This is a genomic window from Allobosea sp. P1_B10, from assembly GCF_056406735.1.
The window spans coordinates 583,639-638,529 of sequence record NZ_JBFTZP010000003.1; the positions used below are offsets into that span (position 1 = coordinate 583,639).

Annotated in this window: 55 protein-coding genes (1 of these 55 only partly in view); 37 read left to right on the top strand and 18 right to left on the bottom strand. The window is 66.4% G+C overall.

Features of this window, described 5'->3' with window-relative positions:
* The first annotated feature begins 293 nt into the window (after nt 1-293).
* The 4 genes from AC1D2L_RS10180 (at nt 294) to AC1D2L_RS10195 (ending at nt 3,581) form a co-directional block, all read left to right on the top strand.
* Nucleotides 294-1,268 (top strand): aliphatic sulfonate ABC transporter substrate-binding protein, encoded by a 975-nt coding sequence (locus AC1D2L_RS10180; protein WP_476845738.1) that lies wholly within the window; start codon nt 294-296, stop codon nt 1,266-1,268.
* A gap of 76 nt (nt 1,269-1,344) precedes the next feature.
* Nucleotides 1,345-2,187, top strand: coding sequence for an ABC transporter permease (locus AC1D2L_RS10185; protein WP_476845852.1), 843 nt, complete (start codon nt 1,345-1,347; stop codon nt 2,185-2,187).
* Between the two features lie 13 nt (nt 2,188-2,200).
* Entirely contained in the window at nt 2,201-2,983 is a 783-nt protein-coding gene (locus AC1D2L_RS10190) for an ABC transporter ATP-binding protein (RefSeq protein ID WP_476845739.1), read from the top strand.
* Nucleotides 2,984-3,071: 88 nt separating this feature from the next.
* Nucleotides 3,072-3,581 (top strand): OsmC family protein, encoded by a 510-nt coding sequence (locus AC1D2L_RS10195; protein WP_476845740.1) that lies wholly within the window; start codon nt 3,072-3,074, stop codon nt 3,579-3,581.
* Here AC1D2L_RS10195 and AC1D2L_RS10200 read toward each other — a convergent pair whose 3' ends face one another.
* On the bottom strand, nt 3,582-4,769 hold the full coding sequence (locus AC1D2L_RS10200; RefSeq protein WP_476845741.1) for a DNA recombination protein RmuC: 1,188 nt from the start codon (nt 4,767-4,769) through the stop codon (nt 3,582-3,584).
* 116 nt (nt 4,770-4,885) lie between these two features.
* Between AC1D2L_RS10200 and def the strand changes: the two genes are divergently transcribed.
* Genes def through truA form a run of 3 tightly spaced genes read left to right on the top strand, consistent with a single transcriptional unit; the run spans nt 4,886 to nt 7,192 of the window.
* Entirely contained in the window at nt 4,886-5,458 is a 573-nt protein-coding gene (gene def / locus AC1D2L_RS10205; protein WP_476845742.1) for a peptide deformylase, read from the top strand.
* 49 nt (nt 5,459-5,507) lie between these two features.
* The gene (fmt, locus tag AC1D2L_RS10210) at nt 5,508-6,437 is read left to right on the top strand and encodes a methionyl-tRNA formyltransferase (protein WP_476845743.1); all 930 of its coding nucleotides are present in this window, start codon (nt 5,508-5,510) and stop codon (nt 6,435-6,437) included.
* Nucleotides 6,437-7,192, top strand: coding sequence for a tRNA pseudouridine(38-40) synthase TruA (gene truA / locus AC1D2L_RS10215; protein ID WP_476845744.1), 756 nt, complete (start codon nt 6,437-6,439; stop codon nt 7,190-7,192). Before fmt ends, truA begins: the two co-directional genes overlap by 1 nt.
* Here truA and dapE read toward each other — a convergent pair.
* Both dapE and AC1D2L_RS10225 read right to left on the bottom strand, forming a co-directional pair.
* On the bottom strand, nt 7,168-8,367 hold the full coding sequence (gene dapE / locus AC1D2L_RS10220) for a succinyl-diaminopimelate desuccinylase (RefSeq protein WP_476845745.1): 1,200 nt from the start codon (nt 8,365-8,367) through the stop codon (nt 7,168-7,170). The two genes, truA and dapE, sit on opposite strands and share 25 nt — an antisense overlap.
* Nucleotides 8,364-8,792, bottom strand: coding sequence for a DUF805 domain-containing protein (locus tag AC1D2L_RS10225; protein WP_476845746.1), 429 nt, complete (start codon nt 8,790-8,792; stop codon nt 8,364-8,366). Before AC1D2L_RS10225 ends, dapE begins: the two co-directional genes overlap by 4 nt.
* A 214-nt stretch (nt 8,793-9,006) precedes the next feature.
* Between AC1D2L_RS10225 and AC1D2L_RS10230 the strand changes: the two genes are divergently transcribed.
* From AC1D2L_RS10230 to AC1D2L_RS10275, 10 genes are all read left to right on the top strand, one after another.
* Nucleotides 9,007-9,621, top strand: coding sequence for a ribonuclease D (locus AC1D2L_RS10230; protein ID WP_476845747.1), 615 nt, complete (start codon nt 9,007-9,009; stop codon nt 9,619-9,621).
* A gap of 124 nt (nt 9,622-9,745) precedes the next feature.
* Entirely contained in the window at nt 9,746-10,528 is a 783-nt protein-coding gene (lptC, locus tag AC1D2L_RS10235; RefSeq protein ID WP_476845748.1) for an LPS export ABC transporter periplasmic protein LptC, read from the top strand.
* Nucleotides 10,529-10,542: 14 nt separating this feature from the next.
* A complete protein-coding gene (locus AC1D2L_RS10240; RefSeq protein ID WP_476845749.1) occupies nt 10,543-11,337 on the top strand; it encodes an LptA/OstA family protein in 795 nt (264 codons plus the stop codon).
* Nucleotides 11,276-12,280: an LPS export ABC transporter ATP-binding protein gene (gene lptB / locus AC1D2L_RS10245; protein WP_476845750.1), complete on the top strand. Its 1,005-nt coding sequence runs from the start codon at nt 11,276-11,278 to the stop codon at nt 12,278-12,280. The genes AC1D2L_RS10240 and lptB overlap by 62 nt, the downstream gene beginning before the upstream one ends.
* 274 nt (nt 12,281-12,554) lie before the next feature.
* Entirely contained in the window at nt 12,555-14,084 is a 1,530-nt protein-coding gene (rpoN, locus tag AC1D2L_RS10250) for an RNA polymerase factor sigma-54 (protein WP_476845751.1), read from the top strand.
* Nucleotides 14,085-14,223: 139 nt separating this feature from the next.
* On the top strand, nt 14,224-14,811 hold the full coding sequence (hpf, locus tag AC1D2L_RS10255) for a ribosome hibernation-promoting factor, HPF/YfiA family (RefSeq protein WP_476845752.1): 588 nt from the start codon (nt 14,224-14,226) through the stop codon (nt 14,809-14,811).
* Nucleotides 14,812-14,892: 81 nt separating this feature from the next.
* Nucleotides 14,893-15,354, top strand: coding sequence for a PTS IIA-like nitrogen regulatory protein PtsN (gene ptsN, locus AC1D2L_RS10260; protein WP_476845753.1), 462 nt, complete (start codon nt 14,893-14,895; stop codon nt 15,352-15,354).
* A 173-nt stretch (nt 15,355-15,527) separates the two neighbouring features.
* Entirely contained in the window at nt 15,528-17,156 is a 1,629-nt protein-coding gene (locus AC1D2L_RS10265) for a fumarate hydratase (RefSeq protein WP_476845754.1), read from the top strand.
* Nucleotides 17,153-17,488, top strand: a complete 336-nt coding sequence (locus tag AC1D2L_RS10270) for a hypothetical protein (RefSeq protein ID WP_476845755.1) — start codon at nt 17,153-17,155, stop codon at nt 17,486-17,488. The genes AC1D2L_RS10265 and AC1D2L_RS10270 overlap by 4 nt, the downstream gene beginning before the upstream one ends.
* Nucleotides 17,489-17,542: 54 nt before the next feature.
* Complete coding sequence (locus AC1D2L_RS10275) at nt 17,543-18,199, top strand: MBL fold metallo-hydrolase (RefSeq protein WP_476845756.1); 657 nt, start codon at nt 17,543-17,545, stop codon at nt 18,197-18,199.
* Nucleotides 18,200-18,446: 247 nt separating this feature from the next.
* Here AC1D2L_RS10275 and AC1D2L_RS10280 read toward each other — a convergent pair whose 3' ends face one another.
* From AC1D2L_RS10280 to efp, 3 genes are all read right to left on the bottom strand, one after another.
* Nucleotides 18,447-18,929, bottom strand: a complete 483-nt coding sequence (locus AC1D2L_RS10280; protein ID WP_476845757.1) for an N-acetyltransferase family protein — start codon at nt 18,927-18,929, stop codon at nt 18,447-18,449.
* 16 nt (nt 18,930-18,945) lie between these two features.
* Nucleotides 18,946-19,464 (bottom strand): DUF1993 domain-containing protein, encoded by a 519-nt coding sequence (locus tag AC1D2L_RS10285; RefSeq protein ID WP_476845758.1) that lies wholly within the window; start codon nt 19,462-19,464, stop codon nt 18,946-18,948.
* 240 nt (nt 19,465-19,704) lie between these two features.
* Nucleotides 19,705-20,274 carry an elongation factor P gene (efp, locus tag AC1D2L_RS10290; protein WP_476845759.1) on the bottom strand — a complete coding sequence of 190 codons (570 nt, stop codon included), beginning with the start codon at nt 20,272-20,274 and terminating at the stop codon, nt 19,705-19,707.
* Between the two features lie 147 nt (nt 20,275-20,421).
* Here efp and AC1D2L_RS10295 point away from each other — a divergent pair, with 147 nt between their 5' ends.
* Genes AC1D2L_RS10295 through AC1D2L_RS10340 form a run of 10 tightly spaced genes read left to right on the top strand, consistent with a single transcriptional unit; the run spans nt 20,422 to nt 26,857 of the window.
* Complete coding sequence (locus tag AC1D2L_RS10295; RefSeq protein ID WP_476845853.1) at nt 20,422-20,697, top strand: BrnT family toxin; 276 nt, start codon at nt 20,422-20,424, stop codon at nt 20,695-20,697.
* Nucleotides 20,678-20,986: a BrnA antitoxin family protein gene (locus tag AC1D2L_RS10300; RefSeq protein ID WP_476845760.1), complete on the top strand. Its 309-nt coding sequence runs from the start codon at nt 20,678-20,680 to the stop codon at nt 20,984-20,986. The genes AC1D2L_RS10295 and AC1D2L_RS10300 overlap by 20 nt, the downstream gene beginning before the upstream one ends.
* 21 nt (nt 20,987-21,007) lie before the next feature.
* A complete protein-coding gene (epmA, locus tag AC1D2L_RS10305) occupies nt 21,008-22,060 on the top strand; it encodes an EF-P lysine aminoacylase EpmA (RefSeq protein WP_476845854.1) in 1,053 nt (350 codons plus the stop codon).
* Nucleotides 22,057-23,109, top strand: a complete 1,053-nt coding sequence (locus tag AC1D2L_RS10310; RefSeq protein ID WP_476845761.1) for a lysine-2,3-aminomutase-like protein — start codon at nt 22,057-22,059, stop codon at nt 23,107-23,109. Before epmA ends, AC1D2L_RS10310 begins: the two co-directional genes overlap by 4 nt.
* 39 nt (nt 23,110-23,148) lie before the next feature.
* The gene (locus tag AC1D2L_RS10315) at nt 23,149-23,793 is read left to right on the top strand and encodes a DsbA family oxidoreductase (RefSeq protein WP_476845762.1); all 645 of its coding nucleotides are present in this window, start codon (nt 23,149-23,151) and stop codon (nt 23,791-23,793) included.
* Nucleotides 23,794-23,799: 6 nt separating this feature from the next.
* Entirely contained in the window at nt 23,800-24,387 is a 588-nt protein-coding gene (locus AC1D2L_RS10320) for a histidine phosphatase family protein (protein ID WP_476845763.1), read from the top strand.
* On the top strand, nt 24,384-25,094 hold the full coding sequence (gene pyrF, locus AC1D2L_RS10325; RefSeq protein ID WP_476845764.1) for an orotidine-5'-phosphate decarboxylase: 711 nt from the start codon (nt 24,384-24,386) through the stop codon (nt 25,092-25,094). The genes AC1D2L_RS10320 and pyrF overlap by 4 nt, the downstream gene beginning before the upstream one ends.
* Nucleotides 25,095-25,137: 43 nt before the next feature.
* On the top strand, nt 25,138-25,425 hold the full coding sequence (locus AC1D2L_RS10330) for a DUF1330 domain-containing protein (protein ID WP_476845765.1): 288 nt from the start codon (nt 25,138-25,140) through the stop codon (nt 25,423-25,425).
* Between the two features lie 2 nt (nt 25,426-25,427).
* A complete protein-coding gene (locus AC1D2L_RS10335; RefSeq protein WP_476845766.1) occupies nt 25,428-25,736 on the top strand; it encodes a DUF1330 domain-containing protein in 309 nt (102 codons plus the stop codon).
* Nucleotides 25,737-25,741: 5 nt separating this feature from the next.
* Entirely contained in the window at nt 25,742-26,857 is a 1,116-nt protein-coding gene (locus tag AC1D2L_RS10340) for an anhydro-N-acetylmuramic acid kinase (protein WP_476845767.1), read from the top strand.
* 154 nt (nt 26,858-27,011) lie between these two features.
* On the opposite strand, the gene AC1D2L_RS10345 is transcribed toward AC1D2L_RS10340, so the two are convergent.
* On the bottom strand, nt 27,012-27,794 hold the full coding sequence (locus tag AC1D2L_RS10345) for an enoyl-CoA hydratase (RefSeq protein ID WP_476845768.1): 783 nt from the start codon (nt 27,792-27,794) through the stop codon (nt 27,012-27,014).
* A gap of 211 nt (nt 27,795-28,005) precedes the next feature.
* Here AC1D2L_RS10345 and AC1D2L_RS10350 point away from each other — a divergent pair, with 211 nt between their 5' ends.
* Nucleotides 28,006-29,037 (top strand): LLM class flavin-dependent oxidoreductase, encoded by a 1,032-nt coding sequence (locus AC1D2L_RS10350; protein ID WP_476845769.1) that lies wholly within the window; start codon nt 28,006-28,008, stop codon nt 29,035-29,037.
* A 13-nt stretch (nt 29,038-29,050) separates the two neighbouring features.
* Here the strand turns inward: AC1D2L_RS10350 and AC1D2L_RS10355 are convergent, their stop codons facing one another.
* Complete coding sequence (locus AC1D2L_RS10355; RefSeq protein WP_476845770.1) at nt 29,051-29,545, bottom strand: Lrp/AsnC family transcriptional regulator; 495 nt, start codon at nt 29,543-29,545, stop codon at nt 29,051-29,053.
* 238 nt (nt 29,546-29,783) lie between these two features.
* Between AC1D2L_RS10355 and AC1D2L_RS10360 the strand changes: the two genes are divergently transcribed.
* The 4 genes from AC1D2L_RS10360 (at nt 29,784) to lpdA (ending at nt 35,046) form a co-directional block, all read left to right on the top strand.
* The gene (locus tag AC1D2L_RS10360; protein WP_476845771.1) at nt 29,784-31,016 is read left to right on the top strand and encodes a thiamine pyrophosphate-dependent enzyme; all 1,233 of its coding nucleotides are present in this window, start codon (nt 29,784-29,786) and stop codon (nt 31,014-31,016) included.
* A gap of 151 nt (nt 31,017-31,167) precedes the next feature.
* The gene (locus tag AC1D2L_RS10365) at nt 31,168-32,184 is read left to right on the top strand and encodes an alpha-ketoacid dehydrogenase subunit beta (protein ID WP_476845772.1); all 1,017 of its coding nucleotides are present in this window, start codon (nt 31,168-31,170) and stop codon (nt 32,182-32,184) included.
* Complete coding sequence (locus AC1D2L_RS10370) at nt 32,184-33,494, top strand: dihydrolipoamide acetyltransferase family protein (protein ID WP_476845773.1); 1,311 nt, start codon at nt 32,184-32,186, stop codon at nt 33,492-33,494. The genes AC1D2L_RS10365 and AC1D2L_RS10370 overlap by 1 nt, the downstream gene beginning before the upstream one ends.
* 154 nt (nt 33,495-33,648) lie before the next feature.
* Complete coding sequence (gene lpdA, locus AC1D2L_RS10375) at nt 33,649-35,046, top strand: dihydrolipoyl dehydrogenase (RefSeq protein ID WP_476845774.1); 1,398 nt, start codon at nt 33,649-33,651, stop codon at nt 35,044-35,046.
* 60 nt (nt 35,047-35,106) lie between these two features.
* On the opposite strand, the gene AC1D2L_RS10380 is transcribed toward lpdA, so the two are convergent.
* Nucleotides 35,107-35,574, bottom strand: coding sequence for a Ros/MucR family transcriptional regulator (locus AC1D2L_RS10380; RefSeq protein WP_476845775.1), 468 nt, complete (start codon nt 35,572-35,574; stop codon nt 35,107-35,109).
* A 365-nt stretch (nt 35,575-35,939) separates the two neighbouring features.
* Here AC1D2L_RS10380 and AC1D2L_RS10385 point away from each other — a divergent pair, with 365 nt between their 5' ends.
* Nucleotides 35,940-36,926 (top strand): TRAP transporter substrate-binding protein, encoded by a 987-nt coding sequence (locus AC1D2L_RS10385; RefSeq protein WP_476845776.1) that lies wholly within the window; start codon nt 35,940-35,942, stop codon nt 36,924-36,926.
* A gap of 94 nt (nt 36,927-37,020) precedes the next feature.
* Here AC1D2L_RS10385 and AC1D2L_RS10390 read toward each other — a convergent pair whose 3' ends face one another.
* From AC1D2L_RS10390 to AC1D2L_RS10410, 5 genes are all read right to left on the bottom strand, one after another.
* On the bottom strand, nt 37,021-37,473 hold the full coding sequence (locus AC1D2L_RS10390; protein WP_476845777.1) for a Ros/MucR family transcriptional regulator: 453 nt from the start codon (nt 37,471-37,473) through the stop codon (nt 37,021-37,023).
* Between the two features lie 839 nt (nt 37,474-38,312).
* Nucleotides 38,313-40,364, bottom strand: coding sequence for a caspase family protein (locus tag AC1D2L_RS10395; protein WP_476845778.1), 2,052 nt, complete (start codon nt 40,362-40,364; stop codon nt 38,313-38,315).
* A 180-nt stretch (nt 40,365-40,544) separates the two neighbouring features.
* On the bottom strand, nt 40,545-42,293 hold the full coding sequence (locus AC1D2L_RS10400; protein ID WP_476845779.1) for an SUMF1/EgtB/PvdO family nonheme iron enzyme: 1,749 nt from the start codon (nt 42,291-42,293) through the stop codon (nt 40,545-40,547).
* Nucleotides 42,294-42,356: 63 nt separating this feature from the next.
* Nucleotides 42,357-42,725 carry a DUF4399 domain-containing protein gene (locus AC1D2L_RS10405; protein ID WP_476845780.1) on the bottom strand — a complete coding sequence of 123 codons (369 nt, stop codon included), beginning with the start codon at nt 42,723-42,725 and terminating at the stop codon, nt 42,357-42,359.
* A gap of 80 nt (nt 42,726-42,805) precedes the next feature.
* Nucleotides 42,806-44,053, bottom strand: a complete 1,248-nt coding sequence (locus tag AC1D2L_RS10410) for a DUF4399 domain-containing protein (RefSeq protein ID WP_476845781.1) — start codon at nt 44,051-44,053, stop codon at nt 42,806-42,808.
* Nucleotides 44,054-44,212: 159 nt separating this feature from the next.
* Here AC1D2L_RS10410 and AC1D2L_RS10415 point away from each other — a divergent pair, with 159 nt between their 5' ends.
* The 4 genes from AC1D2L_RS10415 to AC1D2L_RS10430 all read left to right on the top strand — a co-directional run bounded on the left by AC1D2L_RS10415 (nt 44,213) and on the right by AC1D2L_RS10430 (nt 48,889).
* Nucleotides 44,213-45,685, top strand: a complete 1,473-nt coding sequence (locus AC1D2L_RS10415) for a caspase family protein (RefSeq protein ID WP_476845782.1) — start codon at nt 44,213-44,215, stop codon at nt 45,683-45,685.
* Nucleotides 45,676-46,941 (top strand): OmpA family protein, encoded by a 1,266-nt coding sequence (locus tag AC1D2L_RS10420; protein ID WP_476845783.1) that lies wholly within the window; start codon nt 45,676-45,678, stop codon nt 46,939-46,941. The genes AC1D2L_RS10415 and AC1D2L_RS10420 overlap by 10 nt, the downstream gene beginning before the upstream one ends.
* A 22-nt stretch (nt 46,942-46,963) precedes the next feature.
* On the top strand, nt 46,964-48,544 hold the full coding sequence (locus AC1D2L_RS10425) for a transglycosylase SLT domain-containing protein (protein ID WP_476845784.1): 1,581 nt from the start codon (nt 46,964-46,966) through the stop codon (nt 48,542-48,544).
* Nucleotides 48,545-48,610: 66 nt separating this feature from the next.
* Nucleotides 48,611-48,889 carry a hypothetical protein gene (locus tag AC1D2L_RS10430; protein WP_476845785.1) on the top strand — a complete coding sequence of 93 codons (279 nt, stop codon included), beginning with the start codon at nt 48,611-48,613 and terminating at the stop codon, nt 48,887-48,889.
* 7 nt (nt 48,890-48,896) lie between these two features.
* On the opposite strand, the gene AC1D2L_RS10435 is transcribed toward AC1D2L_RS10430, so the two are convergent.
* The 4 genes in view from AC1D2L_RS10435 to tssM are tightly spaced (at most 4 nt apart) and all read right to left on the bottom strand, a layout consistent with a single transcriptional unit that may run on beyond the window.
* Complete coding sequence (locus AC1D2L_RS10435; RefSeq protein ID WP_476845786.1) at nt 48,897-50,876, bottom strand: serine/threonine protein kinase; 1,980 nt, start codon at nt 50,874-50,876, stop codon at nt 48,897-48,899.
* On the bottom strand, nt 50,873-51,676 hold the full coding sequence (locus tag AC1D2L_RS10440) for a PP2C family protein-serine/threonine phosphatase (RefSeq protein WP_476845787.1): 804 nt from the start codon (nt 51,674-51,676) through the stop codon (nt 50,873-50,875). Before AC1D2L_RS10440 ends, AC1D2L_RS10435 begins: the two co-directional genes overlap by 4 nt.
* On the bottom strand, nt 51,673-52,380 hold the full coding sequence (tagF, locus tag AC1D2L_RS10445; protein WP_476845788.1) for a type VI secretion system-associated protein TagF: 708 nt from the start codon (nt 52,378-52,380) through the stop codon (nt 51,673-51,675). Before tagF ends, AC1D2L_RS10440 begins: the two co-directional genes overlap by 4 nt.
* Nucleotides 52,381-52,384: 4 nt before the next feature.
* Nucleotides 52,385-54,891 carry the 3' portion of a type VI secretion system membrane subunit TssM gene (gene tssM, locus AC1D2L_RS10450; protein WP_476845789.1) on the bottom strand. Its footprint extends 1,111 nt past the window's final position, so the window shows 2,507 of its 3,618 coding nt (coding positions 1,112-3,618); the start codon falls outside the window, past its right edge — the gene reads right to left on this strand; its stop codon occupies nt 52,385-52,387.

Here is a 54,891-nt window from a genome sequence, read left to right on the forward strand (position 1 = left end):
GGCGCGGCTTATGGACTCGGGAGAGCGAGGTCAGGAACTGGCGCCCTCTGCTGGTATCACGAGCGGTGGATTCGCGAAAAGGCTTATTCAACGAAACAAGAATGTGAAATATAATATAAAACGCTCTCTGACGTAATGTTTGACATACCGAACATTCGGACCTACAAGACGGATACGCGCCGATTTGAGCCAGCAGCTTGCGGGCGCGAAACAAGTGCAGCTAAAGCGTCGGGGCAACGGTCGGGCGTCAGCCTGTTCGTATCCCTGCGCGTCCTCGCAAAAGGGATACGATCATGAGCACCATCACGCGCCGCCTCGCCATCGCCGGCCTCGCCGCCGCTTCGCTTGCCTTCGGGGCCGGGCAGGCCTTCGCGCAGGCGGTCAAGGAAATCCGCATCGACTACGCCACCTACAATCCCGTCAGCCTCGTGCTGAAGGATCGTGGCATCCTCGAAAAGGCGCTTGCCGCGGACGGGATTTCGGTCCGCTGGGTGCTGTCTGCCGGCTCCAACAAGGCGCTGGAATTCCTCAATGCCGGCTCGATCGATTTCGGCTCGACGGCAGGCGCCGCCGCCCTGATCGCCAGGGTCAATGGCAACCCGATCAAGTCGATCTATGTCTATTCGCGGCCGGAATGGACGGCGCTGGTCACAGGCGCCAAGAGCGAGATCACGAAGGTATCCGACCTCAAGGGCAAGCGCGTCGCGGTCACGCGCGGCACCGATCCCCACATCTTCCTGGTCCGGGCCCTGGCCGAGGCCAAGCTGACCGAGAGGGACGTCAAGCTCGTCCTGCTCCAGCACGCCGATGGCCGGTTGGCGCTCGAGCGCGGCGATGTCGAGGCCTGGGCTGGGCTGGACCCACTGATGGCGGCAGCCGAGGTCGAGAGCGGGGCGAAGCTCTTCCACCGGAAGGCAGAGGACAACACCTGGGGCGTGCTGAACGTGCGCGAGGCCTTTGCCGGCCAGCACCCGGACCTCGTCCGCAAGGTCATCGCGGCCTATGAGGAGGCGCGCAAATACGCTCTCGCCAACCCAGCCGAACTGAAGAAGACGCTGGTCGAGTACACGAAGCTTTCCGACGCCGTGATCGAGCGCCAGCTCACCCGTACCGAGCTGACCCATTCCAGCATCGGCCAGACCCAGGCCGACACGATCGTCGCGGCCGGTCTCGCCTTGAAGGACGCAGGCGTGCTGCCGGCCACGACCGACGTGAAGGCAGTCGTCGATGCGCTCTTCGACCGCCGTTTCCCCGCAGCCAGCAACTGAGCATGGTAGCCGGGATCCAGCCTCTCGCGTCACGGTCCGGCTTGCCCCGACCGTCGACGTCGTAAGCGGGAGCTAGCTGACGATGACTGCGATCGAGCAGGCGAGGCCCGCTCACGCCAGCGAGACAGCTGAGCGTCCCGCCGTGGCGTCTCGCCAGCGTCGCTTCGGCGCGCTCGGTCTGGTCGTTCCCTTCGTGCTTGCCCTGCTCTGGGAATTCCTGGTCGGTGCGGGGATAGCCAACGGCCGGCTGATGCCGCCGCCCAGCGTGGTCGGGCGCACGCTCTGGGGTCTTGCGGCCTCGGGCGAGCTCCTGACCCATGCCACGGCGACGCTCTGGCGGGTTTTCGCCGGGTTCGGGCTGGGTGCGTCCATAGCCACGAGCCTGGGCGCGATCACCGGAGCTCTGCCTGTGGCACGTGCGCTGCTCGACCCGACGCTCCAGGCCCTGCGCTCGATCCCCTCGATCGCCTGGGTTCCGCTCTTCATCCTGTGGTTCGGCATCTTCGAGGCGTCGAAGGTCGCTCTGATCGCGGTCGGCGTGTTCTTCCCGGTCTATCTCGGCGTCGTCGCGGCGATCCAGGGCATCGACCGCAAGATCATCGAGGTCGGTCGCGTCTTTCGTCTCGGGCGGCTCGCCATGGTCAGGCGCGTCCTGCTGCCGGCCATCCTGCCGGCCTGGTTCACGGCGCTGCGCTCGGGGCTCGGCCTCGGCTTCATGTTCGTGGTCGCCGCCGAGATCATGGGGGCGAGCGAAGGCCTCGGCTATCTCTTGGTCGACGGCCAGCAGCTGGGCCGCGCCGACACCATCATCGCGGCCATCATCAGCTTTGCCGTGCTCGGCAAGCTGGCGGACGGGCTGCTGCTCGCCACCACGCGGCCCTTCCTAGCCTGGCAGGATCTGGGTCGCGGCACGCTCTAGAAGGCTGCCGCCGATGCTGAGCTTCGAGACACTGTCAAAGACCTATGCCGACGGAACGCATGCGCTGTCGTGCGTCACCATCGATGTCGCGGCCGGTGAGATCCTGGCGCTGGTCGGCGGGTCCGGCTGCGGGAAAACCACCTTGCTGCGCCTGATCGCCGGCCTGGACCACGCGACCGCCGGGCGGATACTGCTCGATGGCGAGGCGATCGCCGAGCCGCGCGCCGATGTCGGCGTGATCTTCCAGGAGCCCCGTCTGTTTCCCTGGCTTTCGGTGGCGGACAATGTCGCCTTCGGGCTCGCCCATCTCTCCGCCTTCGAGCGTGAGGGGCTGGCGACCAACGCGCTCGTTCGCGTCGGTTTGGCGGGCTATGAGAAGCGCTGGCCGCGCGAACTCTCCGGCGGCCAGCAGCAGCGCGTCGCCATCGCCCGCGCGCTGATCACGCGGCCGAAGCTGCTGCTGATGGACGAGCCCTTCTCGGCGCTCGACGCCACGACGCGGGCGAGCCTGCACGGGCACCTGCTGGCGCTCTGGGAGGAAAGCCGCCCGACCGTCGTGATGGTGACGCATGACGTCGAGGAGGCGGTGACGCTCGCCGATCGCATCATCGTGATGCAGCCGAAACCCGGCCGCATCTTCGACGAGCTCGACAATCCGCTGGCGCGCCCGCGCGACCGGCTGTCGCCGGCCTTCGAAGCCGCCAAGCGAGAGGCCCTGCGCGCGCTCGACCGCTCGCTGCGCGACGAACAGCCCCACCAGCGCAAGACGGCCGAGACGGCGGGAATGTGGTGGTAGGACTCTCCGCCTCGCGGGGCTGGTCGCAGCGCGCCTGCGGGGCTATCTGCAACACACCCGTTTCGCTCGCGACATAAGGTCAGGGATCATGGACGTCACAGCCCTTCGCGCCATGCAGGCGCCGCTCAAGGACAAGTATCGCCAGGCGCCGGAAGCCGGCGTGGTCACGCTCAAGGCGCGCGGCGAGCTCGACGACCAGCACATCGCCTGCAAGGTCGAGACCGGCCGCGCCATCGCGCTCGCCGGCCTGCATCCAGCCACCGGCGGTTCCGGCATGGAACTCTGCTCCGGCGACATGCTGCTTGAGGCGCTGGTCGCCTGCGCTGGGGTGACGCTGAAGGCTGTCGCCACCGCGCTCGAGATCGAGTTGAAGAACGGCATCGTCCACGCCGAGGGCGATCTCGACTTCCGCGGCACGCTTGGCGTCGCCAAGGATGCGCCGGTCGGCTTCAAGGCGATCCGGCTCTCCTTCGACGTCGAGACCGACGCGCCCCAGGAAAAGCTCGATACGCTGCTCAAGCTCACAGAGCGCTACTGCGTGGTGTTCCAGACCCTGAACGTGAAGCCGGAGCTGTCGGCGGTGCTCACGACCACCTGATCACTCTGCCGCCGCCTTCATCGACAGGCCCGCCGCAAAGGGCAGCACCGGCTCGGCGGGCTTGGCCTCGTCGAATTCCAGCGCGCCGATCTTTTCCGCGCGGCCCGTGACCTTCCCGGCCGAGGTGCGGATGCCGGCGACATCCTCCTGTGCCTGGCGGAAATGCTGCTCGAGCTTTTCCGCGCGGTCGCCGAGGCGGCGGACGTCGGCGAGCAGCTTGCCGACCTCGGACTGGATTACCTGCGCCTCCTCGCGCATGCGGGCGTCACGCACCAGCGACTGCATCAGCTGGATCGCCAGCGCCAGCAGCGAGGGCGAGACGATCATGATCCGGGCGCGGCTGGCCTTCTGGATCACGTCGTCGAAATACTCATGCAGATCGGCATAGATCGATTCCGAGGGCACGAAGAGCAGCGCCATGTCCTGCGTCTCGCCGGGCAGAAAATAGCGCTCGGCGATGTCCTTCACATGCACGCCGACATCGTTGCGCACGCGCGCCCCGGCGATCCTGCGAGCCTCGTCGCCGCGCGCGGCGCGCAGCTGGGAGAAGCTCTCCAGCGGAAATTTCGCGTCGATCACCAGCCCGCGCCCGTCTCCCGGCAGGGTCACCATGCAGTCCGGCCGCTTGCCGTTGGAGAGCTGCGGCTGGAAGGCATAGAACGCGCCCGGCAGGCCGTCGCGGATGATTGCCTCCATCCGGCCCTGGCCATAGGCGCCGCGCGCCTGCTTGTTGGAGAGCACGTCCTTCAGCGTCACGACCTCGGAGGTCAGGTCGGTGAGGTTCTTCTGCGCGGAATCGATCACCGCCAGCCGCTCCTGCAGCTTGCCGAGGCTTTCGGTGGTCTGGCGCACATTCTGCTCCAGCCCCTGGCCGACCTTGTGGCTGAGCCCGTCCATGCGGTCCGCGACCAGCCGGGCGAGGTCGCCCTGGCGCGTCGACAGGATCTCGGCCATGGACTGCATGCGCCCGGCGAGCTCGGCCTGGGCGCGGTTCATCTCGGCGACCTTGTCGTCCATCTCGCGGGCCCGCTCGGTCGCGAGCGCGGCCTCGAGCGAACGGCGCGAGGCGCCCCGCCAGGTCGAGATCACGACCAGGACGAGCATGAAAAGGCTGAGCCCCGCAAACCCCAGCGAGGCTTCAGCCCAGCTGACGGGCCGTTCGAACAGCGAGAAGGCGATCTGGTTCATGGCCGGGAGCCTAGCAGGAAAAGCGTGCCGATACGAACGAAAGAGGAACAGTTTGACCGCCTGCGCACAAGTGCTTATGTCCCTGCCTCAACGCCCATTTGTCAGTACAGAGCCCCATGGCCATTCGCCCTCTCGTGATCCTTCCCGATTCCCAGCTCCGGCTGGCATCCGCCCCCGTCGAAACGGTCACGCCCGAGATCCGGGAGCTGGCCGCCGACATGCTGGAGACGATGTACGATGCGCCCGGCATCGGCCTCGCTGCCGTCCAGATCGGCGTGCTCAAGCGCGTCGTGACGATCGACCTGTCGAAGCCGGCGGAAGCCGCCGAGGAGGGCGAGGACGGCGAGGCCGACAAGCCTGCGAAGGCCGGCGAGCCGCGCAAGCCGATGGTCTTCATCAATCCCGAGGTCACCTGGTCCTCGGAAGAGCTGAGCGTCTACGAGGAAGGCTGCCTGTCGATCCCCGAATACTACGAGGAGGTCGAGCGGCCCGCTTCCGTCAAGGTCCGGTACATGGATCTCGACGGCAAGCAGCAGGAGATCCTGGCCGAGGGGCTGCTCGCGACCTGCCTGCAGCATGAGATCGACCATCTCAACGGCGTGCTGTTCATCGACTATCTCTCGCGCCTGAAGCGGGAGCGCGTGACCAAGCGCTTCGCCAAGCAGGCGAAGCGGGACAATGCGGCCTGAGCAGGCCGCGCGATCAGGTTGATCTCGAGCGCAAGGTGTTAGTCAGCGTATGAGTTTGCGCGTCATTTTCATGGGCACGCCGGATTTTGCCGTGCCGACGCTGACCGAGATCATCGGTCAGGGTCACGAGGTCGTCTCCTGCTACACCCGCGCCCCGGCGCAGGCCGGTCGTGGGCTCGACCTGAAGCCGTCGCCGGTGCATGTCGCGGCCGAGCGTTTCGGCATCCCGGTGTTCACGCCCAAGAGCCTGAAGGGCGAGGAGGCCGCGCAGATCATCGCCTCGCATGAGGCCGACGTCGCTGTCGTCGTCGCCTATGGCATGATCCTGCCCCAGAACATCCTCGACATTCCCGAGCTCGGCTGCCTGAACCTGCATGCCTCGCTGCTGCCGCGCTGGCGTGGCGCCGCGCCGATCCAGCGCGCGGTGATGGCGGGCGATGCCGAAAGCGGCGTCTGCGTCATGAAGATGGAGGCCGGGCTCGATACCGGCCCGGTCGGCATGGTCGAGACGCTGGCGATCGACCCCGACATGACGGCTGGCGAACTGCATGACCGGCTCGCGCCGCTCGGCGCCGACCTGATGGTGCGTGCGCTTGCTGCGCTCGGACGCGGCGCGCTGCAGTTCACGCCGCAGGCGGAGGAGGGCATGACCTATGCCTCCAAGATCACCAACGCCGAATGCAAGCTCAGCTGGGCACGGCCCGCGCAGCAGGTGCATGATCTCGTGCGCGGCCTCTCACCCTTCCCGGGGGCCTATGCCGAGGTCGACCTCGGCAAGGGGCCCGAGCGCCTCAAGGTACTGCGCACGGCGCGCGCCGGCGGTGCGGCCGAGCCGGGCACGCTGCTCGACGACGAGGGCACCGTCGCCTGCGAGGTTGGCGCGGTAAAGCTGCTCCAGGTCCAGCGCGCGGGCGGACGTCCGGTGAGCGGTGCCGAGTTCCTGCGCGGGGCAAGGCTCAGCGCCGGCGCCAAACTCTGATGCCCCGCTACAAGCTCGTCATCGAATATGATGGCACGCCTTTTTCCGGCTGGCAGCGCCAGCTCAACGGCCCCTCGGTGCAGCAGAGCATCGAGGAATCGATTGAGGGCTTTTGCGGCCATGCAGTGCGGCTGCATTGCGCGGGGCGCACCGATGCCGGCGTGCACGCCACGCATCAGGTCGCGCATGTCGATCTCGAGCGGGAATGGCGCACCGATGTCGTGCGCGATGCAACCAACGCCCGCCTGAAATCGGTGCCCGTCGCGGTGCTGAGCGCGCAGCTGGTGCCCGATGATTTCGACGCCCGCATCTCGGCGCGGCGGCGCTATTATTTTTACCGCATCCTCGACCGGCGCGCGCAGCCGGCGCTCGACCGCAATCGGATGTGGCATGTGCCGGTCAGGCTCGATCACGAGGCGATGGACCGCGCCGCGAAAGCGCTTCTGGGCCATCACGACTTCACCACCTTCCGCGCCGCCGAATGCCAGGCCAACAGCCCGATGCGGACGCTCGACCGCTGCGACGTCGTGCGCGAGGGCAGCGAGATCGTGGTCTACGTCAACGCCCGCTCGTTCCTTCATCATCAGGTCCGTTCGATCGTCGGCTGCCTGAAGATGGTCGGCGCAGCGCGCTGGCCCGAGAACAAGCTGGGCAAGGTGCTGGCGGCGCGCGATCGCTCGCAATGCGCCGCTTTGGCGCCCTCTATGGGGCTGTACCTCGCCGGTGTCGACTATGTCGGCGAGGACGAGAAGTAGGTCCCGAGCAACCGGAAGGTGATCGCCTCCAGCGCGATCACGTCGGCGATCGCCACGCGCTCGTCGACCTGGTGCATCGTCTGGCCGACCACGCCGTATTCCACGACCGGGCAATAGCTCTTGATGAAGCGCGCATCCGAGGTTCCGCCGGTCGTCGAGAGGGCAGGGCGCTTGCCGGTCTCCGCCTCGATCGCATCGGCCACCATCGCCACGAAGGGCCCGGGCTGCGTCAGGAAGGCCACCGCATTGGTCGGCTTGACCTCGAGTTCGTAGCGCACGGTGTTGCCGGCCGCCTCGCGCAGGCGGCGCTCGAGTTCGGCTGCGAGCGTCTCAGGCGTCCAGACATCGTTGAAGCGGATGTTGAAGACCGCTCTGGCCTGCGCCGGCACGACATTGCTGGCGGGGTTGCCGACATCGAGCGTGGTGACTTCGAGATTGCTCGGGTCGAAGAATTTCGTGCCCTGGTCGAGCGGCGTCGCATCGAGCGCCGCCAGCAGCCGCACGATGCCGCGGATCGGGTTGTCGGCGAGATGGGGATAGCCGACATGGCCCTGCTTGCCGTTGACGGTGAGCTTGCCGGTCAGCGAGCCGCGCCGGCCGATCTTGACCATGTCGCTCATCGTCGAGGGGTTTGTCGGCTCGCCCAGCAGGCAGTGGTCGAAGCGCTCGCCGCGCTGATGCGCCCAGTCGAGCAGCTTGACTGTGCCGTTGACGGCCGAGGCCTCCTCGTCTCCGGTGACCAGGAACGCGATCGAACCCGGCGCATCGGGGTTGTCCCGGCGATAGCGCAGCGCGGCCGCGATCATCGCGGCGAGCCCGCCCTTCATGTCGCATGCGCCACGGCCATAGAGGGTGCCGCCGACGATCTCGGCCCCGAAGGGATCGCGCGTCCATGATGCGAGATCGCCCACCGGCACGACATCGGTGTGGCCGGCTACGACGAAGACCGGCGCCTGAATGCCGATGCGCGCATAGAGGTTCTCGACGTCGGCCGTGCCCGGCTCGCTGAAGACAGGCCGCTCGACGCGGTAGCCATGCGCGAGGAAGACGGCTTCCAGCAAGGCGAGCGCGCCGCCTTCCTCGGGGGTGACCGAAGGGCAGCGGACCAGCGCCTGGGTCAGCGCGACGGGGTCGGTGGGGTCGAAGGCGAGGGCGGTGGCGAGTGGCTGGGTCATCCCGCCGCTTTAGCATCGGCCACGATGGCCGCAACCCGATTATTAACCTCCGGCCGGCCCGGCAGCATGCCGAGATCGACCAGCGCCACGACCCATGAAATCAGCGTGATCGTGTTCAGGGACGTACCCCAGAACAGGGAGATGTGCGGCTTCAGCTGGGTCGGAAGCACGATCGCGCAGACCAGCAGGATGCCAAACAGCGAAGATCCGCCACGGTCCGTCGCGCGCTTTGCCGCAAGCGCCGCCCATGGAAACAGCGCGAAGGCGCCGGCGAAGGCGACGATCTGCGGGGTGTAGCTCGCACTGAGGTGAGGGGCGATCCGCTGCACGGCATAGAGCACCAGCGCTACCAGGATGCTGCCGAACCAGAAGCTGCGAAGGCCGATGCGGCCATCGAAATCGGTGAGCAGGCGGATGAGAATCATAAAATCTTTCCTGTCTGCAGCGGTTCTCTCATGCTTCAGCCGGGCGGTGAAGGTTATGGTGAATAGAAGGTTAACGCGAAAAGGGCTTGAACGACACCCTCTGCGCGGCTAGCTGCGGAGCAGTGTCGAAAGACGGCGGTCCCATCCGCCCTCCGTTCTCCCGGCAATCATCGGAATCCACAGGCGCTTGCGCCGTTCAGCGAGGTTCGCGCCCATGACCATCCGCCTGCATCGCGGCGACCTGCCGAACGACTATGCTGCCGGCGCCAGCGTCGCCATCGACACCGAGACGCTCGGTCTGAACCCGCATCGCGACCGGCTCTGCGTGGTCCAGCTTTCGCGCGGCGACGGTACTGCTGACGTGGTCCAGATCCCCAAGGGCGGTCCGCGGCCGGTCAATCTGATCCGCCTGCTCGAAGATCCCACAGTGCTGAAGCTGTTCCATTTCGCGCGCTTCGACGTCGCCGTACTGCGCCAGGCGTTTGGCGTGGTCACCGGTCCGGTCTACTGCACAAAGATCGCCTCCAAGCTGACCCGGACCTACACCGACCGGCATGGGCTGAAGGATCTCGTGCGGGAATTGCTGGGCGTCGAACTGTCGAAGCAGCAGCAATCCTCGGATTGGGGCGCCGATACGCTCAGCGATGCGCAACTGACCTATGCGGCGTCCGATGTGCTGCATTTGCATGCGCTGCACACCAAGCTGGAGACGCTGCTGGCGCGCGAGGGCCGCACCGAACTCGCGCAGGCCTGCTTTGGCTTTCTCCCCACCCGGGCCGAGCTCGATCTCTCAGGCTGGGCCGAAACCGACATCTTCGCCCACACTTGACAAATTCTAAGGGATCTTGCGTCAGTTTCGCGGGTAGCAGACGGAGCCGGGGGCGCGGCGCCATTCGCCTGCCGACACGAAAAAGCCGTTAGCGACTGCCATTGCGCGGGGCATGACTGTGGCGATGACATCAACCGATTGGTCTGCGCAGCCGGGTGCGAGCGCGACGCAGCGGCAAGCTGCCTTCAGGGCGGCGCGCCGGCACACGTTGCTTGTGCATGTCCTGCGCCGGGCCATCCCCGTCGCGGCAGTCGTTGCCGTGCTCGCGCTGGTCGTGACGCCTTTCCTCAATCCCCTGCGCGGCCTGTCCAGCGTCTCGATCGACGCGGTCGGGATCTCCGGCGGCAAGGTTCGCATGGAGGCGCCGAGGCTGTCCGGTTATCGCAAGGACAACCGGCCCTATGAGGTGACGGCGCTTGCCGCCCTCCAGAACATTCGCAATCCCACGCAGGTCGAGCTCGAGACGCTGACGGCCCGCCTGCAGATGGAGCGCGAGGGCTGGGTCACGGTCAACGCCAAGACTGGGCTCTTCGACACGCAGAAGGAAAAGCTGCGCCTCGTCGACGATGTCCATGTCCGCACCGAGACAGGCTACGACATCCGCATGCGGACCGCCGATGTCGACTTCAAGGGCGGCACGGTTGCGTCTCGCGAGCCGGTCCAGGTCAATCTCGGCTCCGCCACCGTCGACGCCAACAGTCTCGACGTGAAGGACAATGGCGCGCTGATCACCTTCGAGGGCCGCGTGCAGGTGCTGATCAAGAATGCTCCGGCCGGCACGTTGGCCGGCCCCGAGCGCGAAGGCAGCACGCCGGCGCCGGAACTCCTCGTGCCGCGTGACGATCAGCGGTCGAAAGAGTCCGGTAATTCAGCTACAAATACGTCATCCGCCACCCCGGCGCCCTGAACCGAGACCGTGACATGCAGCCCGCTTCGATGCGCTTCGCTTCAAGAACCCTCGCCGTCCTCGGTCTTGCCGGCTCGCTGGCAGGCGGCGCCTTTTCGCTCGGCGGCTTGTCACTGGGCGGTACGACGCTCGCGATCGCGCTGATGGCGCCGGCCGCGGCCGAGGCCCAGCCCGCCCGTCCGGCGACCGCGCAGGCAGCGCCGGCTCCCGCCCGCAGCCGCAGCCGCAGCGAGGGTTCGGCGCTTGGCGGCCTTGGTGGCGACAGCAAGGAGCCGATCAAGATCGACGCCGACAAGCTCGACGTGCTCGACAAGGAAAACAAGGCGGTCTTTTCCGGCAATGTCGTCGCCGTTCAGGGCGAGACCACCGTGCGCTGCACGGTGATGACCGTGTTCTACGAGGGGCGTGCCGGGCAGGCTGGCGGACCGGGCGGCGCCAAACCCGCCCCGGCCCCGGCCCCAGCTCCGACTCCGGCCCCCGCTGCGGCGGCAGCCGCTCCCGGACAATCCAACGACAGCAGCATCAAGCGCATCGAGTGCAAGGGCCCTGTCACCGTCGTCTCGAAGACGCAGGCGGCGACCTCCGACAACGCGGTGTTCGATCGTGCCAACAACCAGGTCATCATGACCGGCAATGTCGCGCTCAACGACGGCCCCAACATCACGCGTGGCGAGCGGCTGGTCTACAACACCACGACCGGCATCGCGAACGTGCAGGGTGGCCGCGTGCAGGGCTTCTTCGTGCCGAATGCCGAAACCGCCAAGCCCGCTGCGGGCGCGGCCGCCAAGCCGGCCTCGCCCACGAACTGAGCGCTCGACGCTCCCACCGGCGTTGGCCTTCCAAGGGGTCGCGAACGCCTGCCCGATCCTCAGCCAGGCGCAGAAATCCTCCGTGACAGTGTTCGACAAGCCTCCCACCGAGACCTCCCCGCCGCGCGACGCGGAGGCTGTGCGCAGTTCCGGCCTGTTCAGGCGGCTGTGGGGCGATCGCCAGGACGAGGTCGCACGCGAGGCTGCAGCGATAGGCGGTCCAGGTGTCCTGGCCGTCAGCGGCCTGCGCAAGAGCTATGGCGGGCGCGTCGTGGTCTCCGAGGCGAGCCTGTCCGTGCGCCAGGGCGAGGCTGTCGGCCTGCTGGGCCCCAACGGCGCAGGCAAGACCACGATCTTCTACATGATCACCGGGCTCGTCCCCGCCGATCTCGGCGTGATCTCGCTCGAGGGCAACGACATCACCGGCCTGCCGATGTACCAGCGCGCGCGCCTTGGCATCGGCTACCTCCCGCAGGAGGCCTCGATCTTTCGCGGCCTCAGCGTCGAGGACAATATCCGCGCGGTGCTCGAGGTCGTCGAACCCGATCGCAAGAGCCGCGACCGCCAACTCGACACGCTGCTGGAAGAGTTCAACATCGCCCGCCTGCGCAAGTCGCCCTCTATCGCGCTGTCGGGCGGCGAGCGCCGGCGCTGCGAGATCGCGCGCGCGCTTGCCGGCAAGCCCTCGTTCATCCTGCTCGATGAGCCCTTCGCGGGTATCGATCCGATCGCGGTCGGTGACATCCAGGCGCTGGTGCGGCAATTGACGGATCGCGGCATCGGCGTGCTGATCACCGACCACAATGTCCGCGAGACTCTGGGTCTCGTCGATCGCGCCTATATCATCCACAGCGGCCGCGTCCTGACCGAGGGCTCCCCGGCAGAGATCATCGCAAATCCGGACGTGCGCCGGGTCTACCTCGGCGAGGATTTCCGGCTCTGATCGAGGCGGGCGTCGCGCTGTTCCGCACGCGCCAGCCGACTGCGAGCCGAGCGGGTCGTTCAGTGTAAGGCCCGGCCGCCTCCGGACCGTTTTGCTTCGGGCGCAGCGAAAGGTGCGATGCCGCCGAGGCAGCTTGGTTTGCGCGCTGCATTAACTCCCTGCTCAAATTGGCGGCAAGGGCTTTGACGCGCCGCATTCAGGGCGCTAGGCTCCCGACCGTGAAGCAAGAAGCGTGCCGAAATGGCGCGCTGCCACGAAAGGGACCGCGAGCGCAATGGCGATGATGCCGCGCATGGAGCTGCGCCAGGGCCAGTCCCTGGTGATGACGCCGCAACTGCTGCAGGCCATCAAGCTTCTGCAATTGTCGCATCTGGAGCTCCAGAGCTTCGTCGAGGGCGAGCTTGAGCGCAATCCGCTGCTCGAGCGAGATGAGCCCGGCGACGGCCCGTTCCAGCTTAATGGAGGCGATGGGCCTTTGGCGGTGGATGCCGAGACTTTTGCGCGTGCCGAGAGCCTGAACACGCAGGAAGGCATGGAGAACCGGCTCGGCACCGGCCTCGACAATGTCTTCCAGGGCGAACAGCCGACGGTAGCTCGGCTCGATACCCGCGGCGCCGACTCCCTGCCGATCATCGGCGGTGCCTATGGCGGCTCCGGCGGCTCGTTCGAGGACGGGCCTGACGGCTTCGAGAGCGGGCTGACGGTGCAGCTCTCGCTGCATGACCATCTCGCGGCGCAGCTCGATCTCGCCGTGACGGACGCAGCCGAGCGCATCATCGGTCGCCACCTCATCGATGCGGTCGACGATTCCGGCTATCTCGGCGAGCCTCTGGAGGGGATCGCCGAGCGCCTCGGCATCACGCTCGCCAGGGTCGAGCAGGTCCTGACGATCGTCCAGGCCTTCGATCCCTCCGGCGTCGCGGCGCGCGACGTCTGCGAATGCCTTTCGATCCAGCTGCGCGATCGCAATCGCTTCGATCCCGCCATGCAGGCGCTGGTGTCCCATCTCCATCTCGTCGCCAAGCGCGATTTCTCAGCGCTCAAGCGGATATGCGGCGTCGATGACGAGGACATCGCCGACATGGTCAGCGAGATCAGGCGGCTCGATCCCAAGCCCGGTCGCGGCTATGGCGGTTCGGCCGCCGAGACGGTGGTGCCCGACGTCTTCATCAGGGCAGCCCCCGACGGCTCCTGGCTCGTCGACCTGAACCCCGACACCCTGCCGCGCGTGCTGGTCAACCAGACCTACCACTCCAGGGTATCGAGGGCTGCGCGCAAGGATGAGGACCGGGCCTTCATCGCCGAATGCCTGCAGACGGCGAACTGGCTGACGCGGTCGCTCGAGCAGCGAGCCCGCACCATCTTGAAGGTCGCCAGCGAAATCGTGCGCCAGCAGGACGGGTTCTTCGCCCATGGCGTCGAGCACCTGAGGCCGCTGAACCTGAAAACCGTGGCCGACGCCATCGGCATGCATGAATCCACCGTCTCGCGGGTTACCTCGAATAAATACCTGACCTGTTCGCGCGGTGTGTTCGAGATGAAATATTTCTTCTCGGCCTCGATCGCCGCCACAGGTTATGGCGAGGCGCACTCGGCCGAGGCCGTGCGCTTCCGGATCAAGCAGATGATCGAGGACGAGGCGCCCAGCGAGGTTCTCTCCGACGACGCCATCGTCGCACGGCTGAAATCGGGTGGAATCGACATTGCGCGCCGCACGGTCGCGAAATATCGCGAGTCGTTGCGTATCCCGTCGTCCATGGAACGGCGCCGCGAAAAGGTCGCGATGGCGATGGGCAGCCGCTGAGCGTGTCTCGGGTCAAGCCCGAAATGGTCGGCGCATGGGCGCCATGTTTGTGCAGGGGCTCATTGACATACCCCTGACCCCGTTCTTACCTCCTGAAGATGGCCGCGACTGGTCATGGCTAAAGAAGGGGAAGCACTCCATGAGCTTGCGAATCTCCGGCAAGAACCTCGATGTTGGCGAGGCCCTTCGAGGGCAGGCCGAGGCCCGAGTAGCCGCCGCGCTCAGCAAATATTACGAGGGCGGCTTCCAGGGACATGTGACCGTCGGAAAGGACGGAACGGCTTTCAAGACCGATGGCGTCCTCCACCTTTCGTCGGGTATCACGCTGGAAGCATCGGGCACGGCGCATGACGCCTATGCCAGCCTCGACAAGATGGCCGAGCGTATCGAGAAGCGCCTGCGGCGCTACAAGCGCCGACTCAAGGACCGTTCCACCCCCGCCAATGGCCGGGATGCCGGCATTGAAATCCCCAGCTATGTGATCGCCGCTCCAGATGACGAGGTTGAGGAGCACGAGGCCAGTTCTTCCGGCGACAACCCGGTGATCGTGGCGGAATCGACGAAATCCTTCCATGTCATGACGGTCAGCGACGCTGTTGCCGAGCTCGATCTGACTGGCGCACCGGTGGTAATCTTTAGGCACGCTGGCAATGGGCGGATGAACGTCGTATACCGCCGCCGCGATGGCAACATCGGATGGATTGATCCTCCGGCTGCGCTTTCGTAACGCCGGCCGGCGACAGCCCCGGCTGTCAATCTGACTCGTGCCGACGGCCAAGGCCGGCACGGGACATGCATGGACTGGCCCATGATGCTGATCGACCTTCTGACTCCCGCTGCGGTGATCTCGCCTCTGCGAGCCAATGGCAAGAAACAGGCCCTGCAGGAGCTTTCGCTGCACGCGGCCCGCGTCACCGGTCTCCCAGAACGCGACCTGTACGAGGCGCTGCTTCAGCGCGAGCGCCTCGGCTCGACCGGTATCGGTGACGGCATCGCGATCCCGCATGGCCGCATGCCCGGCATCGACCGGCTGGTCGGCCTGTTCGCGCGGGCCGAGAAGCCCATCGATTTCGAGGCGCTGGACGGCCAGCCCGTCGACATCATCTTCGTCCTGATCGCCCCTGAGGGCGCAGGCGCGGACCATCTCAAGGCGCTGGCGCGCGTCGCGCGCGTGCTTCGCAACCAGACCGTGCTGGAGCAGATCCGCATGGTCCGCGATCCCGCAGCGATCTACGCGATCCTCTCGGAATCCGCGGCCAAGGCGGCCTGAGGACGAGGCTGCCTGTGCGGCCGGGCGTGCCCGCCGCCGGGGCGCCTCTGGCTGGAAGCCTTCAAACCTGGGGTTGGACAGAGCCGCCCGAGCCGCTATGACGCCCTGAACAATGGCGTCGCGGTGGAGCGGTCTTCAGCGCGGCGCATCAATTCGCGTCGGAGCAGCCTCTAATGGCCTATACCCATGTCGATCTTTTCCCGCTCGGCGAGGACACGACGCCGTACCGCAAGCTCGGCACCGAGGGTGTCTCGGTCGAGACGATCGGCGATCGCGAAGTGCTCACCGTCTCGCGCGAGGCCATCCGGAGCCTCAGCGAGCAGGCCTTCATCGACATCAACCACCTTCTGCGCCCGGGCCATCTCGCCCAGCTGGGCAAGATCCTCGACGATCCCGAGGCGACCTCGAACGACAAGTTCGTCGCCTATGACCTCCTGAAGAACGCCAATATCGCAGCCGGCGGCGTGCTGCCGATGTGCCAGGACACCGGCACCGCGATCATCATGGGCAAGAAGGGCCGCATGGTCTGGACCGAGGGCGACGACGAGGCGGCGCTCGGCGAGGGCGTGGCCGATGCCTATTTCAAGCGCAACCTTCGCTATTCCCAGGTCGCACCGCTCTCGATGTTCGAGGAGAAGAACACCGCGACCAACCTGCCGGCGCAGATCGACATCTATGCTGAAGGCAAGGGGCACAACGAGGACGCCTACAAGTTCCTCTTCGTCGCCAAGGGCGGCGGCTCCGCCAACAAGACCTTCCTGTTCCAGGCGACGCCCTCGCTCCTGACCAAGGACCGCATGATGGCGTTCCTCAAGGAGAAGATCCTGACGCTGGGCACCGCGGCCTGCCCGCCCTACCACCTCGCCATCGTCATCGGCGGGACCTCGGCCGAACAGAACCTCAAGACGGTCAAGCTCGCCTCGACGAAGTATCTCGACGCTCTGCCGACATCCGGCTCGCCCTCCGGCCACGCCTTCCGTGACCTGGAGATGGAGGAGGAGGTCCATAAGCTGACGCAGGCGCTCGGCGTAGGTGCCCAATTCGGCGGCAAGTATTTCTGCCACGACGTGCGCGTCATCCGCCTGCCGCGCCACGGCGCCTCGTTGCCGATCGGGCTCGGCGTCTCCTGCTCGGCCGACCGCCAGGCCAAGGGCAAGATCACCCGCGACGGCATTTATTTGGAGGCGCTCGAGACCAACCCGGCGAAGTACCTGCCGGAGGTCGAGGACGCCTCGCTTGGCGGCGATGTCGCCAGGATCGACCTCAATCGCCCGATGAGCGAGGTGCTCGCCACGCTCTCGCAATATCCGGTGAAGACGCGCCTCTCGTTGACCGGCACGATCATCGTCGCGCGCGATTCCGCCCATGCCAAGATCCGCGAGCGGCTCGAAAGCGGGCAGGGCATGCCCGACTATCTCAAGAACCATCCGGTGTATTACGCAGGTCCCGCCAAGACGCCCGATGGCATGGCCTCGGGCTCGTTCGGGCCGACCACCGCGGGGCGGATGGACAGTTTCGTCGACCAGTTTCAGTCCTTCGGCGGCTCGATGGTGATGCTCGCCAAGGGAAATCGCTCGGCTGCGGTGCGCGAAGCCTGCAAGAAGCATGGCGGCTTCTATCTCGGTTCGATCGGCGGCCCTGCGGCCCGTCTGGCTCAGGACTGCATCAGGAAGGTGGAGGTGCTGGAGTATCCCGAGCTCGGCATGGAGGCGGTCTGGCGCATCGAGGTTGAGGACTTCCCGGCCTTCATCGTGATCGACGACAAGGGCAACGACTTCTTCAAGGAGTTGAACCTCGGATGAGGATAGCTCTTCCTCTCGCGCTCGCCGCCATCGCTCTGATACCGGCTGTCGCAAGCGCGCAAGGCCGCGCGAATGCGCCGGCGAACTGCTCGCGCGACCTGTTCCAGAACGAGGCCGGGTATCGCCAGCAGCAGACGCGGCTCGCCTCGGTTGCGACTGCAGACCAGGCCACGCAGTGTCGCGCCTGGCGCGAGCACGTCACCTATCTCCAGAAGGCTCGCACGGTGTTCGCGACCTGCCAGACCGGACGCCTGCGCGAGGAGAATGTCGGCCTGATGGATACATCGCTTGCCGAATACCGCGTCCTGTTGTCGGATCGCTGCAAGCGCTGACGACCAGTATCGGTCCGTCCTTATATTTAAAGTATTGTTTTGAAAGGCGTTTTCATGTCAGGACAAAGCGAGGCCCCCCTCGGTATTGCCGTGATTCCTGTCACGCCGTTTCAGCAGAATTGCTCGATCGTCTGGTGCACGAGGACGATGCAGGCAGCCATCGTCGATCCCGGTGGGGATGTCGCGCAGATACAGCGTGCGCTGGGCGAACTTTCCGTTACCCCGGTCGCGATCTGGCTAACCCATGGCCACATCGACCATGCCGGCGGCGCGACTGAGTTGGCCGAGGCGCTCTCGATCGGGATCATCGGTCCCCATGAGGCGGACGGTTTCCTGCTCGAAGACCTCCCTACCTCCGGCCTGCGCTTCGACATGCGCGACGTCCGGGCGGTGAAGCCCACGCGCTGGCTCGACGAGGGCGACGAGGTGTCGGTGGGCGACGTCTCGTTCTCGGTCCAGCATGTTCCCGGTCATACCCCCGGGCATGTGACCTTCTTTCAGAAGGACGTGCGCTTCCTGCTGGCTGGCGACACCGTGTTCGCGGGCTCGGTCGGGCGTACGGATTTCCCCTATGGCAGCCACGATGCGCTGATCTCGGGCATCAAGACGAAGCTCCTGCCGCTCGGCGATGACGTTCAGTTCCTGCCCGGCCATGGCCCGGCCAGCACGCTGGGCGCGGAGCGGCTCAACAACGAGTTCCTGCGGGACTAGAGGCAATCTCGGAACGTGAGGCTGGAGGGGGGCGTCTGCGGACTCTGGTCTCGGCCTGCGCTGGATACGAAAAGACCCGCAGCGAAAATTCGCTACGGGCCCTGGTAGAACCAACGGCCATGTCCTGAACGGGTGCGCGTACATCCGGCGTCAAACGTTCGGCTCATGGCCGTCTTCTGCGGCATAGGAGGGCAGGTGAACGCCCTCGACATTGCCGTGACCCTGAAATGGTGGTGGACTAGGCTGATTACAAGGGGGCCGCCGCCGACGACACGTGCCGCCATTCCAGCAGCATGTCGGGCTCGCCCTCTTCATTGCGAGAGCCGTCGTTCATGTCCAGGATCCTGAAGCCCCGAGCCGCATAGAAGGCGCGCGCCGCCTGGTTGCGCTGGAAGGTATAGAGGCGGAGGACGGACTGGCTGCGCTCCTTCGCCTTGTCGAGCAGCAGGGAACCGACTCCGCGCCGCTCATGTCCAGGCAGCAGATAGAGTTGTTCGAGCTCCGCGCCATCCAGCGTCATGAAGCCGATGATCGTCTCGTTCGAGCGCGCGATCCATGTCTCGCCACTGGCGAGCATCACGGCTTCTATCCAGTGGCGGACATCTGCGTCGCTGTGGACGCGACGCAGATAGGGCAGGGCCCAGGTGCGGGACGCCAGGTAGAGCGAGGCAATCTCCGAGGCGTCGCGCGCATCCGCGCGTTCGATCGTCACGTCGCTGCGTCCCGGCATCCCGTTTTCCCCGTGCTCAGGCCTCGAAGACGTTGCCGAGGAAGTCGAGCTTGCCGACGATGATGCCGTTTTCACGCAGGATCGCGTAGGCGGTCGTGGCGTGGAAATAGAAGTTCGGCACGGCAAAGCGCGTCAGGTAGACCTCGCCCTTCATCGTTGCCGTCGCCGATGGTCCGCGCGGGAAGGTGACGTCCCGGGTAAGGCCCGCATCGAGCGCTGCAGGGTCGACCGACGCGGCGAAGGCGAGGGTCTTGGCGATGCGTGCCTTCAGCTCGTCGAAGGTCTTTTCCTCATCGGGGAACTTCGGGTTCTCGCCGCCGCCGACGCGCGCCGCGGAGTTCTTGACGAAGTCGCAGGCCAACTGGATCTGGCGCGTGAACGGCAACATGTCGGGCGCAAGCCGCGCATTCAGCAGCACCTCGGGCTGGATCTTCCGGGCCGCGGCCTGCTCGACGGCCTTGTCGAGGATCACGGTGAGCGCATTCAGGGTCTGGATGAAGCCGGAGATTGCGGCTGAGTGAGCGGAAAGCGGCATGGAAGCATCCTTGGGGATCGACAGGCCCGGACGGGACTGTAGCCATGCCGATATAGGCGCTTTGATCTCCAGCGGAAGCCGGTCGGAGATCGATTTTCTCCGGCACGAAGCATCGTCGCTGCAATAAAAAACCGCCCCGGCGCTTATGGTCACGCAGGGGCGGCTCGAATTGAACTCAGGCGGTGGCCGCAGGCCCCGGGAACACTCCCGACGCCCGCGCTCGACCATCAGGTCCTGATCTCAGTCCTTGGCGCGTTCCACATAGGCGCCGGTCTCGGTCATCACCACGATGCGGGTGCCGGGGCCGATATGGGGCGGCACCGAGGTGCGCACGCCGTTGGTCAGCATGGCGGGCTTGTAGGAGGAGGAGGCCGTCTGGCCCTTGGTGACCGGCTCGGTCTCGGCGACCTCGCAGGTGACGCGCTGCGGCAGCTCGATCGCGACGGCCTTGTCCTCGAACACCGAGAGCGAGACCTTCATGCCTTCCTGGAGATAGGGGGCCATGTCGCCGACCACGTCGCCATCGACATTGATCTGGTCGAAGGTCTCGGGGTTCATGAAGACGTACTGCTCGCCATCCTGGTAGAGATAGGTGAAGTCGCGGTCCTCGACATAGGCGCGCTCGACCTGCTCGGTCGTCTTATAGCGCTGCGTCATCTTGGTGCCGTCATGGATCCGGCGCATGTCGATCTGCGTCGTCGGCGTGCCCTTGCCCGGGAAAAAGCTCTCGGCGGACAGCACCGAGCAGAGATGCCCGTCGAGCTCGAGCACGTTACCCTTGCGGACGGATGAAGCGATGACCTTGACCACGTGGAATGTCCCTGAACTTGCGCGGCCAGCGCCGCCATTTGCTGAAATTCGTTGCGCGCACCTACCGCATTAGACGCAAAAACGGAAGGGTCTGCGCAGGCACGATGTCGGTTCAGCTTGACATTGGCGCGATGTAGCTACAATTAAATCACGGAAGTTGCGTTTGATCCCAAGAAGAGCGAACGCAATCTCCGCGAGCGAGGGCTCGCCTTCGAGTTTGTCTCGGACTTCGCCTGGGAAGCCGCGCAGACCCGAGCAGATTTGCGGTTCGACTATCCCGAACGCCGCTTCATAGCGACGAGCCGTATCGGGTCCAGATTGTATGTCCTCTGCTTCACGCCGATACCCGGAGGCATTCGCGTGATCAGTTTTCGCAAGGCCAATGATAGAGAGGTCAGACGCTATGACGAAGCTCAAGCATGACGTCGAGATCCCTCTCGAGCCGATGACCGACGCTGAAGGTGAGGTCAGGGAACTGACGCGGGCGGATTTCGCGGCCATGCGGCCTGCCTATGAAGTTCTTCCGCCAGAATTGGTTGAGGCCATGCGGCGTCATCGCGGCGAGCGCGGTCCCCAGAAGGCGCCGACCAAGAAACTCGTGAGCCTTAGGCTCGACCAGGACGTGCTGGAGCGGGTCAAGCAGGATGGCGCCGGCTGGCAGACCCGGATCAATGACATCCTGCGCGATGTCTTGTTCAAGCGGGCGGGTTGAAAGCGCGTGACGGCATCGATCATGCCGCCTTTCTGGCGGCCAGACATCCATGCGGACCGGCGCCCGGCGCTGCTGGCGCGCGCGCGCATCAAGAGCGCGCTGCGGCGCTGGTTCGAGGCGCGCGATTTCGTCGAGGTCGAGGCTGCTATCCTGCAGGTCTCGCCCGGCAACGAGACGCATCTGCACGGCTTTGCAACCACGCTGGTCGACAATGCGGGGCTGAGCCATCCCTACTACCTGCACACCTCGCCTGAATTCGCGGCCAAGAAGCTCCTCGCGGCCGGCGAACGCCGCATTTTCGATTTCGCGCGCGTCTTCCGCAATCGCGAGCGTACGGCGCTGCATCATCCCGAATTCACGATGCTGGAATGGTATCGAGCCGGTGAGGATTACGACGCGCTGATGGCCGATTGCGGGGCGCTGATGGCGCTGGCAGCCGAGACTGCGGGGGTGACGACCCTGCGCTGGCGAGAGCGCGAGGCCGATCCTTTCGCCGAGCCTGAGCGGCTGACGCTGCACGAGGCTTTCGCCCGTCATGCCGGCATCGACCTGCTCTCGACGGTAGCGGCCGATGGCACGACCGACCGCGCGGCGCTCGCTGCTGCGGCCATCCCAGCCGGCATCCGGCTCGCCGCCGACGACAGTTGGTCGGACATCTTTAGCCGCGTCCTGTCCGAGCGCATCGAGCCGCATCTCGGCCAAGGCCGCGCCACGATCCTGTGCGAATACCCGATCTCGGAGGCCGCTTTGGCGCGCCCCAAGCCGGGAGATGGCAGGGTGGCTGAACGGTTCGAGTTTTATGCCTGCGGTGTCGAACTCGCCAATGCCTTTGGCGAACTGACCGACGCAAGCGAGCAGCGCCGCCGTTTCGAGGCCGACATGGACGAAAAGGCCCGCATCTATGGCGAGCGCTATCCGATCGACGAGGATTTCCTGGCCGCGCTCTCGGTTATGCCGCAGGCCTCGGGCATCGCGCTCGGCTTCGACCGGCTGGTGATGCTCTGCACAGCGGCCCGCCGCATCGAGGACGTGCTCTGGACGCCAGTGGCGGAACCGGGCAGGACGGCGCGATGAACGCCCATACCCCCAGCCGTGGTATCGATGCGCTGATCGCGCGCGGACTCGTCGCGCCCGATGAGCGCGCGGCGCTCGACGCCGTCGCAGCGCGCTATGCGGTCGCGGTGACGCCGGCGATGGCCGATCTGATCGACCCCAACGATCCCGAAGATCCGATCGCAAGACAGTTCATCCCGAGCGCGGCCGAACTGGTCACGCTGCCGCAGGAGCTGGCCGATCCGATCGGTGACGAGGCGCATTCGCCTGTCGAGGGCGTGGTCCACCGATATCCCGATCGCGCGCTCCTGAAGCTCGTCCATGCCTGCCCGGTCTACTGCCGCTTCTGTTTCCGCCGCGAGATGGTCGGGCCCGGCGGCGATGCGCTGACCGGCGAAAAGCTAGAGGCGGCGCTGGCCTATCTCGCTGCCCATCCCGAGATCTGGGAGGTCATCATGACGGGCGGCGACCCCTTCATCATGACCGCGCGGCGGGTGCGTGCGGTGGCCGAGCGGTTGGCTGCCATTCCTCACATCAAGGTCGCGCGCTGGCACACCCGCGTGCCGATCGTCGATCCCGGCCGCATCACGGAGGAGTTCGCGCAGGCGCTGCGTATTCCCGGCAAGGCGAGCTACATCGCCATTCACGCCAATCACCCGCGCGAGTTCACTGCAGATGCACGCGATGCGATCGCACGCCTCGCCGATGCCGGCCATGTGCTGATCAGCCAGAGCGTGCTGCTCAAGGGCGTCAATGCCGACGTCTCGACGCTGTCGGCGCTGATGCGCGCCTTCGTCGAGAACCGCATAAAGCCCTACTACCTGCATCACCCCGATCTCGCGCCCGGCACGGCGCAGTTCCGCCTCTCGCTGGAGGAGGGGCAGGCCCTCGTCAAAAGCCTGCGCGGGCATCTTTCGGGCCTGTGCCAGCCGACTTATATCCTCGATATCCCTGGTGGGGCCGGCAAGATCCCGGTCGGTCCCGCCTTTCTCTCGGGCTGCGAGACTCCCGGCGCGGAAGCCCTGGCGGAAGATCGCCACGGCGATCTCCACCAATATCCACCGGCCTGAGCGAGCCCTGGCGAGCGGCCGCCATGGAAGGACAAGACAATGCAAGACAAGATGCCCATCGCGATCGTCTCCGACATCGTCTGCCCCTGGTGCTTTATCGGCAAGGCGCGGCTTGAAAAGGCGCTGGAGACACATGGCCTGACGGATCGGGTCGCCATCACCTGGCTGCCCTATGAGTTGAACCCCGACATGCCCGACGAGGGCATGGACCGCACCGCCTACCTCGACTCCAAGTTCGGGCCGGGAAAGCGCAAGGAGATCGAGCTCAGGCTCTCTGAGGCGGCGCTTGAAAGCGGCGTCACCTTCAACTGGGGCAAGGTCACGAAAAGCGTGAACACCCGGATGGCGCACATGCTGGTCGCGGCGGCCTCCACCGTGATGCGCGGCAGCGAGATGACGGCCACCCTCTTCAAAGCCTATTTCCAGGATGGCCGCGATATCGGCGATCTCGACACGCTGGTCGCCATAGCGGGCGAGCTCGGCTTCGACGAGAACGCCGCGCGCGACGAACTCACCAATGACGAGTTGCGCGAGACCGTAATCGGCCTCGAGGCCCATGCACAGAAGGTCGGTGTCACCGGCGTGCCGTTCTTCATCGTCGACGGCAAGCTGGCGGTTTCGGGCGCGCAGACGGCCGATGTCTGGGCGCAGGTGTTCGAGCAGGTCAGGCGCGACGCGGCCTGACCCGATATGGCGACGGTTCGCTATCTCAGTCATCCGCAGGTCGCCATCGACCCGGATGTGCCGGTGCCGGATTGGGGCCTGTCGCCTCTCGGCCGTCAGCGCACGCAGGCGTTTGCGAGCGCGGTGGCGTTGCGGGACACCCGCCGCATCGTCGCGTCTGCCGAGCGCAAGGCGATAGAGACGGCCGAAATCGTCGCGGCGGCGCTCGGCATCGGTGTGGAGATACGGCCGGCCATGCATGAGAACGACCGCTCGGCGACGGGCTATCTGCCGCCGCCAGAATTCGAGGCGACAGCCGATGCGTTCTTCGCCTCGCCCGAGCACAGTGTGCGCGGCTGGGAGCGTGCCATCGACGCCCAGGCTCGCATCGTTGCGGAGGTCGAAGCGGTGCTCGCGAGCCATGCCGGGGCGGGCGACATCCTGCTCGTCGGCCATGGCGGCGTCGGCACCTTGCTGTTCTGTCATCTTGGCCGCGAGCCGATCAGCCGCAGGCGCGACCAGCCCGGCGGTGGCGGCAATATTTTCGCGTTCGACGCCGCGTCGCGAATCGTGCACCACCCCTGGCGGGCCCTGGAGGAGATCGACGACCGATGACGCAGCCGAAATTCAATGACCTGCGCGACCGGATGATCGTGGCGCTCGACGTGCCCACCGTCTGGGACGCCTACCGCATCGTCTCGGCGCTCGGCGACAGCGCGAGCTTCTACAAGATCGGCTACCGCCTGGCCTTCGCCGGCGGGCTCGACCTTGCCCGCCAGCTCGTGACCGAGGGCAAGAAGGTCTTTCTGGACCTCAAGCTTCACGACATCGGCAACACCGTCACCGAGGGCGTGGAATCGCTGACAAAGCTCGGCGTGACCTTCCTGACGGTCCACGCCTATCCGCAGACCATGCGCGGCGCGGTCGAGGGGCGCGGCGACAGCGATCTCCGGATCTTGGCCGTCACTGCGTTGACCTCCTATGACGATGTCGACCTGCGCGACGCCGGCTATTCGCTGGCGGTGCGCGATCTCGTGCGCCTGCGCGCCGAGCAGGCCCGCACATCGGGCATCGACGGTATCGTCTGCTCGGCGGCCGAAACCGAGATCGTACGCGATGTCATCGGCCCCGACATGGTCATCGTCACGCCCGGCATCCGGCCTGCCGGCAGCGCCGCGGGCGACCAGAAGCGCACCCTGACGCCGGCCGAGGCGATCAGGGCCGGCGCCGATCACCTCGTCATCGGGCGTCCCATCATCCGCGCGGCAGACCCGCGTGCGGCGACGGCCGCGATCATGGACGAGATCGCGGCGGCCACGTAGTCTCGCGCGCCGAACCCGAATCCAAGCAGACGGATCGAACACGATGCCCAAGGGATATGTCGTAGCGCGCGCGAAGGTCACCAACGCGACGCAATGGGCGGCCTACGCCGCAAAGGCCTCCGAGGCCATCAAGCAGTATGGCGGCACCCCGCTCGTCCGTGGCGGCCAGATGACGGTTGCCGAAGGCGAGGGCTGCGCCCGCAACGTCGTCATCGAGTTCAAGGATTTCGAGAGCGCCAAGGCCTACGCGAACTCGCCCGAATATGCTGCCGCGCGCAAGCTGCGCGAGGGCGCTGGCGAAATCGACATCGTCGTGGTCGAGGGAGTCTGACTATGGCGAAAGGGTACTGGATCGCCCGTGTCGACGTCGATAACCAGGGCGCCTATGACAGCTATCGCGCCCTGAACGCCGTCGCCTTCGCCAAATACGGCGCAAAGTTCATCGTGCGCGGTGGCGAGTTCAAGCTCGCCCGCGGCGAAGGTCGCAAGCACAACGTCGTTATCGAGTTCAAGGACGAGGCGACCGCGCGCGCCTGCTATGCTTCTCCTGAATACCAGGAGGCGATCAAGCACCTCGCCTTGGCCGGCCAGTCGGACCTGATCATCATCGGCGGCTATGAGGGCCCGCAGCCGGGCGAGTGACGCGCGTGACTCGGCTCCAACAAGACAGCCTGGCCGCCATCGGCGTGATCAGCGGCACCTCGATGGATGGCATCGACGTCTCGATCGTCACCAGTGACGGTCGCGATGCCGTCAGCTTCGGGGCTGGGGTCTCGTATCCCTATCGCGAAAGCACGCGCCGCGATTTGCAGGCGTTGATTGCAGATGCGCAGCGCGCGCTGACGGAGCCCTTGCTGGAACTCGAGGCCGCGGTCACGGCCGACCATCTGGCCGCGATCCAGCGTTTCATCGCGGACCACGACCTCGACCCGGCGACGATCGATCTTGTCGGCCTGCACGGCCAGACCGTCTACCACCGCCCGCAGCAGCGCTTCACGCGCCAGCTGATCGACGGGCCCGCGATTGCTGATGTGTTGGGCATCGCCACCGTCGACCGCTTCCGATACGCCGATGTCGCGGCAGGCGGGGAGGGCGCTCCGCTTGCGCCGCTCTATCACCGCGCACTCGCACAAGTGCTGCCGCAGCCGGTGATGGTGCTGAACCTCGGCGGCGTCGGCAACGTCACCTATATCGACGGCGAGACCGTTATCGCCTTCGATACCGGGCCCGCCAGCGCCATCCTCGACGATTTCGTGCTGCGCCGTCGCGGCATCGCCTATGACGCCGACGGCGCGCTCGCCGCCAGCGGACAGGCGCATGGCTATCTGGTCACCGATTTCATGACCAATCCCTATTTCGACCGCCCGGCGCCGAAATCGCTCGACCGCAACGATTTCCACCGCCGCGCGCAGGTTGTGGAGGGGCTCTCGGATGCCGATGGTGCAGCCACTCTCGCAGCATTCACGATCGAGAGCATCGCGGATTCCCTGCGCCATGTCCCGCGCCCCCCGGCGCGCTGGCTCGTCGGCGGCGGCGGGCGGCTAAATCGACACTTCATGTCAAAGCTCAACGAGCGCCTGGGCGTGCCGGTCGAACCCGTCGAGGCGGCGGGCTGGGACGGCGATGCGCTCGAGGCGCAGGTCTTTGCCTATCTCGCGATCCGCAGCGTCAAGGGCCTGCCGCTGAGCCTGCCCGGTACCACCGGTGTGCCGGAGCCCCTGACAGGCGGGCGCCTGAATTTGCCATCGTCATTGCGAGCGTAGCGAAGCAATCCAGCCTCATAGGGCCCTGCCGCTCCTGGATTGCTTCGTCGCTTACGCTCCTCGCAATGACGGAAGTTCGCGTCCGCAAGAGTCGCGCCGTGCCCCTGTTAGAGCCACAGGCTGGCGAGGAGAGTGGGCTCCGACCCGAAAACCGCTATCGTCCGGTGAAAACCGGAGCGCGCTTGTCCTTGAAGGCGCGCTGGCCCTCGCGATAATCCGCGCTGCTGAAGCAGGCCGCAATCGAGGCCTGGACCGCCGCGACATCGCGCTCGGCCTCTGGCCGCAGGAGATCGCTCAGGGCATGCTTCACGGCGCGCAGCGTCAGCGGCGCATTGGCTGCGACCTGCTCGAGATATCCGGCCGCCTGCGTCTCGAACATTTCGGCATCCCAGCGGCAATTGACGATCCCCATCCGCAGCGCCTCCTCGCAATCGAGAATCCGCGCGCTCAGCAGGAGATCGCTGGCCGGGCCGTTGCCGAGTTTTGCGACCAGCATCGCGATGCCCTCATAGGCATAGCCGAGCCCCAGCCGCGCGGCAGGCACGCGGAAGCGGGCATCGTGGCGCGCCACCCTTATGTCGCAGCTCATCGCCAGCCCGAACCCGCCGCCGAAGCAGATGCCGCGGATCAGGGCGACCACCGGCTTGGTGGCATGGGCCAGCGCCGCGCAACCGGCCAGATAAGCGCCGTCATAGCGCAGCGTCTCGGCCGCGCCGTCGCGCTTGTCGCCGAATTGCGAGATGTCGGCGCCGGCGCAGAACGCGCGGTCGCCTGCGCCTGTGACGACGATGGCGCGGACCGCCTCGTCGGCTTGTGCCCGGGCGACGAGGCCCGGCAGGCTCGCCCACATCTCGAAGGTCATGGCATTGAGGTTGTCGGGCTGGTCGATCACCAGCCTGGCGAGCCCGTCCTCGGCCTCGTAGCGAATTTCTGCCATGCACCTGTCCCGCATTGCGGTCTCATCCGCCGCTACCCACAAGCCTAACGGCAAAACCAGCATCTGACCTCTGCGTTTTCGCAATGCCAGCCCGGTTGCAGCGCGTTGCACGGCAACTTAACTCTCAGGTGTCGCCGCACTCGCTCCTTTCGGACCATCCCGCCTGCGCGACATCTCGAAGGCGGCCTCCGGCACGAACGCAAATCGCGGCATGGCACAGCATCTCGAATTCGGGCTCGATACCTTTGGCGACGTCACCTCAGGGGCAGACGGCGCAGCGCTCCCGCATGCGCAGGTTATCCGCAATGTCATCGCTGAGGGCGTGCTGGCCGACAAGGTCGGTGTCGATTTCTTCGGCGTCGGCGAGCATCACCGCGCCGATTTCGCGATCTCTTCGCCCGAGACCGTGCTGGCGGCGATCGCGCCACTGACCAGCCGGATCAAGCTGGGCTCGGCCGTAACCGTACTGAGCTCGGACGATCCGATCCGCGTCTTCCAGCGCTTCTCGACAGTGGACGCCGCCTCTAACGGGCGCGCCGAGGTCATCCTGGGCCGTGGCTCCTTCACCGAATCCTTCCCGCTTTTCGGCTTCGATCTCAGCCAGTACGAGGTGCTGTTCGAGGACAAGCTCGACCTTTTCGCGGGCCTGATCGCCGGCGGACCCGTGACCTGGAGCGGCAGCACCCGCCCGCCGCTGACCCGGCAGGAGGTCTTCCCCCCGATCGAGCACGGCGCGCTGAAGACCTGGATCGGCGTCGGCGGCAGCCCGGAATCGGTGGTGCGGGCGGCGCGCTACAACCTGCCGCTGATGCTCGCCATCATCGGCGGCGATCCCCAGCGCTTCCGGCCTTATGTCGATCTCTACCACCGCGCCTTCGCCCAGCTCGACAAGCCGGTGCCGCCGGTCGGCGTGCATTCGCACGGCTTCGTGGCCGAGACGGACGCGCAGGCCCGCGAATTGCTTTTCGACGACTACAAGGTGATGCGCGACAAGATCGGCGGCGAGCGCGGCTGGCCGTCGCTGCGGCGGGAGGAGTTCGAGCAGGAGATCGCGCGGGGCTCGCTCTATGTCGGCTCCCCAGAGACCGTTGCGCGAAAGATCGCCGCGACGATGAAGGGGCTGTCCGCCTCGCGCTTCCAGATGAAGTACAGCGCCGGCCCGCTCTCGCATGAGAAGATGATGGGGAGCATCGCCCTCTACGGCGAAAAGGTCATCCCGCTGGTACGCGAGATGCTGGCCTGACCTCGCCCGCCCCTTACGGCATCTTCGCGGGATCGACCGAGATCGACTGCTTCAGCGCCCGCAGGCCGAAAGTCGTGCGGGTCTGGCGGATGCCGGGGATGCGGTAGAGGGTCTGGCGCAGGAAGCGCTCGTAATGGTCGGTTCCTGTGACAGCGACCTTGGCGAGGTAATCGTACTCGCCCGTGACGAGATGCGCTTCGATGACCTCCGGAGCCCGCGCCAGCGCCTCGCCGAACTGGTCCAGGACCTTGTCGTCATGCTTGTCGAGCGTGATCTCGACGAAAACGATGTTGGTATAGCCCAGCACCTTGTGGTCGAGCACGGCGACATATTTTTCGATCGCGCCGCTCTCCTCTAGCCGCTTGACCCGGGTCCAGCACGGCGAGGCCGAGAGCCCCACCTTCTCTGCCAGCGCCTGCGTGGTCAGGCGCCCGTCCTCCCGCAGCGCCGACAGAATCCGCCTGTCGATGGCGTCAAGATCGTCGCTTCGCCGAGGTTTGCCGCTCATCGGTATGCCATTCCGTAAAAGTGCTGTTATGCGGGATATCATTCCGCAAATCAGTGATATCGCAGCCATTTTCGGGAGCAATCTTTTCCTGCGCCGAACTAGCGTTGAGGTCATCGGGGAGTGCCGAGGGGAACAAGCGCGAATTGGCGCGGCCCGCTTGGCGAGGGGGAGACAAGATGTCTTGCCGTTTGTGTCTATCGGCTGAATGCTGCTTCCCGAACAGGGATGGAGCGCGGCCATGACCACCACCACTCCGCTTCGCTTTCACGTGCCGCAGCCGGCGAGCCGGCCGGGCGAGAAACCCGACTTCTCCCATGTCGTCGTGCCCGAGGCTGGTTCGGTCCGGCGCCCGCCGGTCGATGTGGCGCCCGACGAGATCCGCGATCTCGCCTATTCGATCATCCGCGTGCTCGACCGTGACGGGCAGGCAGTGGGGCCCTGGGTGCCCGATCTCGACAAGGATTCGCTGGTCAAGGGCCTGCGCCATATGATGACGCTGCGCGCTTTCGACGCCCGCATGCAGATGGCCCAGCGCCAGGGCAAGACCTCGTTCTACATGCAGCACACGGGCGAGGAGGCGGTCAGCTGCGCCTTCCGCATCGCGCTCTCGCCGGGCGACATGAACTTCCCGACCTACCGTCAGGCGGGGCTGCTCATCGCCAACGAATACCCGCTCGTCGAGATGATGTGCCAGATCTACTCCAACGAGCGCGACCCGATGAAGGGCCGCCAGTTGCCTGTGATGTACTCCTCCAAGGAGCACGGCTTCTTCTCGATCTCCGGCAACCTCACCACCCAGTTCGTGCAGGCAGTCGGCTGGGCCATGGCCTCGGCGATCAAGGGCGATACGAAGATCGCGGCCGCCTGGGTCGGCGATGGTTCGACGGCGGAATCGGATTTCCACGCCGCGCTGGTCTTCGCCTCGACCTACAAGGCGCCTGTCGTCCTCAACGTCGTCAACAACCAGTGGGCCATCTCGACCTTCCAGGGCATCGCCCGCGGCGGTTCCGGTACATTTGCAGCGCGAGGCCTGGGCTTCGGCATTCCGGCCCTGCGCGTCGACGGCAACGACTACCTCGCGACCTATGCGGTGGCGCAATGGGCGGTCGAGCGCGCGCGGCGCAATCTCGGGCCGACGCTGATCGAATACGTCACCTATCGCGCAGGCGCGCATTCGACCTCGGACGATCCTTCCGCCTATCGCCCCAAGCATGAATCCGATGGCTGGCCGCTGGGCGATCCGCTGATCCGGCTGAAGGAACACCTGATCGCCATCGGCGCCTGGACCGAGGAGCGCCACAAGCAGACCGAGGCCGAGATCATGGCCACCGTGATCGCGGCGCAGAAGGAGGCCGAGAGCTTCGGCACGCTGCATGCCGGTGGAAAGCCCTCCGCGCGCGACATTTTCGAGGACGTCTACGCCGAGCTGCCGCCGCATCTGCGCCGCCAGCGCCAGCAGATCGGGGTGTGATGATGGCTTATCGGCAGACGCACCACCCCGTCATTGCGAGCGCAGCGAAGCAATCCAGCAGCAGCGCCCCACGCCTCCCTGGATCGCTTCGTCGCCGCGCTCCTCGCAATGACGGTCGCGGTTCGACCGCGCGCATGGGAGGGCTCTGAGTATGGCCCGCATGACGATGATCGAGGCGATCCGATCCGCCATGGACATCTCGATGGGGCGCGACGAGAACGTCGTGGTCTATGGCGAGGATGTCGGCTTCTTCGGCGGCGTCTTCCGTTGCACCCACGGGCTCCAGCAGAAATACGGCGTCAACCGCTGCTTCGATGCGCCGATCAGCGAGGCCGGCATCGTCGGCACGGCGGTGGGCATGGCGGCGTATGGCTTGCGCCCCTGCGTCGAGATCCAGTTCGCCGACTACATGTACCCGGCCTATGACCAGATCGTCTCCGAGGCCGCGCGCCTGCGCTATCGCTCGGCCGGCGACTTCACCTGCCCGATTACGATCCGCATGCCGACCGGCGGCGGCATTTTTGGCGGGCAGACGCACAGCCAGAGCCCGGAGGCGCTCTTCACCCACGTCTCGGGGCTGAAGACGGTCGTTCCATCGAACCCCTATGACGCAAAAGGCCTGCTGATCGCGGCGATCGAGGACCCGGACCCGGTCATCTTCCTGGAGCCGAAGCGCCTCTATAACGGCCCCTTCGACGGTCATCACGACCGGCCGGTGACGCCCTGGTCGAAGCATGCGCTAGCCGAGGTGCCCGAGGGCCATTACACGCTGCCGCTCGGCAAGGCCGCGATCCGGCGCGAGGGCGCAGCCGCCACCATCATCGCCTATGGCACCATGGTGCATGTCGCCGAGGCCGCAGCCGAGGACACGGGCATCGATGCGGAGGTTATCGACCTGCGCAGCCTCGTCCCGCTCGACCTTGAGACGATCGTCGCCTCCGTCGCCAAGACCGGCCGCTGCATCGTGCTGCATGAGGCGACGCTGACCTCGGGCTTCGGCGCCGAGCTTGCCGCGCTCGTGCAGGAGCACTGCTTCTACCATCTCGAGGCGCCGATCATGCGCGTCGCCGGCTGGGACACGCCTTATCCGCATGCGCAGGAATGGGCCTATTTCCCTGGGCCTGCCCGCGTCGGCCAGGCGCTGCGCGACATCATGGAGGCCCGCTGATGGCCGAGCGCATCATCAAGTTGCCCGATGTCGGCGAGGGCATCGCCGAGGCGGAACTGGTCGAATGGCACGTCAAGGTCGGCGACATCGTCCGCGAGGACGACCTGCTGGCCGCCGTGATGACCGACAAGGCGACGGTGGAGATCCCCGCGCCGACCGATGGCGAGGTGCTCTGGCTCGGCGCCGAGATCGGCGACACCGTCGCGATCGGCTCCGCAATCGTCCGCCTCAAGATAGCCGGCGATGCGCCGGCGAGCGCGGATGCGCCGCCTGCCATTGACGAGGCAGAGGCCGAAAAACCGGCTACCCCGGCTCCAGCCAAGCCGAAGGCTGCTGAACCGGTCGCCGATGCGCCGCCCCGTGCCTTGCCCACCCCCGCGCCCAAAAAAGCGCCGGCTCCGGCTCACGCAACGCAGCCTGCCGTCAGGCGCCCGCCCGGCGAAAAGCCGGTCGCCTCGCCCGCCGTGCGCCTGAAGGCGCGCGAGGCCGGCATCGATCTGCGTCAGGTGGGCGGCAGCGGCCCCGGCGGTCGTATCTCGCATGACGATCTCGACGCGTTCCTGCTGCGTGGCCCAGAAGCGGGCCATGCAACCGGCCTCGCCGAGAAGAGCGGTGTCACCGATATCAAGGTCGTCGGCCTCAGGCGGAAAATCGCCGAGAAGATGGCGCTGTCGAAGTCGCGCATCCCGCACATCACCATCGTCGAGGAGATCAATGTCTCGCCGCTCGAGGATCTGCGCGCGACGCTCAACAGGAAGCTGACGCCCGAGCGCCCGAAACTGACGCTGCTGCCCTTCCTGATGCGCGCCATGGTCAAGGCGATCGCGGAGCAGCCCAACCTGAACGCGCTCTATGACGACGATGCCGGCATCATCCACCAACACGCGGGCATCCATATCGGCATCGCGACGCAGACGCCCGTAGGGCTGATGGTGCCGGTGGTGAAGCATGCCGAGGCGCGTGACATCTGGGCCTGCGGCATCGAGCTCAACCGCATCGCCGAGAAGGCTCGCGACGGCTCCGCCACCCGCGACGAGTTGACCGGCTCGACCATCACGATCACCTCGCTCGGCGCGATGGGCGGCATCGCGACGACGCCGGTGATCAACTATCCGGAAGTCGCCATCGTCGGTGTCAACAAGATGATGGTCCGCCCGGTCTGGGACGGCACCACCTTCGTGCCGCGCAAGATGATGAACCTGTCCTGTTCCTTCGACCACCGCGTCATCGATGGCTGGGATGCGGCGGTCTTCGTGCAGCGGCTGAAGGAACTGATCGAGACCCCCGCCGCGCTGTTCGTGGATATCTGACGCCGATGGGCCCCTCATCACAGGCTGCATCGGCTCCCGTCATTGCGAGGAGGCGCAGCCGACGAAGCAATCCAGACGCGGCAGAGCTCTACGTCCCTCTGGATTGCTTCGCTGCGCTCGCAATGACGGCCGGCATCGAAAGCGGAGTGCGCGCATGACCGAGATCACCTGCAAGCTCCTCGTCATCGGCGGCGGACCCGGCGGCTATGTCTGCGCCATTCGCGCCGGCCAGCTCGGTATCGACACCGTCATCGTCGAGAGCACGAAGCTCGGCGGCACCTGCCTCACCGTCGGCTGCATTCCCTCCAAGGCGATGATCCATGTCGCCGAGGAGTTCGAAAAGGCGAGCCATGCCGCGGCCGGGAAGACGCCCTTCGGCCTGACGGCGGCCGAGCCCAGGCTCGACCTCAAGCAGGCGGTGGCCTGGAAGGACGGCATCGTCCAGCGCCTGAACAATGGCGTCGCGGCGCTGCTGCGCAAGGCCAAGGTCAAGATTGTCCATGGCAGGGCAAGTTTCAAAGACGGCAAGACCGTCCTCGTAGAGACCGAGACCGGGCCGCGCACGATCCGGGCCGAGACCATCGTGATCGCGACAGGCTCCGTGCCGGTCGAGCTGCCCTTCCTGCCCTTCGGCGGCAATGTGATCTCGTCCACGGGCGCGCTCGCGCTGACCGAGTTGCCGAAGCGGCTCACGGTGGTGGGCGGCGGCTATATCGGGCTCGAACTGGGCATTGCCTTCGCCAAGCTCGGCGCCCGCGTCACGGTGGTGGAGGCGCAGGATCGCATCCTGCCGCTCTACGACGCAGAACTTACCGGCCCGGTTGCCAAGAAACTCGTGAGCCTCGGGGTCGAGGTGCTGCTCGGGGCAAAGGCGCGCGGCGCGACATCCAAGGGCGACGCACTGATGGTCGAGACTTCTGACGGGCAGGAAAAGCGCATCGCCTCGGACAGGATCTTGGTCACGGTCGGGCGCGCGCCAGCGACCGCAGGGCTCGGGCTCGAGGAACTGGTGCTCGACATGGATGGCCGTTTCATCCGCATCGGCGAACGCTGCGAGACCTCCATGCGCGGGGTCTATGCGATCGGGGACGTCACCGGCGAGCCGATGCTGGCGCACCGGGCGATGGCTCAGGGAGAGATGGCGGCGGAGATCGTCGCCGGACTGCCGCGCGCCTGGGACAAGCGCTGCATCCCGGCGATCTGCTTCACCGATCCCGAGATCGTATCGGTCGGCCTTTCGCCCGATGAGGCCAAGCGCGCCGGGCTCGATGTCCGGATCGGGCAGTTCCCCTTAGCCGCCAGCGGCCGCGCCATGACGCGCGACGCCGAACAGGGCTTCATCCGCATCGTGGCGCAGGCGGGCACACAGGCTGTGCTGGGCGTTCAGGCGGTCGGCTCGGGCGTGTCGGAGCTCTCGACCGCCTTCGGCCTCGCCATCGAGATGGGCGCGACGCTGGAGGACATCGCTGGCACGATTCATGCTCACCCGACACTGGGGGAGGGGTTCCAGGAGGCGGCGCTCAAGGCGCTGGGGCACGCCATTCACATCTGAAGGGGAGGCGGCGAGGGTGTTTGGGAGTCCTGTTCGTCCGGGCGAGCGGAACTGCCGGAGTCAGCCCTTTGTCGCGCGCGAGGCGCGTTTGACCTTCTCGGCAAGGGCTGCCTTTGCGGGCGATCTCGGTGCGGCCTTGCGACCGAGGCCCATCGACTTTGCGAGCGCGGAGCGCGCTTCGGCATAGGCAGGAGCAACCATCGGGTAGTCCGCAGCCAGGCCCCATTTGGCGCGATACTGTTCCGGCGACATGTGGTACTTGCTGCTGAGATGGCGCTTCAGCGATTTGAATGACTTGCCGTCCTCGAGGCAGATGATTGCCTCGGGCGTAACTGATTTTCGGATCGCGATAGCCGGCACGAGAGGTTCCGCGGCGATGGCGGGCGCCGCGCCGCCAAGCCCGCTCAGCGCCGAATGCGTGCTGGCGATCAGGCCGGCGAGATCGCTGCGGGGCACATTGTTCCGCGTGACATAGGCTGCAACAATCGAGGCCGTCAGCTCCAGAAGGTCTTCGTTGTTCTCCGCCATGATGAACCTCGCGCTGAAAAAAATGTCGCTAATTGGATCTGTATGGTCATCATAGATTCCGCTGCCGGAGCATGTCTATCTCCGAAAATCTATTTGCGCCTGCGCGAAGAGATGAGAACTAGCGGCTGACCTAACTATTTTGGATGGTTGGAGCACGTAATTCCCCGCGCGCTATGCGTGGAATGTCCACACTGTCTTGCCGCCCATGACGACGGCGCGTCGCTGCCATCCGCAATCATGGTGTTGCCGTGGGGCTCTGCAGCCATGATATCGAACTGCGCCGCAACCGGGCGATGACATGTGCTTCCGGGCTCGCGTCTTCTCCTGCCCGGGCGGTCCACGATAGGCCTGGAGGAAACATCACGATGCGTTTGACCCGCCGCCGTCTCACGGCAGGGCTGCTTGCCGCACCTGCGCTCATCGCTGCCACGGGTGGCCATGCCGCCGGTCGTCCGGTCACGGTGGCTTCCCTGCTGGGCGAGGACAAGCCGGAAACGCTGGTCTGGCGCCGGATCGGGGAGAGCCTCGCCAGGACCGCGCCCGGCCGCTTCGATCTTCGCATCGTCGCCAATGCCGCGCTGGGCGGCGAGAAGGAGGTTGCCGAAGGGATCCGCCTGGGTTCGGTGCAGGCCTCGCTGTCGACGATCTCGGCCCTGTCGGGCTGGGTCCCGGAAGGGCAGATCCTGGACCTTCCCTTCCTGTTCCGCGACCGCAGCCATCTCAAGCGGGTTCTTGCCGGCCCTCTCGGGACGGAACTCAAGGGGAAATACGAGGCGCAGGGTTTCGTCGTGCTCGGCTTCATCAACTATGGCGCGCGTCATCTCCTGGCCAAGGAGCCGCTCACGACGCCGGCGAGCATCAAGGGCAAGCGTATCCGGGTGATCCAGAGCCCGCTGCACACGGAATTGTGGTCAGGGCTCGGCGCCTATCCGACGCCGATCCCGATCCCCGAAACCTATAACGCGCTCAAGACAGGCGTGGTCGACGCGATGGATCTGACGAAATCGGCCTATGTCGGCTTCAAGCTGCATGAGGTCGTGCCCTATCTGGTCGAGACCGGGCACATCTGGGCTTCGGGCGTGATCTTCGTGTCGGCCGCGTTCTGGAGGAGCCTGTCGCAGCAGGACAAGGAAGCGCTCGCCGCTGCCGCAGCCGAAGGTGTCGGCTATTTCGACGAGCTCATCGTCGCCGACGAGGATGCATCCATGGCCAAGGCTCGTGCCGAGGGCGGCAAGGTCGTGCAGGCCGAGGATCGTGCCGGTTGGGAAGCCGGGGCCCGCAAGGTCTGGACATCCTTCGCACCGAAGCTGGGCGGCATCGGCAAGATCGAGGCCGTGGCCGCGACCGCCTGACGTCCGGCGAAGGCGTCGACGATTCCTGATAAGTCTTCGGGCAGCCGAGACGGGGTTTTTGACCCGGTCCGGCCGCCTGATGGTTCTCTTGTGCTTATGCAGTCGCTTTGGCGCGGGGTACGCGCTTGGCCTTTGCCGCCTCGGCGACCGGAGCCGACTTGCGGCCGAGGCCGATCGACTTCGCCAGCGCCGAACGCGCTTCTGCGTAGTTGGGGGCGACCATCGGATAATCGGACGGCAGGCCCCACTTGGCGCGATACTGGTCGGGGGTCAGGCCGAACTTGCTGAGGTGGCGCTTCAGCGACTTGAAGGCCTTGCCGTCTTCCAGGCAGATGATGGCGTCCGGCGTGACCGACTTCCTGATGGAGACAGCCGGAACGAGCGGAGCGGCGGCGGGCGCTTCCGGCTCGCTGCCAAGCTTGTTGAGCGCGGCATGAGTGCTCGCGATCAGGGCTGTCAGTTCGCCGGCCGGGACATTGTTGTGTGAGACGTAAGCTGCAACGATCGAGGCTGTCAGATCGAGAAGCTCTGCATTGTTGTCGTCCATGACGGATCCTAAACAGAAAAGTTGCGAGACGATATTTGGCTGCGATTATCAGCTACGCATTGCATTGGAAGTTTCAATGCTTTGCCTCACAATATTCCAATGGGCAAGGGTGCTGACACTGCATTTCGGACTATGCTCGTAGGCTTATGCACAACCACTGCGCGATTGTGCTGATGAATTTGTTGAAGATCACGATCAAACGGCAGGCCCCAAAGTTCTGCCGACGGGAATGTCTGGCGCACCTCCACCTCTCGCCGAAACGGTGTTGTTGCGATCTGAAATTTCATCTTGGGTTTGGATAAAATACGTTGCCACGCAAGGCTTTGGCTAGAGGCAGATCAGCCGAGATCAAAAAACATGAACGCCTGCCGGCAGCCGAAGACGTCGAAAATCCAGGGTGATATTTTAGAACGAAATCAGGTTGAAAAGTGAAATACTGCCGCGCGCCGACCAGCGTGCCCTATCGGAGGTTGTCGACAGAAAATGGCCCCCCGACACAAGCTTCACTGTGCCGCAGAAGCGAGATCAGGCGGTCGTCAACTGCATCAAGCTGGCTGATTCTCCCGAGCGCGCGCTACATTCGTTTCGGTCCGCACAGCTCGCGCACGCGCCAGGAGCGCTTCACGTTGCGAGCGGCAGCCTCCTCTGCGAGGCCTGAGCCTTCGCGCCGATATCCGCAGGCCGGTGCTGGATCCGGGGGCCACGCCGCAGCGGTCGAACTAGCTCATCCCGAGAGTGGTGAGGTCCTCAGATCTGCGGATCACCGGAGCGCGCCGGTAATACTCAGTTGCCTTTGCGTAACGTTGCCACCGCGGCGCGGAAGCCTGTCCGCGCCTTTGCTAAAAGCCGATGTTCAGGCCGGCGCGGACGACGTCCCCCTTGATGCGCGTGCGCATCGTCGCGAACTCGCCCGGCGCCAGTCCGGTGATCTCGCTCAGCGTCAGCTGACGGGAGCCGAGCTGGTAATGCAGGTAGTCGAGCTTCAGGGAGATCGCCGGGCCCAGCGCGTATTCCAGGCCGCCGCCCAGCGTCCAGCCACCGGCCATTCCCGACTGCGATCCGACGGCGGTCGGATTGTTGGTAGGGACAGGCGAGATGGAGCCGGTCTGCTCGACCTTGCCATAGGCATAGCCGCCCGTCGCAAACACCATAAGGTCCCCGAACGAGACGCCGGCGCGCGCCCTGACGGTGCCCAGCATGCTGAGTTCGGTCTTGTTGCGGGTCGTCACCTCGACGCCATATAGGTTCACGGCATAGGACGCCTCGCTGTCGATCCGGCTGGCGGCAATGTCCGCTTCGGCGCCGACGACGACTGCTCCGATCTGGTAGTTGAAGCCAAACTGCGCCCCGCCAACCACGCCATTGCCAGACGACCGCAAGCCGGAGGGCACGTTGCCCGCGCCGATCGATTCACGGATGGACTGTGTCGGGCCAAAGCCGTCGAGAGTCGACGGCGTCTGCAATTGGCCGCCGCCGATCGAGCCGCCGACGTAGAAATTGGTCCAGCGCGGCCGGCCCGGCAGCGTTTCGGGCAGGAGCGGCACCTCGCTAACCTGCGATGGTGGTGCGGCGGGGGGATATGATTGCGCCGGCTCCGAGCGACGCCTTGGCCCGGCGACGCGGATCGGGTCCGGGCCGCGCGGCGTGAAGTCGGCGCGACCGGTTCGAGGCTGTATTCCGGGACAGACCGGGCACATTGCAGCGGTCTGGATGAGGCGGTTGCGACTGGGCGCGTTCGCGGCGAGGCGCAGTGCCTCGTTGAGATGCTGCGAGCCCGGATAGAGGCGCGCGAACATCCTGAAGGATTCGGCGTCGCCTGCGCGTACCGTCTCGGCCCAGGCGGTCTCCTCGGTGCGGAGGCTGGCCAGTCGATGAACGCGAAGGGCACGCTGATCATCGGGCTGCACCTCGAGGAAGCCGCGATAGATATCGGGACGATCCCACGCAATCGCCGCCCGGTATGCGTCCGCAGGTGCCATCGACCGCAGCGAGGCGACGGTCGGGCGCGTCGTCAGCGAGACTTGCCCGGCGGCTTGCGCCGGCGCTGGCTGCGCTGTGCCCGCGCCGCCCTCGAAGAAGCTGAAATTCGTGATCAGCGAAGAGGTGTCCCAAGGGATCTGCAATCCGTTGGTGGTGTCATGGACGTCTAGCCGCACTCGCCGGAAGAGCTGCTCGACCGGCAGGCCGCGCTCGCGCATCTGCCGCAGCAGCGCGGTTGTGAAGGGGCTGTTGGCGCCTGTACCGTCTGCTGCCGTGGCTCCGGGCGAGGTCGCGAAGGCGACGAAGGTGCCGCTCTTGGAATCGATGCGCGCCAGCCCGGCCTCGCTGCGGATGCCGTCGCTCGCGCCGTCGACGAGTTGCAGCGAAAGCCCGCGCGCCAGATCCTGGCCGGCGAAGGGGTTGTTGCGACAGGCATCCAGGATGATGATCTTGGCGACGGCGCCGGTCGCGTCGAGCCGCTTGAGGATGTCGCTCAGCGACAGAGCCTGGGCTGGGATATTGGCCGAGCCTTCGGGCTTGATATCGACCGGGAGCAGATAGTTTGAGCCGCCGAGCTGCACCGCATGGCCGGCATAATAGACCAGCGCGGTTGCGCCCGGGCCCGCGTGCTGAAGCTTCATGATGAAGCTGTCGAGGCCGCCGCGCAGTCCCGGCAATGTCGAATCCAGCGCTGGCATGACGTCGAAGCCGGCATCGCGCAGGGCGGCCGCCGTGGCGTTGGCGTCGTTGATGGCGTTGGGAAGCTGGGCGACATTGCGATAGGCGCCATTGCCGACGATGAAAGCAAAACGCTTCTGCGCCATTGCGGCGCTGGCGTCGAAGGCCAGGGCCGCGCAGATAAGGCCTAGCCAGATCAGGATGCGGCTTCGCATCGCAAGGGCGCTTCGCATGATGCCTCCGGGACTGAAGGACTGCCGCAATCCTCGCTTCGTCGCGCGGTGGCCGGCCTTCGCCAGACGGTATCCTGGGGGCGCCCAGCCCATCACGCATCCGTCATTCGAAGGAAGCGAATCATGATCCAACCCGGATCTTGTCTCGCCGGGATCGATCGGATGGCCTGAGTTTACGCCTCAGGGCTCGCGCAGCACGCGAAAGCCGTTGGTGTAGAAGCGCACATCGGCCTCGTATTTGAAGCGCGCGGCCGAGCGCAGATAGCGTGGATCGTTGTTGAACGAGCCGCCGCGCAGGACGCGCTCGCGGCAGGCCGGAGTGGTGTAGGCGCTGCCGTCGCGCGGCGCCGAGCGATAGGTCTCGCTCCAGCAATCGGCGACCCATTCGGCGGCATTGCCGGCCATGTCGTAGAGGCCGAGCGCGTTGGCGGGGAATTGCCCGACCTCGACGGTCTGCTTGCGGGCCTGCGCATTGCAGCCGACGCAATTGGCCTGCTCCTTGTCGATGGTGCGCCCCCAGGGGTAGGTCGTACTCGAGCCGGCGCGGGCGGCATACTCCCACTCGGCCTCGCTCGGCAGGCGGTATTTGCGCTTCGTCTTGAGCGAGAGCCAGGCGGTGTAGGCGACGGCGTCGTTCCAGTGGATGTCGGTCACGGGGCGCTTTCCCCGGCCAAGATTGCGGTCGTTGGGACGGTAGCTGCAGCCGCCCTGGTCGACGCAGGCGTCCCATTCGGCGAAGGTGACCTCGCGTGTTCCGAGATAGAAGCCGCTGCGGATCGTCACCGGGTGCACGGGCTTCTCGAACTCGAAGAACTCGTTCGAGCCCATCTCGAAACTGCCCGGCGGGATCAGCGTCACTTCGGGGCAGTCGTCGCAGTCGCGGATGGTCTTCTCGGCGCCACGGGCGGCGGGAGGCTGGCCCTGCACCGTAGCGGCCATGCGGGCGTTCGAGGCGCCGGACCTGCCCTGGTAGAGCTGCTCGCGGGCGCGGGCCAATGTCGCGAAGCGGCCATTCGGGTAGGCCTCCAGATAGGCGCGATACTCGGCAGCATTCTCGCTGGCCTTGATCGTGTCCCAGAAGGAGAGCTCATAGGCGTCGGGCTGGCCGCCCTGCGGCGGAATGTCGGGCGGCACGATGACGGCGCGGCTGCTCTGCGCGATTTCGAGCTGGCGGCCGGGCTGCGTCACGACCAGCCCCTTCGGTGGGGTCGAGGACAGCCAGAGCGGCGGCTGGCGTGGTCCCTGGCGTGCCATCGCGTCGCGGATTCGGGGCAGCGCGACAGCCATATCGAGATTGGGCGCGCGTAGAGCCTTCAGCCACTCTGCCACGGCCGGAGACTGGCCGGCTATACGGCCGGGCGGGGCGACCGAGGCCACGGCGATGCTCTCCATGCGATCCACCGGCGCCAGGCCCTTCAGGCCGCTGCCGATCGCCTCCTGCCACGGATTATCGCGGCTCGCGTCCAGGAACACGACGGCGCTCAGCGGACGCGAGACGATCAGCGGATCGAGGATCGCGTCGAGATCGACGGCCTGCCTGCTGACATCCTGCGCCGTCAGGGCGGACGTGTTCGCCGGCACCAGCACATTGCGGCCGCGCAGCTGCACGGCGTGGCCGGCATAGAACACCACGGCGATGCCGCCGCGCCGCAGCTTGCCGCGAAAACTCTCGATCCCCGCCAGCATCTCGGTGCGACCGCCATTCTCAACGCTCACGACATCGAAACGGCCCTGGCGCAGGGCCTCCGTGACCATGCGAGCGTCGTGTGTCGCCTCCGGGGCGCTGGCGCGCTCATACGCCGCGTTGCCGATGACGAGCGCGACCCGGGCCGGCTCGCCTGCGGGTTGGGCCAGGGCCGGCAGGGCAAGACTTGTCCAGACAAGACAGGCCCAGACAAGGGCTGGGAAGACGCACCGGCAGGATCGCATCATCGCATCCATCATCTCCACCGGATCCATGCGGCCGGCCGGTCAGGGCACCGCTTCATGGCTTCAACGAACATACACCCTAATCTTGTTGGACATCACCGGCGGGTTATGCGGCGTGTGGCTGTGGTCGCCGAGCAGGAGCTGCAGGGTGTGCGGGCCCTTTGGCAGCGTCACGACGACCTCGGTCTGGCCGTTGCCGAGATGGATGTGGTTGTAGTCCGACGGGATCGGCTGGTCCGGCGGACCGGGATCGACGTCGATCAGCAGATGGTGGTGCCCGGTCAGCGGCTTGACCGTGCCGGCGGGTGCGATGCCCATCTCCTTCAGCCCCATCCGCACGGTGAAGCGCTCGGGAACGCTCAGCCCGTCGAGCGGATAGTGGAAATAGACCAGCGCGCCCCGCGGCGCCGGCTGGCGCGCTGTTTGAGCCATGAGAGCAACCGCTGGCAGCGTGGCAGCGGCGAGCAATACGAGCGCCGCCAGTCTTGTGCGCAGGAGCTTGGCTGAAGGTCTCATCGGCGACGCCCCGGCTTCTTGCGCGGCATGCCCACGAACACCTTGATCCGTTCCGACATGACCGGCGGATCGTGGGGGACATGCTGGTCGTCGGCGAGGATGAGCTGGAGCGTGTGCTCGCCCGGCGTCAGGGTGATGCGCTTCTCGGTCTGGCCGCCGCCGAAATGGATGTGGTTGAGGTCGCTGGGGATGGCCACGTCGAGCGCCGGCGTCGGCACGTCGACCAGCAGGTGATGGTGTCCGGTATTGTCCTTGACCACACCAGCGGGCGCCACGCCCATGTTCCGCAGGCCGAAGCGAATCGTCGAGGAGGCGTAGATCCTCTCGCCATTGCGCGGATAAACGAAATACACCGCCGCATCGTTGGGCGAAGGCGTGCGGTTCGACTTCGCGGTTGGCGTGCCCGTCGCAGGCGCAGCGCTTTCCGCGGCGACCCGCACCCGGATCTTCTCGGACATGACTGGTGGGTCATGGGGCACGTGATCATGATCTGCCATCAGGAGCTGGAGCGTGTGCTCGCCCGGCGTCAGGATGAGCTCCACCTCGGTCTGGCCGCGGCCGAAATGGACATGGTTGAAATCGCTGGGAATCTCCCGGTCGAGCGGCGGCAGATCGGTATCGATCAGGAGATGATGGTGCCCCGCATTGTCGCGCTTCGTGCCGGCCGGCGAGATCGCGATGTTCTCGATGCCGAAGCGGATTTTCGCGCGGGGCGCGAGCGTCGCGCCGTCCTTGAGGTCGAGAAAGAACACTTTTGCGTTGGGCGCCGCGACGGAGCGCGCGACATCCGCCGCATCTGCCACGACCTCGACCTCGATGCGCGGCGACACGACCGGCGGGTCATGGGCGACGTGGTTGTGATCGGCGAACAGCAACTGCAGGCTGTGCCGGCCCGGCATCAGCGCGATCTCCGTCTCGGTCTGGCCGCCGCCGAAATGCAGATGGTTGAAATCGCTCGGGATCGGCTGGTCGAGTGCGGGCAGGGCGGTGTCGATCAGCAAGTGATGATGGCCGCCATTGCGCCGCGCGGTACCCGCGGGCACCACCTCCATGCCCTCGATCGCGAAGCGCACCTTGAGGCGGCCGGAGACCCGTGCGCCATTGGCGAGATCGATGAAGCCGAGCTTTGCTCCGGGCGGTGCCGGGCTGCGCGGCCGGGCCCTCTCCTGCGCAACCAGGCCGCCGGCGGAGAGCCAGACGCTCACCGCGATGCCAAGGGCCAGGATACGTCTCGGTCCCGGCATAGCTCCACCTCCCGAAGGGCTCAGCGTTGCTGACGCTAACAGTCGCTTACTCAAGCGGCAAGGATGAGGGCGTGACGTCATTTATTTGACGGATGCAACCGACGAATAAAACTGGATTCTCGACTGTGACTCCATTAGCGTTCACCAGGGAAGACTTGAATGAACGCCATCTTCAAGATGTGCGCGTTGCTTGCCTTCGCGCTCCAGTTCCTGATCGCGCCGGTGACAGCGGCGGAGGAGCGTCGCGTTGCGCTCGTCATCGGCAATTCGGCCTACCGCAACGCGCCGGCCCTGCCCAATACGGTGAACGACGCGCAGGATATGGCAGCCTCCCTGCGCAAGGTCGGCTTCGAGGTCGTCGACGGCGTCAATCTCGAAAAGCGCGGCATGGACGAGGTGCTGACCCGCTTTGCACGGCTGGCACGCGATGCCGATGCGGTGATGTTCTACTATGCCGGCCATGGCTTGCAGTTCAACGGCGAGAACTACCTCGTGCCGATCGAGGCGCGCGTCGATGACGAGGTCAGCGTCCAGTACGAGACCACGCGGCTGAACGATGTCGTGACCGCGCTCGGCTTCGCCAAGGGCGTCAAGATCATGGTGCTCGACGCCTGCCGCAACAATCCCTTCGTCGGCCAGTTGGCCAAGAAGCAGGCGACGCGCGGTTTCGCGGTCGGCAACGGACTGGCGCCGATCGCGCGGGCCCAGGGCATGGTCACTGCGTATGCGACGCAGGCCAACGACGTTGCAGCCGACGGCGCCGGCCGCAACAGCCCGTTCACGGCCGCCCTGGTGCAGGAGATCCAGCAGCCGGGCCTGGAGATCGCGACCATGTTCAGGCGCGTCCAGAAAATCGTCTACGACGCCACCGGCGGGCGCCAGACCCCCGAATTGTCGCTCTCGCTGCTCGGCGATTTCTACATCAACCGGGAGGAGACCGACATCGACGTCTGGCGCAGGATCCGCGCCAGCGACGACACGGCGCAGTTGCACGGCTTCATCCAGCGTTTTCCCACCAGCTTCTTCACGGTCGATGCCCGCACGAGGCTGGACCTGATCGAGCGCCGCACCGCCGAGCAGAACGATCGCGATCGCATTGCGCTCCAGTTCGCGGCCCGCGAGCGTCAGCTGCTCGAACGCCTCGACCAGGCGGAGCGCAGCCGCCAGCAGGCCGCAAGCGAGTTGGCGCGCCGCGAGAGTCAGGCTCCGCTGCCCACCCTGCCGGCCGAGCCGCCGGGCAAGGCAGCGCAGCCCGCGATCCGACCCGAGCCGGTCGAGAAAGTCGCCGCCGAAAAGGCAGAGCGCGAACGGCTCGCGAGCGAAGTGAAGCGACGCGAGACCGAACTTGCCGCGCTCGAAGCCGAGAAGCAGCGGCTTGGGCAGGAGCGGCAGGCGCAGGAGCAGGCCATGGCCGCGCGGCTGGGGACGCTGATCGTCTCGCCGCCCGAACGCGCGGGCCTGCCCCTGACGACCCCGCCGCGCAGCGAACGCACCCCTGTCGAGCGCCGGCCTGCTGAAGCCCTGGTCACGAGCACCCGTCCGAGCGCCCAGCTTTGCAGCGAGATCCTGCTGCGGGCACAGATCGGCGATCTCTCGGCCGCCAATCGGGAGGTGTTGCTGCAATGCCGCTGAACCTTCTGCCCAGAAGCGATCGACAGGCTCCAGGCGCCAGCCGCGTCTCGCTGGCGTTGCTGATGCTGGTCGCGGCCGGGCAGGCTGCCGCCCAGCCAGCGCCTGCGCCGACATTGACGCCCGCGCCCGGCCAGCGGGCCGCGGCGCCAGCGGCTGCCCCCGCGCCCCCGACGCCGGTTCCCTATGCCGAGGCCGTGGTAAAGGCCGCCGACGATCTCTTCAGCAAGGCCAAGGTCAGCGGCGAGCGTGTCGAACTCGTCATCGACCCGCTGATCGATGGCATCTCCGGCGCCCAATCGATCGCAACCCGCGCCATGGAGAAGACGCTCGTCGAGATCGTCCAGAAGTCCTATCCGCGCTTCTCGGTGCAGCCCTTCAACTCGGAGACGCTGGCGCGCAACCCGGTGGTGCTGGTCGGCACCTTCACGGCGGTGAACAACCAGGGTGTGGCCGGCGGCCCCCGCGATGCCTTCCGGATCTGCTTCACAATGGCCGACCTGGCCTCGGGGACCGTGGTCTCGAAGGGCGTCGCGCGGGCAAAGCCCGAGGGCATCGACGTCACGCCCACTCCCTATTTCCGCGATGCCCCGGTCTGGACCAAGGATGCCGCGACTGACGCCTATATCAAGACCTGCCAGGGCACCAAGCTCGGGGACACGCTCGACCCCGTCTATGTCGAGCGCCTGAACGCGGCGGCGCTGATCAGCGACGGCATCCTCGAATACGAGGCGAAGCATTATCGCGAGGCCCTGGCTTTTTACCGCACAGCGCGCCAGCTTGCCGGCGGCGACCAGTACCGCGTCCGCATCGGCACCTATCTCGTCAACAGCAAGCTCGGGCGTCGCGAGGATGCGGCCGAGGCCTTCGGCGATCTCGTCGATTCCGGCCTCAGCACGAACCAGCTGATGGTCAAGCTGTTGTTTCGGCCGGGATCGACGCAGTTCGTCGACAATCCCCAGGTCACCGAACCCTATCCGATGTGGCTGAGCCAGATCGCGGCGCGCTCGCGCCAGAAGGGAGCCTGCCTCGAGATCGTCGGCCACACCTCCCGCACTGGAATGGCCCAGGTCAACGAGCGCCTGTCGGTGCTGCGCGCCCAGTTCGTCATGGACCTCCTGCTGACGGGAATGCCCGAAAGCCGCGAGCGCATGATCGCGTCGGGGGCCGGGTTTCGCGAGAACCTGATCGGAACCGGCAAGGACGATGCGAGCGACGCCCTCGACCGTCGCGTCGAATTCAAGGTCATCGGCTGCTGACGGTCCGCAGCGGTCATCCGCGATGAGCCAGCGCTTCAAGGCGTTCCAGTCAGAGTTTCCCGAAGAGCGCTGCCTCGATGCGCTGATGCTGGCTCGCCATGGTGGTCGCGACCTGGGCTGCGAGGCCTGCGGCCGGACCGGCGCCTTCACACCCAGCCCGAAACTGCGCGCCTATGCCTGCCCGCATTGCAATTTCCTGCTTTATCCCGGCGCGGGCACGCCCCTGCAGAACCGCCGCACGCCGTTACAGCTCTGGTTCTTCGCGCTGCGGCTAACCTTGGGCGAACGCAGCAAGGCTGCGGCAACGCTCGCGCGGGAGGCGTCGATACCGCCGGCACTGGCGCGACGCCTGCTCGAAGAGCTCGAGGTCCTGCGCACTGGATCCAACACGGGCTGGCTGGACGCGATCGCTCACCTCGTCGCCGATCAGCCGCAAGGCCGGTCGAACCCGCCGGCAACCCCCGAGCGCGCGGCTCCGTCGGTGCCGCAGTTAGGTGCTCCTGCCGGAGCGGCCACGCCGAGCCGTCGCGCCGGTTTCGTCACAATCGGCGTCTGCGCGGCGGGCATCGTCGCGCTGGTGGTCCTGGCCGGGTTCGCCATCGCGCTGCGGCAGCCGGACCCGACTGTGCCGCCGACCACGGAGGTTGAGGTTCCCGATCTCAAGCTCGCGGCGCGCCCGTCGCTGATCCTGTCCGCTGTCGAAAGCGATCTCGAAGCAGCGCGGCAGGCGACGCAATTCGCCGAGCGCAACGACCCCTCGCTGGCCTCCATCCGCCCGCAGGGGACGGAGGGTGTCCCGGGTCTCGGCACGATTCAGCCGCCGCCGAATATCCTGCTGGTGCCGCCACGCTTGCCTTCGGGGGCAACGCCACCGTCAAGCAGCCGGCCAATCGCGCGCCCTCCTGCCGGCGGCGGCGATCCCGAGCAGGTCCTGACCTTCGGGCCGATCCGGATCAGGCGTCATCTCGTGGATACCATCGTGCGGGCCGGCCGCATTGTGGGCGCCGACCCGACGTTGCTGATGGCGGTCGCAGACAAGGAATCCTCGTTCTCGACCGCGATCCAGGCAAAGACCTCGTCGGCGACCGGGCTCTATCAGTTCATCGAGCAGACCTGGCTCGGCGTCGTGGCCGAGTTCGGCCCGCGCCATGGCTTGCAGCTGGAGGCGCGGCTGATCACTCGCACGGGCCGGCAATACGGCGTCGCCGATGCCGGCGAGCGCCAGCGCATTCTCGACCTCCGCCGCGAGCCCTATCTGTCGGCGCTGCTTGCGGCTGAAATGCTGAAGCGCGATACGCTGCGACTGGAAAAGGCGATGGGCCGCCACCTGACCGGGGGCGAGATCTACCTGATCCATTTCCTCGGCCCCGACGCCGCGCAGACCTTCATCGCCACGATGGAGGAAACGCCGGGCGCCAAGGCTGCCGAACTGCTGCCGCGCCCGGCGCAGGCGAACCGGCCGATTTTCTACGCCGAGGCCGGCGGCGAGACCAAGACCCTGTCGGTCTCGGAGGTCCACAAGAAGTTCAACGACATGATCAAGCTCAGGCTCGATCGTTACGGGGATGTGCGGAAGCTCTGGGTTCAGGGCGCGAGCAAATAGATCTGGCGCCATTGCTGCGGCGGGACTGGCCCTTCCGGCGGGCGCATTCGAGGGGAGGCGGGTACCATGGCAGGCAACCGGTTCGAGCAGGTCGACGAGGCGCAAACGGACGCGATCACATTGACATTGCTGCAGCGCGACGGGGCGGCTGCCGCCTTGGTCGCATGTCCTGCGGAACTGGCCGGCGGCCAGCTGGTCAATGATTTCGTCAGTGACGAGATGGCCCCGGTCGAAGCTTTCCGCACCGCAATCCGGCTCGCCAACGAGATCAGGGCGCCGATCGTCGTGGTCGACCCCGATGCGCTCTGGCAGGCCGAGTGGGGCAGCCTCTATCGCGAGGATTGAGTGCCGGTCACTGGATCCGGAAGTACTTGATCGCCAGCCCGAGATTGCCTCCTGACGCCGCGATATCGCGCGCGAGATTGGGGAAGAACTCGGCTGCCGGCGCAGGATTGGGCCCGAGCAGGGCGGGGTACGGCGCCGCACTCACCAGAGCCAGCACGACCTGGGGCCGTGCAGCCGTGCCGCTGGATTCCAGCTTGAGGTTGAAGCCGGCCTTGGCGCCGTCGCGCTTCAGATAGCTCGCCAGATTATACACAAGCCCGTCGTCGCCGATCAGCACGACGTCGAGATGGCGGCCGCCGGGGCTGTCGACCGTGCCGCTCAGGATATCGCCGCTCTTCATCGCGAAAGTGCCGATCTGCAGGCGCGGACTGCGATCTATGGCGGGGCCGAGCTGGCGCAGGAATTCGACCATCGGGCATTGGGCCGACGTGACAGGACGCAGGTTGATCGTCGCCTCGAACCCTTGAGACTGCTTGAAGGCGGCGTCGAATATCATGAACGGCTCCGCGCCGCTGCCAAAGCCCTCGAGTTCGGCTTTCTTCTCGGCGACGTCGAGCGGCCAGAGGAAGAAGCAGCTGCCGCCATCATAGCCGCTGATATAGCGCTGGATCCGCTCGGCTGGTGTACGGGGCTCCTGCGGCAGCACGGGCGGCGGCGTCACGGCGGCGGTGGGAAGTGGCGATGAGCCCTTCGGCTCGGCACGCACCGGCGGCGGCTCGGGCGCAGGCGCGCGGGGTGGCTCGACGCGTACCGGTGGCGTTTGCGACTGCGCTGGCGGTTCAGTCCTGATCGCGACCTGCTGCGAAGAGGATGGTGGTTCGGTCACCATGGGCGGAGTCTCGACGGTCGCAACAGGCGGAAGGCTCGGGCTTGCCGCCCCAGCCGCTTCGGTAAGCGGCGGTGCGGTCAGCTCCGGGGCGCCTGGGGCCTTCAGCGGCGGCAGGGCCACGAGGACCCGGGGATCGACCGAGTCGGAGCCGCTGCCCGGCTGAGGGGGCGCGCCCGAACTGCTCGACAGGGCATCGGCGACAGGGCGTGTCGCGGTCCACAACGCATAGCCACCACCGGCGAGCGCGGCCACGATCACGAGTCCGGCCGCGATGCGCAGCGCGCTCTTGCTGCCCGTGCCTTTCGCCACCGGCGCCTGCCAGGCCGCCACGCTGGCCATGTCGGAGGGGCGCTGCGCCGGATCGGGCGCGAGCATTTTGGCCAGCAGCGGCTGGAACCGCGCGTCCACGGCAGACAGATCGGGCACCCGCCGACGCTTCTCCAGGATCTGGACCTGGGTGCCGCCCATGTCGAGGGGCTTGCCTGTCAGCGCCTCGGCCAGCACCAGCCCCAGACTGTAGATGTCGGACTGTCCCGTCACCTCCGCGCCGCCAAGGCCGAGCTGTTCGGGCGAAACATAGTTGTACTTGCCGGCAAAGCCGCTGCCGATCACCGTGCCCTCGCCGAGTTGCGTCGAGCGGGCGATGCCGAAATCGATGATCTTTGCCCGCGCGACCTGCCCGCCGGGCAGGATGATGTTGTCGGGCGAGACGTCGCGATGGACGATGCCGAGGAGATGGGCGGCGTGCAGCCCGCTGGCGATCCTGCGCCGCAGGACGTCGGCTTCATCGAAGCTGAGCGGGCCCTGCTTGATGCGGTCGGACAGGGGCTGCCCGTCGACGAACTCCATGGCGAGATAGGGCGCCTGCGTCACCGGGTCGATCGTGAACACGTAGTAGCGCACGATCGCCTCGTTATAGAGGTTGTGCAGGGCAGCCGCCTCCTTGCGGAACAGCGCCAGCGCGTTCTCGTTCTGCGCCATGTCGGGGCGGATCATCTTGATGGCAACCGCATCGCCGGTCTGGATCGCGCGGCCCTTGTAGACCTCGCCCATGCCACCCACCGCGATCAGCCGCTCAATCTCGTAGATGCCGTTCAGCCGCGTGCCGGCGGCGATGCCGGAGCGTGGCGCAAAGACGGTGCGTTCGGTATCGTTCATGGCGCGCCGCTCCTGGCCTGGCGTCGGTTCGGCAGCCAGACCGTGGACCCGTCATCGACCGCCGTTGCCCGATGCCGCACGATGATCACCGTGACATTGTCGGAAGCGCCGCGCTCTAGCGTCAGGGCAAGCAGCGCATCGCAGGCGGCCTGCGGGCCTTGGCCGTTGACCGCAGCCAGGATTTCCGGATCCGACACATGGCCGGTCAGCCCGTCCGAGCAGAGCACGAAGATGTCGCCATCCTCGAGCTCGCCAGTGTCGAGGTCGAGCTCGGGCATGTCATGAACGCCGATGGCGCGGGTGATGACGTGGCGGCGGGGCGAGCGGCGCGCTTCATCAGGAGAGAGCAGGCCTTTGTCGACGAGATCCTGGACCTCGGTATGGTCGCGCGAGAGCTGGAGGATCTGGCCGCCGCGAACCAGGTAGACGCGGCTGTCCCCCGACCACACGCAGGCGAAGTTCCGCTCATGGACCAGAAGGGCCGCCAGCGTCGAACCCATGGCGACGCCGCCGCGCTTGCGGCTCTGGCGCCTCAGATCCGCATTGGCGTCGATCACGCTGCGCTCCAGCCGGGCGAGCAGGTCAGGCGCAGAGGTCGCCGCGCCGATGCCTTCTACCGCTGCGGCCAGGGTGCCGCTCGCCAGCGCGCCGTTCTCGTGCCCGCCCATGCCGTCTGCGACCGCCCAAACGCCGAATTCCGGCCGCAACACGAAACTGTCCTCGTTCTCCTGCCGCACGCGGCCGACATGGGTGATCGCGCCGGTCTCGAACGGGGTGGCCGGAGGGCTGGCGTCGTTCATGACACTGCGCGCCTCCTGTCGATGGCCGCATCGAACCGGCCGGTGAGCAGGCCCGAGAACAGATGCGGGTCCGGCAGCCCCTGGCCAACCAGCGCCAGCGGCTCGAACTGCTCGCCGCCGAGCGTCCAGAACACCGCCGAATGGGCATAGGCCCGGGCATGATCCTCGACCCGCAGCAGGCCGAGCCGCTCGGGAAAGGTGGCCGCATCGAGTGCGCTGACGATCATCCCGTCGGGCAGCCGAAGCATCTCGGCGGGCGGCGCCGCCTTGAGCTGATCGTCGGGAGCGGCTAGCTGGGCCAGCCGCTGCGTGGTCGTCTCGTAGCTCGTGTCCGGTTCTAGCGCCTGAAGCAGAAAATCCTCAGCCTGGGTGAACCAGGCTTCCTGCGGGTCGAGTTCGGGCGGCGGGATCGCGGCGCCCGGCGCGGACATGGCGAAGACCGTCAGCGGGAAATAGCGCCCTATCCCGTCGACGGAGGGCATAAAGGCGCCCGCGACCGTCTCGCCGCAATAGGCCCGGCCGAGCCAGAAGCGCCAGATCGGCGCATTCAGGAACGCGTCCTGCCAGCGCGGGCCGAGTTCCAGCCGGCTCGCGGTCAGGCCGCCCTGCAGCCACGGCTCATAGCTAGCCAGGAATGGCGCAGGCGCGCCGATCGCGATGAAATCGCGCTTGCTCGGGAGCTTTCCGAACAGCCCGCACGCCATGGCCTCAGATCCCTGCCGGGCAGCGGATGTCGCGCAAGGCGGGCAACACCAGCGGGTTCTTCAGCGAGCCGACGCCGAGCTGGTAGCCGACCTGCCGCCCTCCGGCCGCCAGCGTCAGCACGACATTGTCGCCCTGCTTCAGCACGGAGCCTGCATCGAGCAGGCGGAAGAAAGACCACACCCCTTCGCGCTCGAAGAGTTTCGCTTCGCCCGAGGCGGCCGGCGTGCCACTGGAGAAGAAGCCGCCGCCGAACAGCCCGCCGCCGCTATTGGCGCTGCCGAGCGTCAGCGTGACCGCGGTCTTCGGAACGCCGGCGCCGGGCCACATCACCGGCGTCGGTGTGTTGACGCCCTGCTGGCTCGTCACCGTGAAGCCGTTGACCTCGAGCTTGCCGGCCGAGGCGTCCGACGACAGGGCCGTCGGCGTTACGATCATCTGGAAAGAGGGCAGGTTGCCGCCTGTCGGGAAGAACGCCTCGCGGATCTCGTCGGCGCGCTGGAATTCGCGCAAGGTCGTGGGCGAAAGCGCGCGCGCCACACGGCTGTCGACGCGCCAGCTCCATTGCGCCTTCGACTTGTCGACATAGGGCTCGAGCTTGTCCTTGAAGAAGCCGGGCATGATCCCGCCCGGCGCGAACAGCCGCGCGAAATCCGCCAGCGGCACGTCGCGCGCGCTCGCCTTTACGAAGGGGTAGCGGTTGGTCAGGATGTCGGCGCAGACCCTCGACACCTGGTCGCCCAGCGCCTGGCGCAACAGCGCGACCGTCGCCCCCGTGGCGTCGCCCTCGAAGTCATTGACCGCCGAGACGATCATGCCGTCGAAGGGCGCGGGGTAGCGCGAGGAATTGGCCCGCAGCGTAGCGATCAGCGGCACCAGTGCGGCGTTGGCAGCGCTCGCCTGCGCCGGGTTCGTCGCCGCGATGGCGAGGTTCTGATTGATCTCGCTGAAAACCTGCAGGAGCTGGTCGATCGGCCGGCGTCCGAGATCGCCCTCGACCAGCACGTGAAACGCCTTGAACTGCGTCTCGATATTGGCGCCGAGCGCGTCATTGCCGCCTGCCAGCACGCGGTCGACGCCGGGCGCGCTGAGCGGCAGGTTGGTCCCGAGCTTGCCGAGCGCCGCGGTGGCGCGCTTCTCGAGTGCATCGGCTGCGGCGTCGGTGGCTTTCGCCGCGCCGCTCTGCTTGGGCGCCGGGCGCTCCTTGGTGAGCTGTGTCTCGTCGCGGATCGATTCCAGCAACTGCTTCAAGGGCGAGGTCGGCGCGGCGACCGCGCTGAGCGCGACATATTTCGGCTTGTCGGCATTGAGCGGGCGCAGCTTCAGTCGCCGCAGCGTCTTCTGCCAGGTCGCGACGTAATCGCGGACATAGAGCTTGAGCAGGTCCTGGAACAGCGTCTGGTATTGCGCGACGATGGCCTGCTGGTCGACATTTTCGCCCAGCACCCAACGCTCCTTCTCGATGCGCTCGCCGATATCGCCGAGACGGTCGACGAAGGCATTCTGGAAGCCGTCATAGGTGTAAAAATAGGGCACGCGGATCGCGTCGAGATCCTCGCCGGCTATGCCCTCGAAGGCGAGCCTGACATCCGAGCCGCCACGCTGCGCCGCAACCCAGTCCTTCTGCGCGCCGCGCGCCTGCGTCCGCAGCAACTCATAGGCACGCTCTGCGATGCTCATCCGGCGCAAGGTGCGCTGGCAGTTCTCGATCAGCGACTGGTTCAGCTTGACCACGGGCTCGCCCCCCTCGTCGAGCTCCAGCATTGCGACCAGATGCTCCCCCAGCGCCTCCCGACCCCTGACATTGGCGGCGCCCGGGAACAGGTTCTCTGCCCAGTCGAGCCGCATCCAGGAGACCACGAGATCGCGGTCGAGCCGGGCCTGGCCGCCGACCATCAGGTAGACTTTCAACGCCTCGTAGACGAAGCCGGGATTGTTGATGTTGGCCTCGAGCTGCTCCTCCAGACGGAAGATGATGCGCGAGCGCAGCATCCGCTCCAGCGCCTGCTGGTAGACGACCTCGGAGGCCGATTGCAGGCGCTCGCGCTGGCTCAGGCCATAGGTCGCCTGCATCGGGGTCGGCTCGTCCTTGCTGGCGTAGCCAGCGGGGAGGTGCCGCAATTTGTGCAGCAGCGGCAGGATACGGCTGAAATTGCGCTCGGAGATGGTGTTCTCCTGGAGCACGGGCGCTGCGCTGGCGCGGTAGTCGGCGAGCCCGTAATTCGTCGCGGTGATCAGGTCCTCATTACGCGAATAGCTCGTCCACCACAGCCCGAGCGCTCCCAGCGAGAGGATCGCGACCAGCGCGAACCCCGCGATGCGCAGCAAGGTCGAGCGCCGCGCGGCGCCCAAATCGGTCGAGACCCAGCCGGCCTCGCCGATGATCACCTTCTGGATCAGGTCGGTGAGGAAGTAGCTCTTGCCCTTGCCGGAATAGGCGGCGGCATGGGCGTGCTCGCTGCCGAAATTGCGCGAGAGCGCGCCGATCAACTGGTCGATCGGCGTGCCTTCCT

What these genes read in the sequence shown, in the direction of transcription:
- AC1D2L_RS10180 (WP_476845738.1), top strand. Translation starts at nt 294, where the DNA reads ATGAGCACCATCACGCGCCGCCTCGCCATCGCCGGCCTCGCCGCCGCT.
- AC1D2L_RS10190 (WP_476845739.1), top strand. Translation starts at nt 2,201, where the DNA reads ATGCTGAGCTTCGAGACACTGTCAAAGACCTATGCCGACGGAACGCAT.
- AC1D2L_RS10195 (WP_476845740.1), top strand. Translation starts at nt 3,072, where the DNA reads ATGGACGTCACAGCCCTTCGCGCCATGCAGGCGCCGCTCAAGGACAAG.
- AC1D2L_RS10200 (WP_476845741.1), bottom strand. Translation starts at nt 4,769, where the DNA reads ATGAACCAGATCGCCTTCTCGCTGTTCGAACGGCCCGTCAGCTGGGCT.
- def (WP_476845742.1), top strand. Translation starts at nt 4,886, where the DNA reads ATGGCCATTCGCCCTCTCGTGATCCTTCCCGATTCCCAGCTCCGGCTG.
- fmt (WP_476845743.1), top strand. Translation starts at nt 5,508, where the DNA reads ATGAGTTTGCGCGTCATTTTCATGGGCACGCCGGATTTTGCCGTGCCG.
- truA (WP_476845744.1), top strand. Translation starts at nt 6,437, where the DNA reads ATGCCCCGCTACAAGCTCGTCATCGAATATGATGGCACGCCTTTTTCC.
- dapE (WP_476845745.1), bottom strand. Translation starts at nt 8,367, where the DNA reads ATGACCCAGCCACTCGCCACCGCCCTCGCCTTCGACCCCACCGACCCC.
- AC1D2L_RS10225 (WP_476845746.1), bottom strand. Translation starts at nt 8,792, where the DNA reads ATGATTCTCATCCGCCTGCTCACCGATTTCGATGGCCGCATCGGCCTT.
- AC1D2L_RS10230 (WP_476845747.1), top strand. Translation starts at nt 9,007, where the DNA reads ATGACCATCCGCCTGCATCGCGGCGACCTGCCGAACGACTATGCTGCC.
- lptC (WP_476845748.1), top strand. Translation starts at nt 9,746, where the DNA reads ATGACATCAACCGATTGGTCTGCGCAGCCGGGTGCGAGCGCGACGCAG.
- AC1D2L_RS10240 (WP_476845749.1), top strand. Translation starts at nt 10,543, where the DNA reads ATGCAGCCCGCTTCGATGCGCTTCGCTTCAAGAACCCTCGCCGTCCTC.
- lptB (WP_476845750.1), top strand. Translation starts at nt 11,276, where the DNA reads ATGCCGAAACCGCCAAGCCCGCTGCGGGCGCGGCCGCCAAGCCGGCCT.
- rpoN (WP_476845751.1), top strand. Translation starts at nt 12,555, where the DNA reads ATGGCGATGATGCCGCGCATGGAGCTGCGCCAGGGCCAGTCCCTGGTG.
- hpf (WP_476845752.1), top strand. Translation starts at nt 14,224, where the DNA reads ATGAGCTTGCGAATCTCCGGCAAGAACCTCGATGTTGGCGAGGCCCTT.
- ptsN (WP_476845753.1), top strand. Translation starts at nt 14,893, where the DNA reads ATGATGCTGATCGACCTTCTGACTCCCGCTGCGGTGATCTCGCCTCTG.
- AC1D2L_RS10265 (WP_476845754.1), top strand. Translation starts at nt 15,528, where the DNA reads ATGGCCTATACCCATGTCGATCTTTTCCCGCTCGGCGAGGACACGACG.
- AC1D2L_RS10270 (WP_476845755.1), top strand. Translation starts at nt 17,153, where the DNA reads ATGAGGATAGCTCTTCCTCTCGCGCTCGCCGCCATCGCTCTGATACCG.
- AC1D2L_RS10275 (WP_476845756.1), top strand. Translation starts at nt 17,543, where the DNA reads ATGTCAGGACAAAGCGAGGCCCCCCTCGGTATTGCCGTGATTCCTGTC.
- AC1D2L_RS10280 (WP_476845757.1), bottom strand. Translation starts at nt 18,929, where the DNA reads ATGCCGGGACGCAGCGACGTGACGATCGAACGCGCGGATGCGCGCGAC.
- AC1D2L_RS10285 (WP_476845758.1), bottom strand. Translation starts at nt 19,464, where the DNA reads ATGCCGCTTTCCGCTCACTCAGCCGCAATCTCCGGCTTCATCCAGACC.
- AC1D2L_RS10300 (WP_476845760.1), top strand. Translation starts at nt 20,678, where the DNA reads ATGACGAAGCTCAAGCATGACGTCGAGATCCCTCTCGAGCCGATGACC.
- epmA (WP_476845854.1), top strand. Translation starts at nt 21,008, where the DNA reads ATGCCGCCTTTCTGGCGGCCAGACATCCATGCGGACCGGCGCCCGGCG.
- AC1D2L_RS10310 (WP_476845761.1), top strand. Translation starts at nt 22,057, where the DNA reads ATGAACGCCCATACCCCCAGCCGTGGTATCGATGCGCTGATCGCGCGC.
- AC1D2L_RS10315 (WP_476845762.1), top strand. Translation starts at nt 23,149, where the DNA reads ATGCAAGACAAGATGCCCATCGCGATCGTCTCCGACATCGTCTGCCCC.
- AC1D2L_RS10320 (WP_476845763.1), top strand. Translation starts at nt 23,800, where the DNA reads ATGGCGACGGTTCGCTATCTCAGTCATCCGCAGGTCGCCATCGACCCG.
- pyrF (WP_476845764.1), top strand. Translation starts at nt 24,384, where the DNA reads ATGACGCAGCCGAAATTCAATGACCTGCGCGACCGGATGATCGTGGCG.
- AC1D2L_RS10330 (WP_476845765.1), top strand. Translation starts at nt 25,138, where the DNA reads ATGCCCAAGGGATATGTCGTAGCGCGCGCGAAGGTCACCAACGCGACG.
- AC1D2L_RS10335 (WP_476845766.1), top strand. Translation starts at nt 25,428, where the DNA reads ATGGCGAAAGGGTACTGGATCGCCCGTGTCGACGTCGATAACCAGGGC.
- AC1D2L_RS10345 (WP_476845768.1), bottom strand. Translation starts at nt 27,794, where the DNA reads ATGGCAGAAATTCGCTACGAGGCCGAGGACGGGCTCGCCAGGCTGGTG.
- AC1D2L_RS10350 (WP_476845769.1), top strand. Translation starts at nt 28,006, where the DNA reads ATGGCACAGCATCTCGAATTCGGGCTCGATACCTTTGGCGACGTCACC.
- AC1D2L_RS10355 (WP_476845770.1), bottom strand. Translation starts at nt 29,545, where the DNA reads ATGAGCGGCAAACCTCGGCGAAGCGACGATCTTGACGCCATCGACAGG.
- AC1D2L_RS10360 (WP_476845771.1), top strand. Translation starts at nt 29,784, where the DNA reads ATGACCACCACCACTCCGCTTCGCTTTCACGTGCCGCAGCCGGCGAGC.
- AC1D2L_RS10365 (WP_476845772.1), top strand. Translation starts at nt 31,168, where the DNA reads ATGGCCCGCATGACGATGATCGAGGCGATCCGATCCGCCATGGACATC.
- AC1D2L_RS10370 (WP_476845773.1), top strand. Translation starts at nt 32,184, where the DNA reads ATGGCCGAGCGCATCATCAAGTTGCCCGATGTCGGCGAGGGCATCGCC.
- lpdA (WP_476845774.1), top strand. Translation starts at nt 33,649, where the DNA reads ATGACCGAGATCACCTGCAAGCTCCTCGTCATCGGCGGCGGACCCGGC.
- AC1D2L_RS10380 (WP_476845775.1), bottom strand. Translation starts at nt 35,574, where the DNA reads ATGGCGGAGAACAACGAAGACCTTCTGGAGCTGACGGCCTCGATTGTT.
- AC1D2L_RS10385 (WP_476845776.1), top strand. Translation starts at nt 35,940, where the DNA reads ATGCGTTTGACCCGCCGCCGTCTCACGGCAGGGCTGCTTGCCGCACCT.
- AC1D2L_RS10390 (WP_476845777.1), bottom strand. Translation starts at nt 37,473, where the DNA reads ATGGACGACAACAATGCAGAGCTTCTCGATCTGACAGCCTCGATCGTT.
- AC1D2L_RS10395 (WP_476845778.1), bottom strand. Translation starts at nt 40,364, where the DNA reads ATGCGAAGCGCCCTTGCGATGCGAAGCCGCATCCTGATCTGGCTAGGC.
- AC1D2L_RS10400 (WP_476845779.1), bottom strand. Translation starts at nt 42,293, where the DNA reads ATGCGATCCTGCCGGTGCGTCTTCCCAGCCCTTGTCTGGGCCTGTCTT.
- AC1D2L_RS10405 (WP_476845780.1), bottom strand. Translation starts at nt 42,725, where the DNA reads ATGGCTCAAACAGCGCGCCAGCCGGCGCCGCGGGGCGCGCTGGTCTAT.
- AC1D2L_RS10410 (WP_476845781.1), bottom strand. Translation starts at nt 44,053, where the DNA reads ATGCCGGGACCGAGACGTATCCTGGCCCTTGGCATCGCGGTGAGCGTC.
- AC1D2L_RS10415 (WP_476845782.1), top strand. Translation starts at nt 44,213, where the DNA reads ATGAACGCCATCTTCAAGATGTGCGCGTTGCTTGCCTTCGCGCTCCAG.
- AC1D2L_RS10420 (WP_476845783.1), top strand. Translation starts at nt 45,676, where the DNA reads ATGCCGCTGAACCTTCTGCCCAGAAGCGATCGACAGGCTCCAGGCGCC.
- AC1D2L_RS10425 (WP_476845784.1), top strand. Translation starts at nt 46,964, where the DNA reads ATGAGCCAGCGCTTCAAGGCGTTCCAGTCAGAGTTTCCCGAAGAGCGC.
- AC1D2L_RS10430 (WP_476845785.1), top strand. Translation starts at nt 48,611, where the DNA reads ATGGCAGGCAACCGGTTCGAGCAGGTCGACGAGGCGCAAACGGACGCG.
- AC1D2L_RS10435 (WP_476845786.1), bottom strand. Translation starts at nt 50,876, where the DNA reads ATGAACGATACCGAACGCACCGTCTTTGCGCCACGCTCCGGCATCGCC.
- AC1D2L_RS10440 (WP_476845787.1), bottom strand. Translation starts at nt 51,676, where the DNA reads ATGAACGACGCCAGCCCTCCGGCCACCCCGTTCGAGACCGGCGCGATC.
- tagF (WP_476845788.1), bottom strand. Translation starts at nt 52,380, where the DNA reads ATGGCGTGCGGGCTGTTCGGAAAGCTCCCGAGCAAGCGCGATTTCATC.